This is a genomic window from Rhizobium halophilum, from assembly GCF_021648825.1.
Lineage (GTDB): Bacteria > Pseudomonadota > Alphaproteobacteria > Rhizobiales > Rhizobiaceae > Neorhizobium > Neorhizobium halophilum.
The window spans coordinates 340,768-389,097 of record NZ_JAKJHS010000003.1; the positions used below are offsets into that span (position 1 = coordinate 340,768).

At 61.9% G+C, this 48,330-nt stretch carries 43 protein-coding genes (1 of these 43 only partly in view); 19 read left to right on the forward strand and 24 right to left on the reverse strand.

Annotation, left to right across the window (positions count from 1 at the left end):
• Positions 1–374, forward strand: partial view of a DNA topoisomerase (ATP-hydrolyzing) subunit B gene (gene gyrB, locus LXM96_RS09245; protein ID WP_239998164.1) — the final stretch only. Its footprint begins 2,062 nt before the window's first position; the window shows 374 of its 2,436 coding nt (coding positions 2,063–2,436); its start codon lies beyond the left edge, outside the window; it ends in the stop codon at positions 372–374.
• Between the two features lie 47 nt (positions 375–421).
• On the opposite strand, the gene LXM96_RS09250 is transcribed toward gyrB, so the two are convergent.
• The gene (locus tag LXM96_RS09250) at positions 422–1,021 is read right to left on the reverse strand and encodes a nitroreductase family protein (RefSeq protein ID WP_239998165.1); all 600 of its coding nucleotides are present in this window, start codon (positions 1,019–1,021) and stop codon (positions 422–424) included.
• Positions 1,022–1,162: 141 nt separating this feature from the next.
• Between LXM96_RS09250 and LXM96_RS09255 the strand changes: the two genes are divergently transcribed.
• From LXM96_RS09255 to LXM96_RS09295, 9 genes are all read left to right on the forward strand, one after another.
• The gene (locus tag LXM96_RS09255) at positions 1,163–2,005 is read left to right on the forward strand and encodes a fumarylacetoacetate hydrolase family protein (RefSeq protein ID WP_239998166.1); all 843 of its coding nucleotides are present in this window, start codon (positions 1,163–1,165) and stop codon (positions 2,003–2,005) included.
• Positions 2,006–2,206: 201 nt separating this feature from the next.
• Positions 2,207–3,493, forward strand: coding sequence for a polyhydroxyalkanoate depolymerase (locus tag LXM96_RS09260; RefSeq protein WP_239998167.1), 1,287 nt, complete (start codon positions 2,207–2,209; stop codon positions 3,491–3,493).
• Between the two features lie 137 nt (positions 3,494–3,630).
• Positions 3,631–4,053: a DUF2852 domain-containing protein gene (locus tag LXM96_RS09265; protein ID WP_239998168.1), complete on the forward strand. Its 423-nt coding sequence runs from the start codon at positions 3,631–3,633 to the stop codon at positions 4,051–4,053.
• A gap of 87 nt (positions 4,054–4,140) precedes the next feature.
• On the forward strand, positions 4,141–4,905 hold the full coding sequence (locus LXM96_RS09270; RefSeq protein WP_239998169.1) for a M48 family metallopeptidase: 765 nt from the start codon (positions 4,141–4,143) through the stop codon (positions 4,903–4,905).
• Between the two features lie 58 nt (positions 4,906–4,963).
• Complete coding sequence (locus LXM96_RS09275) at positions 4,964–5,620, forward strand: phosphoribosylanthranilate isomerase (RefSeq protein WP_239998170.1); 657 nt, start codon at positions 4,964–4,966, stop codon at positions 5,618–5,620.
• Positions 5,621–5,630: 10 nt separating this feature from the next.
• Complete coding sequence (trpB, locus tag LXM96_RS09280) at positions 5,631–6,851, forward strand: tryptophan synthase subunit beta (RefSeq protein ID WP_239998171.1); 1,221 nt, start codon at positions 5,631–5,633, stop codon at positions 6,849–6,851.
• A 1-nt stretch (position 6,852) separates the two neighbouring features.
• A complete protein-coding gene (gene trpA, locus LXM96_RS09285) occupies positions 6,853–7,692 on the forward strand; it encodes a tryptophan synthase subunit alpha (protein WP_239998172.1) in 840 nt (279 codons plus the stop codon).
• Positions 7,693–7,731: 39 nt separating this feature from the next.
• Positions 7,732–8,640 carry an acetyl-CoA carboxylase, carboxyltransferase subunit beta gene (gene accD, locus LXM96_RS09290; protein ID WP_239998173.1) on the forward strand — a complete coding sequence of 303 codons (909 nt, stop codon included), beginning with the start codon at positions 7,732–7,734 and terminating at the stop codon, positions 8,638–8,640.
• A gap of 26 nt (positions 8,641–8,666) precedes the next feature.
• Positions 8,667–10,019 (forward strand): bifunctional folylpolyglutamate synthase/dihydrofolate synthase, encoded by a 1,353-nt coding sequence (locus LXM96_RS09295; protein WP_239998174.1) that lies wholly within the window; start codon positions 8,667–8,669, stop codon positions 10,017–10,019.
• Between the two features lie 55 nt (positions 10,020–10,074).
• On the opposite strand, the gene trxA is transcribed toward LXM96_RS09295, so the two are convergent.
• The 12 genes from trxA to LXM96_RS09355 all read right to left on the reverse strand — a co-directional run bounded on the left by trxA (position 10,075) and on the right by LXM96_RS09355 (position 27,589).
• A complete protein-coding gene (gene trxA / locus LXM96_RS09300) occupies positions 10,075–10,395 on the reverse strand; it encodes a thioredoxin (RefSeq protein WP_239998175.1) in 321 nt (106 codons plus the stop codon).
• Positions 10,396–10,467: 72 nt separating this feature from the next.
• Positions 10,468–14,010, reverse strand: a complete 3,543-nt coding sequence (gene addA / locus LXM96_RS09305) for a double-strand break repair helicase AddA (RefSeq protein ID WP_239998176.1) — start codon at positions 14,008–14,010, stop codon at positions 10,468–10,470.
• Positions 14,003–17,188, reverse strand: coding sequence for a double-strand break repair protein AddB (addB, locus tag LXM96_RS09310; protein ID WP_239998234.1), 3,186 nt, complete (start codon positions 17,186–17,188; stop codon positions 14,003–14,005). Before addB ends, addA begins: the two co-directional genes overlap by 8 nt.
• Positions 17,189–17,190: 2 nt before the next feature.
• Positions 17,191–17,919, reverse strand: coding sequence for a nucleotidyltransferase family protein (locus LXM96_RS09315; RefSeq protein ID WP_239998177.1), 729 nt, complete (start codon positions 17,917–17,919; stop codon positions 17,191–17,193).
• 10 nt (positions 17,920–17,929) lie between these two features.
• Positions 17,930–19,453, reverse strand: coding sequence for a tRNA (adenosine(37)-N6)-threonylcarbamoyltransferase complex ATPase subunit type 1 TsaE (gene tsaE / locus LXM96_RS09320; RefSeq protein WP_239998178.1), 1,524 nt, complete (start codon positions 19,451–19,453; stop codon positions 17,930–17,932).
• Positions 19,450–21,894, reverse strand: coding sequence for a sensor histidine kinase (locus LXM96_RS09325; RefSeq protein ID WP_239998179.1), 2,445 nt, complete (start codon positions 21,892–21,894; stop codon positions 19,450–19,452). Before LXM96_RS09325 ends, tsaE begins: the two co-directional genes overlap by 4 nt.
• Positions 21,895–22,205: 311 nt before the next feature.
• Positions 22,206–23,606, reverse strand: coding sequence for an adenosylhomocysteinase (gene ahcY / locus LXM96_RS09330; protein ID WP_239998180.1), 1,401 nt, complete (start codon positions 23,604–23,606; stop codon positions 22,206–22,208).
• 133 nt (positions 23,607–23,739) lie between these two features.
• Positions 23,740–24,015 carry an HPr family phosphocarrier protein gene (locus LXM96_RS09335; RefSeq protein WP_239998181.1) on the reverse strand — a complete coding sequence of 92 codons (276 nt, stop codon included), beginning with the start codon at positions 24,013–24,015 and terminating at the stop codon, positions 23,740–23,742.
• A 15-nt stretch (positions 24,016–24,030) separates the two neighbouring features.
• Positions 24,031–24,432, reverse strand: a complete 402-nt coding sequence (locus LXM96_RS09340) for a PTS sugar transporter subunit IIA (RefSeq protein WP_239998182.1) — start codon at positions 24,430–24,432, stop codon at positions 24,031–24,033.
• 120 nt (positions 24,433–24,552) lie between these two features.
• Complete coding sequence (locus LXM96_RS09345) at positions 24,553–25,011, reverse strand: HPr kinase/phosphorylase (protein WP_239998183.1); 459 nt, start codon at positions 25,009–25,011, stop codon at positions 24,553–24,555.
• Positions 25,011–26,774, reverse strand: coding sequence for a sensor histidine kinase (locus LXM96_RS09350; RefSeq protein WP_317208206.1), 1,764 nt, complete (start codon positions 26,772–26,774; stop codon positions 25,011–25,013). The genes LXM96_RS09345 and LXM96_RS09350 overlap by 1 nt, the downstream gene beginning before the upstream one ends.
• An 89-nt stretch (positions 26,775–26,863) precedes the next feature.
• Positions 26,864–27,589 (reverse strand): response regulator transcription factor, encoded by a 726-nt coding sequence (locus LXM96_RS09355; RefSeq protein ID WP_239998236.1) that lies wholly within the window; start codon positions 27,587–27,589, stop codon positions 26,864–26,866.
• A 332-nt stretch (positions 27,590–27,921) separates the two neighbouring features.
• Between LXM96_RS09355 and LXM96_RS09360 the strand changes: the two genes are divergently transcribed.
• The 3 genes from LXM96_RS09360 to LXM96_RS09370 all read left to right on the forward strand — a co-directional run bounded on the left by LXM96_RS09360 (position 27,922) and on the right by LXM96_RS09370 (position 30,673).
• Positions 27,922–29,532 (forward strand): phosphoenolpyruvate carboxykinase, encoded by a 1,611-nt coding sequence (locus LXM96_RS09360; RefSeq protein WP_239998184.1) that lies wholly within the window; start codon positions 27,922–27,924, stop codon positions 29,530–29,532.
• Between the two features lie 95 nt (positions 29,533–29,627).
• Complete coding sequence (arfB, locus tag LXM96_RS09365; protein WP_239998185.1) at positions 29,628–30,062, forward strand: alternative ribosome rescue aminoacyl-tRNA hydrolase ArfB; 435 nt, start codon at positions 29,628–29,630, stop codon at positions 30,060–30,062.
• On the forward strand, positions 30,059–30,673 hold the full coding sequence (locus tag LXM96_RS09370; RefSeq protein WP_262913574.1) for an alpha-ketoglutarate-dependent dioxygenase AlkB family protein: 615 nt from the start codon (positions 30,059–30,061) through the stop codon (positions 30,671–30,673). The genes arfB and LXM96_RS09370 overlap by 4 nt, the downstream gene beginning before the upstream one ends.
• Before the next feature lie 10 nt (positions 30,674–30,683).
• On the opposite strand, the gene coaA is transcribed toward LXM96_RS09370, so the two are convergent.
• The 7 genes from coaA to hisB are packed head-to-tail and all read right to left on the reverse strand — an operon-like array spanning position 30,684 to position 35,269.
• Positions 30,684–31,667 carry a type I pantothenate kinase gene (gene coaA, locus LXM96_RS09375; protein WP_239998187.1) on the reverse strand — a complete coding sequence of 328 codons (984 nt, stop codon included), beginning with the start codon at positions 31,665–31,667 and terminating at the stop codon, positions 30,684–30,686.
• Complete coding sequence (locus LXM96_RS09380) at positions 31,664–31,984, reverse strand: phosphoribosyl-ATP diphosphatase (protein WP_239998188.1); 321 nt, start codon at positions 31,982–31,984, stop codon at positions 31,664–31,666. Before LXM96_RS09380 ends, coaA begins: the two co-directional genes overlap by 4 nt.
• A 17-nt stretch (positions 31,985–32,001) precedes the next feature.
• The gene (hisF, locus tag LXM96_RS09385) at positions 32,002–32,778 is read right to left on the reverse strand and encodes an imidazole glycerol phosphate synthase subunit HisF (RefSeq protein ID WP_239998189.1); all 777 of its coding nucleotides are present in this window, start codon (positions 32,776–32,778) and stop codon (positions 32,002–32,004) included.
• Positions 32,775–33,518 (reverse strand): 1-(5-phosphoribosyl)-5-[(5-phosphoribosylamino)methylideneamino]imidazole-4-carboxamide isomerase, encoded by a 744-nt coding sequence (gene hisA / locus LXM96_RS09390; protein WP_239998190.1) that lies wholly within the window; start codon positions 33,516–33,518, stop codon positions 32,775–32,777. The genes hisF and hisA overlap by 4 nt, the downstream gene beginning before the upstream one ends.
• Before the next feature lie 3 nt (positions 33,519–33,521).
• Complete coding sequence (gene hisH / locus LXM96_RS09395; protein WP_239998191.1) at positions 33,522–34,172, reverse strand: imidazole glycerol phosphate synthase subunit HisH; 651 nt, start codon at positions 34,170–34,172, stop codon at positions 33,522–33,524.
• The gene (locus tag LXM96_RS09400) at positions 34,172–34,651 is read right to left on the reverse strand and encodes a DUF2628 domain-containing protein (protein ID WP_239998192.1); all 480 of its coding nucleotides are present in this window, start codon (positions 34,649–34,651) and stop codon (positions 34,172–34,174) included. The genes hisH and LXM96_RS09400 overlap by 1 nt, the downstream gene beginning before the upstream one ends.
• Before the next feature lie 9 nt (positions 34,652–34,660).
• Positions 34,661–35,269 (reverse strand): imidazoleglycerol-phosphate dehydratase HisB, encoded by a 609-nt coding sequence (gene hisB, locus LXM96_RS09405; RefSeq protein ID WP_239998193.1) that lies wholly within the window; start codon positions 35,267–35,269, stop codon positions 34,661–34,663.
• Positions 35,270–35,455: 186 nt separating this feature from the next.
• On the opposite strand from hisB, the gene hslV reads away from it, so the two are divergent.
• The 5 genes from hslV to LXM96_RS09430 all read left to right on the forward strand — a co-directional run bounded on the left by hslV (position 35,456) and on the right by LXM96_RS09430 (position 42,166).
• Entirely contained in the window at positions 35,456–35,980 is a 525-nt protein-coding gene (hslV, locus tag LXM96_RS09410) for an ATP-dependent protease subunit HslV (RefSeq protein ID WP_239998194.1), read from the forward strand.
• A gap of 70 nt (positions 35,981–36,050) precedes the next feature.
• Positions 36,051–37,358 (forward strand): ATP-dependent protease ATPase subunit HslU, encoded by a 1,308-nt coding sequence (hslU, locus tag LXM96_RS09415; protein ID WP_239998195.1) that lies wholly within the window; start codon positions 36,051–36,053, stop codon positions 37,356–37,358.
• A gap of 202 nt (positions 37,359–37,560) precedes the next feature.
• Positions 37,561–38,475, forward strand: a complete 915-nt coding sequence (locus LXM96_RS09420) for a DUF1402 family protein (protein ID WP_394801926.1) — start codon at positions 37,561–37,563, stop codon at positions 38,473–38,475.
• Between the two features lie 44 nt (positions 38,476–38,519).
• Positions 38,520–39,923, forward strand: a complete 1,404-nt coding sequence (locus LXM96_RS09425; RefSeq protein ID WP_239998197.1) for a cytochrome P450 — start codon at positions 38,520–38,522, stop codon at positions 39,921–39,923.
• A 71-nt stretch (positions 39,924–39,994) separates the two neighbouring features.
• Positions 39,995–42,166, forward strand: a complete 2,172-nt coding sequence (locus tag LXM96_RS09430; RefSeq protein ID WP_239998198.1) for a malate synthase G — start codon at positions 39,995–39,997, stop codon at positions 42,164–42,166.
• 55 nt (positions 42,167–42,221) lie between these two features.
• On the opposite strand, the gene LXM96_RS09435 is transcribed toward LXM96_RS09430, so the two are convergent.
• Complete coding sequence (locus LXM96_RS09435; RefSeq protein ID WP_239998199.1) at positions 42,222–42,884, reverse strand: L,D-transpeptidase; 663 nt, start codon at positions 42,882–42,884, stop codon at positions 42,222–42,224.
• A gap of 176 nt (positions 42,885–43,060) precedes the next feature.
• Here LXM96_RS09435 and LXM96_RS09440 point away from each other — a divergent pair, with 176 nt between their 5' ends.
• Positions 43,061–43,549, forward strand: coding sequence for an MmcB family DNA repair protein (locus LXM96_RS09440; protein WP_239998200.1), 489 nt, complete (start codon positions 43,061–43,063; stop codon positions 43,547–43,549).
• 6 nt (positions 43,550–43,555) lie between these two features.
• Here the strand turns inward: LXM96_RS09440 and LXM96_RS09445 are convergent, their stop codons facing one another.
• Genes LXM96_RS09445 through hrpB form a run of 3 tightly spaced genes read right to left on the reverse strand, consistent with a single transcriptional unit; the run spans position 43,556 to position 48,037 of the window.
• Positions 43,556–44,122 (reverse strand): ActR/PrrA/RegA family redox response regulator transcription factor, encoded by a 567-nt coding sequence (locus LXM96_RS09445; protein ID WP_239998202.1) that lies wholly within the window; start codon positions 44,120–44,122, stop codon positions 43,556–43,558.
• 42 nt (positions 44,123–44,164) lie between these two features.
• Positions 44,165–45,499 carry an ActS/PrrB/RegB family redox-sensitive histidine kinase gene (locus LXM96_RS09450; protein ID WP_239998237.1) on the reverse strand — a complete coding sequence of 445 codons (1,335 nt, stop codon included), beginning with the start codon at positions 45,497–45,499 and terminating at the stop codon, positions 44,165–44,167.
• A 57-nt stretch (positions 45,500–45,556) separates the two neighbouring features.
• Positions 45,557–48,037, reverse strand: coding sequence for an ATP-dependent helicase HrpB (hrpB, locus tag LXM96_RS09455; RefSeq protein ID WP_239998203.1), 2,481 nt, complete (start codon positions 48,035–48,037; stop codon positions 45,557–45,559).
• Positions 48,038–48,330 lie beyond the last annotated feature (293 nt).

Consider the following 48,330-nt stretch of genomic DNA (forward strand, 5'->3'; position numbering starts at 1 on the left):
TGATCGGGTCGGCCGATGCACGCCACATCGATCAGATGACGGCGCGTCTTAACGAAATTTACGGAACTCCGCCGGTCCTGCGGCGCAAGGAAGAAGATCGAGAGATCGCGGGTCCCCTTGCTCTGCTGGATGCCATCTTCGCCGCCGGTCGCAAGGGCATCTCAATGCAGCGCTATAAAGGTCTTGGCGAGATGAACGCTGAGCAGTTGTGGGAAACCACGCTCGATCCGAACGTCCGCTCTCTGCTGCAGGTCAAGGTCAATGATGCGACCGATGCCGACGGTCTCTTCTCGCGCCTGATGGGCGACGAGGTCGAACCACGTCGCGAATTCATTCAGGACAATGCCTTGAGCGTCGCCAACCTCGACATCTGACCGACGGTTTCACGCGAATCTCCGCTAACGATGATTCACGTGAAACGTTATTCTTCGCCGGAGAACCAGCCCTCGAATGCCACGCCGCCGAGCGGCTTGCGCTGGCTCTGGACCTCGCGCGCCCGAAGATCTTCCGGGAGCGTCTCTTTCGGTGCCATCCTGCCGATTGCGCACGCCGCCTCCACACGAAACCCCTCCGGTATCTGCAGCACCTCCACAGCCTTCTCCCGATCCATCCCCTCCATCCCGTGCGCATGATAGCCAAGCTTCATCGCTTGGGCTGCGATGGAGAACCAGGCGGAGCCGGTATCGAAGGAATGGGTGTAGGCCGGCCTCTTCTCTCCCTCCTTGGAAAGCCTGTAGGTCCGCGAAACGAAGATGATCAAGGCCGCAGCGTTGCTCGCCCACCTCTGGTTTCCCGGAGAGAGGATATCGAGCAGAACCGGCCAGCTTTCGGTGCCGCGCAAGGCATAGATGAATCGCCACGGCTGGTTGTTGCCGGAGGAGGGGGCCCAGTGTCCCGCGTCCAGGATGGTCAGCAGCGTCTCCTTATGCATCGCTTCGCCGGTGAAAGCGCGCGGCGACCATCTGTCGAGAAAAAAGGCATCGATCGGATGCTCGGAATGACGGTTGTTGCTGTCGGTCATTAGGTTCCTGCTCCACGAATTGAAGGTCCGGCGTAAGATAGGATGCACGGGCGAACGTCGCCATGCCCGCTGTACCGAAGGGGATGACAAGGCACCTGCTATCCGGCATAAGGCGGTTGTCAGACAAGTGGAGGCATAGTCGTGAAACTCATGCGTGTTGGCCAGCCGGGCCAGGAAAAGCCGGCAATTCTCGATGCGGACGGTAAGGTGAGGGACCTTTCCCAGCATGTCGCGGACATCGGCGGTGCGGCCATCTCGCCGGAAGGCCTAGCTAAGATCGCGGCTCTTGATCCGAAGAGCCTGCCTGAAATTTCCGTGGACCGTATCGGCGCCTGCGTCGCAGGCACGGGCAAGTTCATCTGCATCGGCCTCAACTTCTCCGACCACGCCGCCGAAACCGGCGCGACCGTGCCGCCAGAGCCCGTGATCTTCATGAAAGCGACGTCCGCCATCTGCGGGCCCAACGACGATGTCATCATCCCGCGCGGTTCCGAGAAGACCGACTGGGAGGTCGAACTCGGCGTGGTGATTGGCAAGACCGCCAAGTACGTCTCCGAAGCCGAAGCGATGGATTACGTCGCTGGCTACTGCGTGTCCCACGACGTCTCCGAGCGCGGCTTCCAGACGGAACGCGCCGGTCAGTGGACCAAGGGCAAATCCTGCGACACCTTTGGTCCGATCGGCCCCTGGCTCGTGACCAAGGATGAAGTCGCGGACCCGCAGAACCTCGGCATGTGGCTGAAGGTCAACGGAGAAACCATGCAGGACGGTTCGTCCAAGACCATGGTCTATGGCGTTGCCTTCGTCGTCTCCTATCTCAGCCAGTTCATGTCGCTGCAGCCGGGCGACGTCATCTCCACCGGCACCCCGCCGGGCGTCGGCATGGGCATGAAGCCGCCGCGTTATCTCAAGGCGGGCGACGTGGTCGAACTCGGCATCGAGGGCCTGGGAGAGCAGCGCCAGACCTTCGTGGCAGACCGTTAACCAGCCGACGAGGACGGAACCTTAATCCGTCTCATGCGATTCTGGATGCCAGGCCTGCGCCTGGCATCTCTCTTTCTGGATCGGTCCCGCTTGATGTTGCACTGCATTCCAAACATGGTAGCCTCTCCCCTTGCTCCTGAACCCTCACAATCCGGCTCCTTGACCGGAGTTGCGTCGGGTCTGAAGAAAGGCGGCACCTCCATGATCTATCAGCTTTACGAGATGAACCACGCAGCGATTGCTCCCTTTCGAGCTGCGTCGGACGCGATGAAGCTCGTTCATACCAACCCACTCAACCCGTGGTCCTATACGCCAATGGCTCGTACCATAGCTGCGAGTCTCGAACTTTTCGAAAGGATGACACGTCGGTACGCAAAGCCTGAGTTCGGGCTTTCCACCACGACCGTCGACGGTCAGGTCGTGAAGGTAACCGAAGATGTCGTCTGGTCGAAGCCCTTCTGCGACCTGATCCACTTCCGCCGGCAACTCCCGGCGGGGCGGGTGCCAGACCAAAAGTTGCTTCTGGTCGCGCCAATGTCCGGCCACTATGCGACGTTGCTGCGTGGAACGGTCGAGACACTCCTGCCGAACGCGGAGATCTACATCACCGACTGGATCGATGCCCGCATGGTCCCCGTGACCGAAGGACGCTTCGACCTTGATGACTATATCGATTACCTGATCGAGATGATCCACCACATCGGCCCGAATACCCATGTGGTGGGTGTGTGTCAGCCTTCAGTGCCGGTGCTCGCTGCCGTCGCACTAATGGAAGCTTCCGAAGATCCGCTGACGCCTGCCTCCATGGTGCTGATGGGCGGACCGATCGACACGCGCGAAAATCCGACGGCGGTCAACAACCTGGCGCAGGAAAAGCCACTGGACTGGTTTCGCGACAACGTTATCATGAATGTGCCATGGCCGCATCCTGGCGTGATGCGTCCCGTTTATCCTGGCTTCCTACAGCTCTCCGGCTTCATGTCGATGAACCTCGACCGCCACATCACGGCGCACAAGGAGTTCTTCGAGCACCTCGTCAAGAATGACGGCGACTCGGCCGAGCGCCACCGCGACTTCTATGATGAATACCTCGCGGTGATGGATCTGACGGAGGAATTCTATCTCCAGACCGTGGACACCGTCTTCATCAAGCACGCGCTGCCGAAGGGTGAGATGATGCATCGTGGCATCCCTGTCGACACCAAGAAGATCCGCAAGACCGCGCTTCTCACTGTCGAAGGCGAAAATGACGATATTTCCGGTCTCGGCCAGACCCGTGCCGCCCACACGATCTCGCCCAGCATCCCCGATGACAAGCGCATGCACTACATGCAGCCCGATGTCGGCCATTACGGCGTCTTCAACGGTTCTCGCTTCCGCAAGGAGATTGCTCCCCGGATACTGGCCTTCGCCACCAAGCATGGCGGTTCGGCAGGCGAGGGCAGGGGGCCGGTCAAGCGGGTGATCAAGGGCGGCAAGGGCACCTGAAGATTAGATTTCCCTAAACCTATTCAGGTGCTTCCCCGAAATCGCCGACGCGCTTCTTGAACCGAAACTTCAGTCATCCCAAATCGATTTATGACGGGCTGGCATCTGGCTGCCCGGAATAACGAAGGGTGTCACCGATGAACCAGTCTGCAATGATTCGTCCGGATTGGACTCCGGCCACCATCGCCCTGATGGTGCTCGGTTTCGTGGTCTTCTGGCCGCTCGGCCTTGCCATGCTTGCCTATATCCTTTTTGGAGAAAGGCTGCAGGGCTTCAAGCGCGATGCAAACCGCAAGGCTGACGGTATGTTTGCCGGATGCCGCAGGGCGAAGTCGCGTTACAGCACGCATTTCTCGACCGGCAACGTCGCTTTTGACGACTGGCGCAAGGCGGAACTTGACCGGATCGAGGAAGAGCGCCGCAAGCTCGATGAAATGCGCGAAGAGTTCGACAGCTACGTGCGCGAACTGCGCCGTGCCAAGGACCAGGAAGAGTTTGATCGCTTCATGCGCGAACGCAAGAATGGGTCCGCAGGTCAGGGCGGCGTCGTCGACCTCTGAGGATTCACGTGAAACATCTTAGACCGGCGCTTGTGGGCGCCGGTTTTCCTGTCTCTGCTTTCCGGCGAATCGGCTAGAGAAGACCCGATGTTCGCGCTTCTGAAGAAACCGGTCCGTTCGCGCCGCAAGCCGCAGGCTCCGGAAAAGCGTACGCTTGAGGTCGGCAACCGCTCATTGCCGTTGACGATCCGCGAGCACCCGCGCTCTACCCGCATCACACTCCGCATCGAGCCGGGCGCCAAGGGGCTCAGCCTCACGGTTCCGCTCGGCCTCAGAAAATCGGAGGTCGATGACTTCCTGGATCGCCACCAGGGCTGGCTGCTGACGAAACTTGCGCGCTTCCCGCAGGGGGCGACTTCCCTTGGCCCCGGATCTTCGATCATGTTTCGCGGTGTCCCACACGTGGTGGAACACACCGGCAGCCTGCGTGGCGTCACCGAAGTGCTGATGAAGGAGGGCAGGGCGGTTTTGTGCGTAAGCGGATTACCTGAACATGCCGGACGCCGCATAGCCGCCTTCCTCAAGAAAGAGGCCCGCCAAAATCTCGAGGTAGCAGTTCGGCTTCATGCCAAGGGTGTGCGCAAACCTGTGAAGTCAATAACCATGAAGGATACCCGCAGTCGCTGGGGTTCCTGTTCCTGGGAGGGAAACCTGAGTTTCTCCTGGCGTATTGTGATGGCGCCGCCCTTCGTCCTCGATTATCTCGCCGCCCATGAGGTGGCGCATCTCGATCAGATGAACCACGGCCCAGAGTTTTGGTCCCTCTGCCGCCGGCTCTGTCCGCGCACCGATGAGGCCAAGGCCTGGCTGAAGCGTCACGGTTCGCAACTGCACGCCGTCGACTTCGACTGAACGCCTAAAGGGCGCTTTTATCTCGACTCCGCCATGATTTCGTGCGAACTCGCAGAGCATGAGACCGGACATCAAGATTTGCGGATTGAAGACCCCGGAAGCAGTGGAGCGAGCGCTCGCCCGCGGTGCCACCCACATCGGCTTCATCTTCTTCCCCAAGAGCCCGCGCAATGTGCCCCCGGAAGTGGCGGCAGACTTGGCACATCCGGTGCGAGGCAAGCTGAAGATCGTCGCGGTTACGGTCGATGCGGACGACGAGGAACTGGACGACATCGTCCATCTGCTGAAACCGGACATCATCCAGATGCACGGCCATGAGACGCCCGAGCACATCCTCCAGGTCAAGGCGCTCTACGGCCTGCCGGTCATGAAGGCCTTCTCGGTTCGTGAGGCTGCAGACCTTGATCGTGTCGACCCCTATATCGGTGTCGCTGATCGCTTCCTGTTCGACGCAAAGGCGCCGGCCGGTTCGGAACTGCCCGGCGGCAACGGGGTTTCCTTCGATTGGCAGATCATGGCCGCGCTTGACGCCGATATTGACTACATGCTTTCCGGAGGCCTGAACAAAGACAATGTCGGTCTCGCGCTCGCCTCCACCCGCGCTCGTGGTGTAGACGTGTCATCGGGAGTGGAAAGCGCGCCGGGGATCAAGGATCCCGCCATGATCGACGCCTTCTTTGACGCCATTGCAGAGGCCGGCACCGTCTGCGCCTGAGGAGTGAAGAGTGAACCAGACGCCGAAACCGAATTCCTTCCGCTCCGGACCCGATGAGGATGGCCGCTTTGGCATCTTCGGGGGCCGGTTCGTCGCCGAAACCCTGATGCCGCTGATCCTCGATCTCCAGGCGGAATGGGAAAAGGCGAAGACGGATCCAGAATTTCAGGCGGAGCTCCAGCATCTCAACACCCATTACACCGGCCGCCCCAGCCCGCTTTATTTCGCCGAGCGCCTGACGGCCGAACTCGGTGGCGCCAAGATCTACTTCAAGCGCGACGAGCTCAACCACACCGGCTCGCACAAGATCAACAACTGCCTTGGCCAGATCCTACTTGCCAAGCGCATGGGCAAGTCGCGCATCATCGCCGAAACCGGTGCTGGCCAGCATGGCGTGGCGTCGGCCACCGTCGCCGCCCGCTTCGGCCTTCCCTGCGTCGTCTATATGGGCGCGACCGACGTCGAGCGTCAGGCACCCAATGTCTTCCGCATGAAGCTTCTCGGCGCCGAGGTCCGCCCGGTCATCTCCGGTCACGGCACCCTGAAGGATGCCATGAACGAGGCGTTGCGTGACTGGGTCACCAATGTCGACGACACCTATTACCTGATCGGCACGGCTGCCGGCCCGCATCCTTATCCGGAGCTGGTCCGCGAGTTCCAATCGGTGATCGGCAAGGAAACCCGCGAGCAGATGATGGCGGCCGAGGGTCGCCTGCCGGACATGCTGGTCGCCGCCGTCGGCGGTGGATCTAACGCCATCGGCCTCTTCCACCCCTTCCTCGATGACGAGTCGGTTCGGATCGTCGGCGTCGAAGCGGGCGGCAAGGGCCTCGATGGCGAAGAACACTGTGCCTCGCTGACCGCCGGCTCGCCGGGCGTTCTGCATGGCAACCGCACCTATCTGCTGCAGGACGGGGACGGTCAGATCAAGGAAGGCCATTCGATCTCAGCGGGTCTCGATTACCCAGGCATCGGCCCGGAGCATTCGTGGCTGAAGGATATCGGTCGCGTCGAATACGTGCCGATCATGGACGATGAGGCGCTCGCCGCCTTCCAGATGCTGACCCGCACGGAAGGCATCATCCCGGCGCTCGAGCCGAGCCACGCCCTCGCCGAAGTCATCAAGCGCGCGCCGAAGATGGACAAGGACCAGATCATCGTGATGAACCTCTGTGGCCGCGGCGACAAGGATATCTTCACCGTCGGCAAGATTCTCGGAATGGGCCTCTGACATGACCGCACGCATGGACAACAAATTCGCGGCGCTGAAGGCGGAAGGCCGCCCGGCCCTGGTGACCTACTTCATGGGCGGTGACCCGGACTACGACACGTCGCTGGCGATCATGAAGGCGCTGCCGGAAGCGGGCGCCGATGTCATCGAACTCGGCGCGCCTTTTTCCGACCCCATGGCTGACGGCCCGGCAATCCAGCTCGCCGGTCAGCGGGCGCTGAAGAACGGCCATTCGTTGAAGAAGACGCTCGACATGGCGCGCGACTTCCGCAAGTCGGACGATACGACGCCCATCGTCATCATGGGCTACTACAACCCGATCTACATCTACGGTGTAGATCGCTTCCTTGATGATGCGCTGGAAGCGGGCATCGACGGGCTGATCGTCGTTGACCTGCCGGCTGAGATGGACGACGAGCTCTGCATCCCGGCGCGCCGGAAGGACATCAATTTCATCCGGCTAACGACGCCGACGACGGACGAGAAGCGTCTGCCCAAGGTGCTGACGAACACCTCGGGCTTCGTCTACTACGTATCGATGACCGGCATCACCGGTTCGGCGCTTCCGGACCCCTCGAAGATTGCCGGTGCGGTCGAGCGCATCAAGAAGTCAACCGACCTGCCTGTCTGCGTCGGCTTCGGCGTCAAGACTGCCGAGCACGCACGTCTGATCGGTGCCTCTGCCGATGGCGTCGTCGTAGGCACGGCCATTGTCAACCAAGTCGCCACATCGCTGGACAAGGAAGGCCGCGCAACCGCCGATACAGTCCAGTCGGTTGCCACCTTCGTGCGGGGCCTTGCAACCGGCGTGCGCTCCGCCCGCCTTGTTGCCGCCGAATAGTTACCCCACATTGGGCGAAGTTTATCAGGAGTACGCCACGTGAACTGGATCACCAACTACGTTCGGCCGCGGATCAATTCCATGCTCGGCCGCCGTGAGGTCCCGGAGAACCTCTGGATCAAGTGCCCCGAAACGGGCGAGATGGTCTTCCACAAGGACCTGGAAGAAAACAAGTGGGTCATTCCCACCTCCGGCTATCACATGAAGATGCCGGCCAAGGCCCGCCTTGCGGACCTCTTCGATGGCGGCGTCTTCGAGTCGCTACCGCAGCCCAAGGTTGCCCAGGATCCGTTGAAGTTCCGCGATTCCAAGAAGTACATCGATCGCCTGAAGGACAGCCGCCTGAAGACCGATCAGGAGGACACCATCCTCGCCGGTCTCGGCAAGGTTCGCGGCGTCAAGCTCGTCGCGGTCGTCCACGAGTTCAACTTCATCGGCGGCTCGCTCGGCATGGCGGCCGGAGAGGCCATTGTTAAGGCCTGCGAGCGGGCCCTTGCGGAAAAGTGCCCGCTGGTGATCTTCCCGGCCTCGGGCGGCGCTCGCATGCAGGAAGGCATCCTGTCGCTGATGCAGCTGCCGCGCACCACGGTCGCGGTTGACATGCTGAAGGAGGCCGGCCTTCCTTACATCGTCGTGCTGACCAACCCGACGACCGGCGGCGTCACGGCCTCTTACGCCATGCTGGGTGACGTGCATATTGCCGAACCCGGCGCCGAAATCGGCTTTGCGGGAAAGCGTGTTATCGAACAGACGCTGCGCGAAAAGCTTCCCCAGGGCTTCCAGACCGCCGAATATCTTCTCGAACACGGCATGGTCGACATGGTGGTCAAGCGCCACGACCTGGCCGACACGCTGGCGACGCTTCTGAACATCCTGATGAAGGCGCCGGCCGCCAACGACGACTCGGCCGAAGTTCTGGCGCTCGCCCCTGCGGCAGCAACGGCCTGAGCCTTCAGAGACGCTGGACCGGCGGGATGAGCGCAACCAACATGCCCGCCGTCAGCGCGGCCGAACAAGAGATCGAAATGCTGATGGCCCTTCATCCGAAGGGCTTTGATCTGTCGCTGGACCGGATTCGGCGGCTATTGGAAGTGCTGGGTAATCCGCACCAGAAGCTGCCGCCGGTCATTCACATCGCCGGAACCAACGGCAAGGGCTCGGCGACCGCCTTCTGCCGCGCCCTGCTGGAAGCAGCGGACCTTGCCGTCCATGTCCACACCTCGCCGCATTTGGTCAACTGGCACGAGCGCTACCGCATCGGGGTCAAAGGCGGGCGGTCGAAGATCGTGGAAGATGAACTCTTCGCCGACGCACTCCGCCGCGTGGCTGCTGCCAATGCAGGACAGACAATCACGGTCTTTGAGATCCTGACAGCCGTCACCTTCGTCCTCTTCTCCGAGCAGCCGGCCGATGCGGTCGTGCTGGAGGTGGGGCTCGGCGGACGCTTCGACGCCACCAATGTCATCGACACGCCTGCCGTCTCCGTCATCATGCCGATCTCGCTCGACCACCAGCCTTATCTCGGCGACCGGGTCGAACTCATAGCAGCGGAGAAGGCGGGCATCATGAAGCGAGGCCTGCCGGTTGTCATCGGGCGGCAGGAGTATGAAGCAGCGCTCGAAGTCCTGGCGGAGACGGCGGAACGTCTCTCCTGTCCCTCGTCCGTCTACGGCCAGGACTATTCCGGCCACGAGGAATTCGGTCGGCTGATCTATCAGGACGAGTTCGGTCTTGCGGACCTGCCTCTGCCGCGGCTTCCGGGGCGGCACCAGATCGCCAATGCTTCGGCTGCAATCCGGGCTGTGAAAGCGGCAGGCTTCACTCTCACGGATGCCATGATCGAGAGGGCCATGGCGACGGTGGAATGGCCTGGCCGTCTGCAGCGGCTCTCTGAAGGGCTTCTGTTTCAAGCTGCACCGGCAGGCGCCGAGATCTGGGTCGACGGTGGCCACAATCCGGGTGCTGGCGAAGTGATCGCCGAAGCCATGGCTGCCTTCGAGGAGCGCCATGCCCGCCCGCTCTATCTGATCACCGGCATGATCAACACGAAGGACCCTGTCGGCTACTTCCGGGCCTTCACCGATATTGCTGAGCACGTCTTCACCGTCCCGATCCGCGGCAGCGATGTCGGCCTCGATCCTGTCGCGCTGGCGCACTCGGCCTTCGACGCCGGGCTCATCGCCGAGCCCGCAGGTTCGGTGGAGGAGGCGCTAGCCGAGATCGGGAGCCGTCAGATGCCCGATGCAGTACCGCCAAGGATCCTGATCGGCGGCTCCCTTTATCTTGTCGGCAATGTTCTGGCGGACAACGGCACCCCGCCGACATGAAAAAAGCCCGGCACTTAAGGCCGGGCTTTTCTCGATCGTTTGTGCGAAGCGGAGATCAGGCGGCGCTGGAGATCCAGGCGGAAAGTGCTGTCTTCGGGGCCGCGCCGACCTTGATGTCGGCCACTTCGCCGCCCTTGAACATGGCGAGCGTCGGGATCGAGCGCACGCCGAATTGAGCCGCGAGTTCCGGGTTCTCGTCGATGTTGAGCTTGACCACCTTCACCTTGCCGTCGAGCTCGTTGGAGATTTCTTCAAGGCTCGGGCCGATCATCTTGCACGGGCCGCACCATTCGGCCCAGAAATCAACGACGACGGGCTGGGAAGATTCCAGGACTTCAGCTTTGAAGTTGCTGTTGTCGACTTTCACGGTAGCCATCGGGGCTCTCCTTGCATGAATTCCGTTGTGCACAATGTGAGGCTGCGCCAACCTCATTTCAATACCGCTATCTCACTTTGACCGGAGCTCCGCAAGCGAGCGGTCGAGGCTCTCACCCGAGAGAGCAATGACATGACCGGTTTCCGTATAGGCAAGCAGGCAACGGAAGGCGTGACGCGGATAGAGCGGGCGCAGGATTTCGCGATAAAGCGCCAGCTGCGCCCGATAGGCAAGCGGGACCTCACCTTCAGTGGCCGGAACGGTACGATTGGTCTTGTAATCGACGATGGTCACCTCTGTCTCATCCACTGCCATGCGGTCGATGCGGCCCGAAATCGCAAAGTCCTGTTCGCCGAGGGCAAGTGTCCCCATGATGGAAACTTCGGCACTGCTATGTCCGGAAAACACCGGCTGGAGTTCCGGTTGGCCGAGTATCGCCATGACACAAGCCACCAGCGAATCTCGCTCCGCCGGCGGCCAGAAACGCGCCGCCCGTTCCGCATAACGCTTTGCCGCCACGGCCCGCTCCTGCGCCGGAAAGTCGGGCAGGACCTGCAGCATGCGGTGGACGAGGCGGCCCTTCTGAAGTGCAAGATTGCTCGTCGCGGCATCGCCAAACAAAGAAGAGCCGGTCACCAGATCGTCTGCATCGTCATCAATGACCGTGCCTGCGCCGGAGGGGCTCAAGGGACGCGGGAGCGAGACCTGCGGCGGCAGTTGCCGGGACAGCGCCGAGGGGAGGGGAGGTGCCTGATCCCGCCGTTCTTCGACTGCTTCTTGCGGTTTTGCCGTCTTGACTGCCGCCGGAAGCCGCCAGCGAAAGCCGCCCCATTCGCCGTCGGGGCCGGTAAATCGGGCGGCGCTGCAGTGGTCGGGGTGGCTGCAGAGCGCGCTGGCGATCATGCTGTTCCAGGTGTCAGGGTTTTCTCTCACACCGCGGTAGCCGCAGACGATCAGCCGGTCGGCAGCGCGGGTCATGCCGACATAGAGGAGCCGGCGATACTCCTCTTCGGTCGCATCCTTCAGCCGCGCATCGTCGAGCGCCGTCAGCGAATTGGAGAGCGTCTTGGATGGCACCCAGGCGGGGATCTCCACCTCGTCTTGCGGCAATAGACGCAGCTTCGGCACGTGCGAGGAAATAAAAGCCTTTGAGCCGCTGTCGACGAGGAAGACAATTGGTGCTTCAAGACCCTTTGAGGCGTGGACCGTCATGATCCGTACCTCGTTGCGGCCGCTGTCCTGCTCGCGCTTGATCTCCGGAGATTCGATTTCGAGCGTCGAAACGAAGGACTGAAGTCCAGGCAGCCCCTTGCCCTCGTGGTCCAATGCAAAGGTCAGGAACTCGTCGAGGATGTCGCTCGCCTCGGTCCCCAACCGCCCGAGAAACTTGCGCCGTCCGCCACGCTGACCGAGGACGCGGGCATAAAGATCGTGGGGGCTCATCTGCCGCGACATGGACAGGAGCTGCCGCAGCCGGTCGGCAACCGGCGCAAACCGCAGGGGCTGCTCCTCCGCCAGCACATTGAGCTGCTGCCAGACGCTCCTGCCCTCCGGTCGCAGCGCCGCCACTTCGAAGACGTCCTCTTCAGAGAGGTTGAAGAGCGGGCTCTTGAGCAGGGCTGAAAGCGAGAGATCGTCCTGCGGCAGCACCAGGAACCGCCCCAGCGCCAGAAGATCCTGCACGGCGATATGGCTCGTGAGCCTCAGCCGGTCGGCACCGGCTACGGGAATGTTGCCGCCCCGTTTCAATGCCCGCGTCAGTGCATTGACGAAGGCGTCCCGCTTACGCACCAGGACCAGCACGTCGCCGGCCTGGATGGCGCGCTCGAAGCCTTTCTCGATGATCGTCTGCCGACCGATCATGTCCTCGATCGCATGCGCGATGCGACCTGCGAGAATGGCCGAGGGCGCCTTGTCCGGCGTCGCATCGAACGGCGCGGTCCAGTCCTCCCCAGTGTCCGCCACCTCCGGCACCACGACATCCCAGAGATCGACGGTACCGGGATGGCCGATCCGGTTAGAGCGGTGGATGATCGGTTCATCGCCGGAGGTAAGGCCACGCGCGTTGTCCTGCAGCGAAAACACCTGGTCGACCGCTGCCAGCACATCGGCCGTGGAGCGGAAGGAGAGCGGCAAGCGCACGGAATTGAAGCGCTGGTCGCTGGCGCGAACATCCCGCTCCGTCCGGATACGCTCCTGAGCGAAGCGTTCGGGCTTCGCGCCCTGGAAGGAGTAGATGGACTGTTTCTCGTCGCCTACGGCAAACAGCGTCCGGCGGATGTCGCGGGCGCTGCGGCCGGAGTAGAAATCTTCCGCCAGCGACTTGATCACCGTCCACTGCACCGGGCTCGTGTCCTGCGCCTCGTCGACGAGGATGTGGTCGATGCCCTGGTCGAGCTTGTAATGCACCCAGGCGCCGACGCCGTCGCGGGTCAGAAGGTCTGCCGTCTTGGCGATCAGGTCCTCGAAGTCGAGCAGGCTGCGCTGCTTCTTGAGGTCCTCGTAGTCGTCGTTGAGCCGCTCGGCGAGCGTCAGCGCCGCCCTCGTCGCATTCAGCATGCGCATCACTCGAAGCTGGTCGCGGCATTCGAGGACATGGGCGCGAGCGCGGTCGACCGCCTCCGCCAGCGCGGGTCCCGCATCGAGCATCTTTTTCGCCACCAGCGAACTGTCAGCCTTCGGCTTGCCGTCCTTGGTCAAAAAGATCCCGTCCAGCGTCTGGGCGAGGACGAAGGGGTCGCTCTCCTTCTGGCAGAGGCGCAGAGCATAGGCGACATCCAAGACCTTGGAGCCGCCCTTCTCGTCCGCCAGCTGCAGGTAAGAGGCGAGAGTCCCACCGGAAAGGCCCGGCAACGGCCAGTAGCTTGCCGCGATGGTGGCTTCCGTCGCATCGTCCGGCAGCCCCCAAGCTTGTCGCAAGACCTGATCCACGCCGCCGCGTGTGCCGGCATAGGCAAGAAATTGACGAATAGCGGTGCGGCGGGCGATGATGTCGCTCAGCAGGTTTTCCAGCCCGAACTCGTCGCCGAGATCCAGCACATGGGCGAAGGCATCCGCCAGCGCCGGATCGTCTTCCGCCGACGTAGCAGTCAGCAGCGAACGCCGCGCTTCGGCAAGCAAAGCGGAGGCGGCGCGATCGTCGAGCACGGAGAAATGCCCGGCGACGTTCGCCTCCAGCGGAAACTGATGCAGCAGCGCTTCGCAAAAGGCGTGGATCGTCTGGATCTTCAGCCCCCCGGGCGTTTCCAGCGCCTTGGCGAAAAGCCGCCGCGCTTCGGCAAGCTTCAGCGAATCCGGCTCAGCACCTTCGATGGCGGTAATCTTCCGCACCAGATCCTCGTCGCCCAGCACCGCCCATTCGGCCAGGCGCTGGAAGACGCGGTTCGACATTTCCGAGGCCGCCGCCTTGGTATAGGTGAGGCAGAGGATGGAGGAGGGACGGCAGCCGGACAGCAGCAGCCGGATCACCCGCTGGGTCAGCACATGGGTTTTGCCCGAGCCGGCATTGGCAGAAACCCAGGCGGAGCTTGCTGGATCCGACGCCAGCGACTGCTGCATCGTCGTCCAGTCGAGCCAGTGGTTCGGGTCGTCGCCCTGCGGCAGCATCTCATTCATCGGCGTCGCCCTCCTCGGCATCCGCCGTCGCCCATTCGGCGACACGGGCAAGGTGGTCGTAGTCGCCGCCATAATCGCCCTGCATGAAGGGCACAAGGCGCGAGGCAAAGCCGGTCTCGCCGCTGCGCAGAACAGCGACAAACTTCGTCAGCTGCCCAATAGCCTCTTCGGCGAGATCAAGCGCCGACTTGCCGTTCTTGGCCGCTTCGTTGTTGACGCACTCTGCCTTGAAACGATCACCCGGCTTCAGCCGGACGTAAAGAAGCTCGTCCACGTCCTGGGCGCCGATGGATTTGAAGGCGCCGGCACGCAGGGCCGCAGCCTCCAGAGCAAGCTGCGGGTCAAGGAGCGAGCGGGCTTGCGAGGGCGTCGGGCTCGATCCGGTCTTGTAATCGATGATCGTGGAAAGCCCGGAGCCCTTGATGTCGATCCTGTCGGCGATCCCCGTCAGCCGGATGCCTGCCTCGGGAACCTCCCAGCCGGCGCCGGCTTCGGTGACGGTTGTCTTGATGTCGGCTGCGCGATTGGCCTCCCAGCGCAGGAAGGCGCGGCCGACCTCAACGAAGCGCGGGCGCCAGACCTGGTCGATGTGCGGCGGCAGGCGCTCGGCGTCGAAGAGTTCGTCGATGATCCGGTGCATTGCCTCCTGCGATGCCGGCGTCCCCGGCAGATGGCCTTCCCGGGTATAGCGGTCGATGATGGCATGGTAGAGCGTGCCGCGCTCGGCCGCACCTGGATCGGTATTGAACGGCGCAATCGGGTCGAGCTTCAGGATACGGCGGGCATAGATCGAATAGGGGTCTCGTCGCAGCCGCCCGACCTCGCTGAAGGAATATTTCGTTGGCTGCAGATCCGCCGGCGGCTTGGGGGCAGGGCGCCTGGCGGGTGCCTGGTTTTCGCCGGCATCGATTGCGCTTGCCCAGTGGCGATACTGCTCGCCGCGGGACTTCAGCTGCTGCGCCAGATCCTCTCCACCAAGCGCCAGCAGGCGCTGCAGCCAGCGAGAGGCTACCGTCGGCGTCGATCCCTGCCGCAGCGAGCGCGACAGGATGAGCCGCCGCGTGCCGCTCGCCATGACAAAGTCATGCGCCAGCTGTCCGATGCGCCGCTCCGGCGGTTCAAGACCCATATCCGTCTTCATCGTGCGTGACAGGAACGGATTGTTGACCGTCTGTCCCGGCCAGGATCCCTCGTTCAGGCCTCCGAGGATCATCGTGTCGACGTTCTGCAGCCGTGCTTCGAGGGTCCCGAAGATGAAGACCCGCGGATGACTGAGCGAGCGCGGCTTGACCGCTTCGCCCGTGGCAAGCGCCTGGACGATGTCGATCCATTGCGGCCCGTCCGCCTCCATCTGCCCATCGGTCTCGATCACCTCGCCGAGGAGCGAGGACAGGCGCTCGCCCGCTTCCCCGGACCAGAGGGAGGAGAGGTCGCCGCGTTCGTCGGCGCAGATCGCTTCAAGCGCGCGCCCCGTGCGGGTGGCCCAGTCGGACAAAGGGAGCCTCGCAGTCAGGCCCCGCCCGTCAGCCCGGCGGGCAAGGAAGGCACCGGCAAGCGGTTCGACGGCACGCGCGAGGCGTTGGATGAGATCCAGCGCGTGATCGTATGCCTCCTCCGGCAGCGAAAGCCGCCATCGCGGCGGGTGCCGGTCCGTGCGCTGCGCCTCCCTTTGCTCTTCCAGCAGAGGCTCCAGCGCGGAGATTTCCATATCCCCGCGACCGCCACGCAAGGCGAGAAGCTCAAGGGCTTCCGCAGCGCCGCGCAGAGCCTCGCGATCCATGCCGAGCCGCATCAGCGGGTGCTTAAGCAGCGACGTGACCGCCACCGGATCGCCGGGTCGCAGCGTCGCTTCCAAGAGAAGCTGGATCAGCGTGCCCTGCGGTGTCGCCGAAAGCGGTGTTCCGGCTGTGTCGTCCGCAGTGATGTCGAAGCGGGCGAGCTCCGCCGTCACACGGCGTGCGAGAGCTCGGTCCGGCGTGATCAGGGCCGCCTGAGAGTCCCTTCCGTCTTGTCCGGGTGTCTCCAGCGCCAGACGGAGGGCGATGGCGATCGCCACCGCCTCCTCGCGCTCGTTCGCGGCCTCAATCAAGGCAACGTCCGCAAACGCGGCTCCGACAGCCTCCTTGTCCGAATTGTCCCGCCAGATGCTCCACTGATCGGTCGCCGCGGAGGGTGCGAGCGCCTGCGACAGCGTCCGGTTCCGCAAGAGGAGGTCAGCGGTGGGCGGATCCAGAACCTCGACTTCCTCGCGAGCGATCTCGAGCTTCCGCAACAAGCGTGACAGGCCGAACTGCGGATGGCTGCGGCTCGACGGCTCAATGCGGCCGTCCGGCGCCTCGTGGCTGATCATCGCCCACTGGTCGTCCGGCATGTCGCGGTCTAGGCCTGGCAGGACCACCGCGCCTTCCGGAAGATCGGAAATGGCCGCGATGAGGTCGGCAGCGGCGGGGACCGAGCCGGTGGAGCCGGCGACGATCACGGGCCCCTTGTGCGGGCGCTCCAGGATCCGCCGTGCTTCGCCGCGCAAGAGCGCCGCCTGATGCCGCGCAGGTGATGACCGGCGAAGCTCTTCAAGGCGTACCGGCCAGAAGGCGCTGGCGATGGACAGAAATTCTGCTGTCAGCTGCCACCAGAGCGCATGCTCGGCTGTCTGCAGCTTCTTCAGATCCGCCCAGTCACGCTCCTCCGTCTCGACTGAATCGATGAGTTCGGCAAGCGAGCGGGCAAGCCAGATCGCATCGGCCGGGCTAGCAGGGGCGATCAGCGGCGAGTCGGAGTGGATGTCGACCACGACCTGCGGCAGGCGGTTGCGCCAGGCAAGGATCAACTGGCCGAGCTCCAGCAGCCGCGCCACGCCGCCGATCGGCATGGTGAGATCCATCTCCTCCGGCGTCGTCAGGTCGAAATAGCCGCTGTCGTCATCGGCTTCACCCAGCGGCCGGATCACCGGCAGGATGGCCGAGCGCCCGCCGAGCAGGTAGACGAACTCGGACCGGAGCACGCGGGCAGAGCGTCGCGTCGGCACATAGATCGTGACGTTGGCGAGCGAGAGCGGGTCGTCCGGATGGTGCCGGAAGCCGTCGTTCAGGCGCCCGTCACAGAGTGCTGCGGCGACCGTTCCGAGAAATGGCGTCCCCGGCGGGATGGTGAAGATCCGCTTCTGCCGGCGGGCGTCCATCGTCATGCCTCGGCTTGGAGGCGTGACAGCACCTCTTCGGCCTCGACCAGCGCTTCCGGCGTGCCCACTGTCAGCCAGTGCCCCTGGAGGACCAGCCCGAAAAGCCGTCCGCGCTCGATCGCCCTGTCGAAATAGAGATTGAGATTGAAGGCATCGTCCGGCGCATCGTCGAGCAGGGAGGAGTGCATGGCGATAGCACCGGCATAGACGAGCGGCTGCTCTCCGTCGCTGTAGCGCGATAGCCGGCCGCTGTCGTCCAGCTGGAAGTCCTTCTTGCCGTTGTGGCCGGTCGTTTGCTCCAGCGGCACGCACAGCAGCGCCATGTCCATGCTCGCCGGGTCAAAGAACTCTGCAAGCCGCTGCAGGTTGGTCAATTCGCCGCGTTTCTCGCCCACCCAGAAGAGGTCGGCATTCATCACGAAGAGAGGACCTCGGTCGAGCAATTTGATGCCCTTGGCGAGACCGCCGCCGGAATTCATCAACCGGTCCCGCTCGTCGGAAATCACCACATCGAGACGACGGTACCTTGAGAGATGCGCCTCCATCTGCTCGGCGAAATGATGGACGTTGACGCCCGCCTTCTCCACGCCGGCATCGGCCAGGGCGTCGAGAGCATAGTCGATCATCGGCTTGCCGGCGACGCGCACCAGGGGCTTCGGGATGCTGTCGGTGACCGGTCGCAGTCGGGTGCCGAGACCCGCTGCCAGGACCATGGCCTGAGTGATCTTCATGCCCTGCTTTCTAAAGCAGAGGCGCTGATTCGGGTAGTTCTATTCCCGCCTCCAGGCACCAGGTTCGAAGCGGCGCCAGCGCCTCGTGCCGAAGTGCCTGCGCCAGATAGGAAAGCGTGCGTGGCATGTGCTTCATGTAGCCGGGCTTGCCGTCGCGCCGCATCAGCCGCACCCAGAGACCGGCAAGCTTGCAGTTGCGCTGCGCCGACATGATGGCAAAGGCCTTGAGGAAGCGAGCTTCATCGAACGGGCCCAGGGCGCGACGGAGGGTGACGTAGTCCGCCATCATCTGCCCGGCGAGGCGGGGGGGAATGTCCACACGCGCATCCTGGACGAGAGAGGCGAGGTCATAGGCAGTCGGGCCGATCATTGCGTCCTGGAAGTCGATGAGACCAATCCGACGTATGCCAGATTCGTGAGGGCGCCAAATGATATTAGGAGAATGAAGGTCGCGCAGGAGGAGGCTTCTTTCAGCATCTGCGAGCTCGGCAATCAGCCCGTCCCATATATGGAGATAGGACTGCCGCTCCTCCTCGCCCGGCTCGCTTCCCCGCTTCCACGGCAGATGCCAGTCGAGCAGCAGCTGCGCCTCCATCTTCATCGCGGTCGGGTCGAAGTCGGGGATGTGGTGGACATGCCCGTCATCCAGCGGGAGATCCTGTCGAATTGGGTGGCTGTGCAGGTATCCGAGGCAGACGACCGCTTCCCGATAGCGCTCGCCGATTGGGTGTCCCTCCTCGTCCAGCACGCCTTCGCTGCCGAGGTTCTCGAGCAGGAGGATGCCTTCCTCGTAATCGACCTGTAGGACATCCGGTGCGGCCAGATTGATCTCCCTCAGGTAGCGAGAGATCGCCACGAAGGGATAGGCGTCTTCCGCAAGATGCGCCACCTTCGGATAAGGCTTTCCGTCCAGCACGGCCGGCCCCTCGGGTTGGCGCGGCCAATCCATCAGGATGAGCTCGTTTTCCTCCTGCGTCTTCACCGTCTCATAAGCGCGGATTGAGGCATCGCCGGTCAGATAGCGGCGTCGCACGCCGACATACCCCCAGTCATCCAGCTTATGGCGGATCGCCAGTGAGCGCCGGATTCGCTTGAGGACGGCGCCGGGGCCGGTGATTCGCGACCGCCGCCCATCCTGCTGGTGCTCCAGCCTGAGCGTCAGCCGATCCGCCGGCAGAAGCTCCTCGGCCATCTCCGGCCATTCCAACAGACAGATGCCTGAGGCCAGTGCCTCATCGAGCCCGAGTTCATCGATCTCGGAAGGATCCCCAAGACGATAAAGGTCGAAGTGGGACACCGGGACGCGCAGATCGTAGCTCTGTACCAGAGTGAACGTTGGGGACGGGACTTCAAGATCGTCATCATCCGCAACTGCACGGAGCAGCGCCCTCGCCAGGGTTGACTTGCCCGCCCCGAGATCGCCTGACAGAGCAAGGCAATCGCCCGTCCTTAGAGCGAGCGCGAGATCCTCGCCAAACTGACGCGTGGACGCTTCATCCGGCAGATCGATGACGATCGGTGCCGCTTCGCTCATTCGGCCGCAGCGATCGTACGCATATTGGCGCCGCTCGGGATTCGGCAGGTGACGGTCGTTCCGCCGGTTCGGCTGTCGATTGTGACTTCGCCCTTGTGCAAATGCACGAAGCTTTCGACGATCGACAGGCCGAGGCCCGCCCCGCTCCGTTTTCCGCCCCGCGGTGTGGAAGAGAAGCGGTTGAATACCGTGCTCAGCATGTCCTCCGGGATTCCGGGCCCGCTATCGGAAACGGCGAAGAACACATTCGCGACATCGCGGCGGCAGGCCAACGTGATCGTGCTGCCGTCGGGTGCGAAGTTGATGGCATTGGTTAGGAGCTTTAGCAGGATCTGTTTCAGCCGCTGTGGGTCCGCAACGATGTCGCCCAGACCCTTGGGTGCGGTGATCTCTAGCGTCATCTGGTTGTCGTGCAGCCGGTCGGAGATCTGCATGGCAACGTCGTCGAGCAGATCGTCGATGCTGATCTCCTCATAGTTCAGCTGCATGATGCCCGCATCCACGGTCGCCAGGTCGAGGATGTCGTTGACGATCGTTAGCAGCAGTGAAGAAGAGGTCGAGATATGCTCGATATACTCTGCCTGCCGCTCGTTCAGCGGTCCGATGCCAGGTGTCTTCAGAAGGTCGGTGAATCCGATGATGTTGGTGAGCGGCGAACGGAGCTCGTAGGAGACGTGCTGGACAAAATCGTTCTTGATTTCGTCAGCTCGCCGCAGGGCCTCGTTCTTTTCCATCAGCGCCCGTTCTGCACGCGCACTCGCTGTCATGTCGACAAACGTCAGCATAGTCTGTGCGTTCGGCAGCGGCGTTACAGCATAGTCGAGAATCAGTCCGGAATAAAGTTCGAGCGTTCCCTGTAGTGAGGGCCGTTCGTCGTCAAAATTGGTGATCATATGGCCGAAGCGGCGCCAACCGTCGGGTTTGTCGTAGGACGGCGAACACGCCTCTTCTATGGTACGAATGTGAGCCCCCGCCTTTGCCTGTTCGGCGGTCACTCCCCAAAGAGCTCGGAAGGCGGGATTGGAGAGACGCATTCGTCCATCGGGTCCGAAGACGGCGACTCCTTCCGACAGGTGGTCAATCGTCTCCCCCTGCACCATGAGGAGCGTGTTGTAGCGGGTCTCGAGATCAACCTGCTCGGTCAGATTCTCGAACACCCAGGTTGCACCGCCTTGGGGATGCGAGGTGGCAATCACGCGCAGGGTCTGCCCGTTCGGCAAATGCCAGAGGTCTGTCTTCGTATCCAGCGATTGATAGATGGAGAGCGCGGTCTCCTTCCAACTGCGCCAATTGAGCTGCTCCGGAAGCTTGTTTTCGCCGCGCAGACGATCGAGTAACTCGTTGTTGTCCGGCCGCGAATCCAAGAAGGAAATTCCGAGTCCCCAGAGGTTCACGAAGGCATGGTTGTAGAACTGCAGTCGCCGGTCGCGGTCGAAGATCGCCACCGGCGTGGCGAGATGATCAAGCGTTTCGGCATGGCTGCGCAGGGTCCGTTTCAATTCCTCTCGGACCGCCTCCGCTTCCGAAACGTCAACGGCCATGCCTGCAGAACCGTTCGCCGCGACTACGTCGACGATGTCATAGATCGTTCGGTTGCCGTGGACGACCGTCGATACCCGCTCATGAAAGGGGGAAGCGGGAGTAACGCTTGCCCGAATTTTCTCTCTCGCGATCGTGCCCAGGAATTCCCGCTCTTCTTCGACAGCCTGAGTGGGTGCGGCCGCATCCACAGCTTCGCTGTAGGCGTGATTGACCCACGTGAGACGCCCGCGGCTATCGCGTCTCCAGACAGGCTGCTCGATCGCATCAAGGAGCGAATGGAACAGCGTGATTGAGCCCTGGAGACGCTCGCGTTCGATCTTCAGCTCTGCCAGTTCTGCCCTCAGATTGTCCAACGCGATGAAGCGGACGAAGGCCTTGCCGCCGGAAACACGGCCCTGCACCTCAAGGATCTCATCCCGGTGCGTCTCGACCACCATGTCGAAACTCGTGGCGCGATCGCGCAAGGCTTCTATGGCCCGCTCCAGCTCACCTGCCGATGCTTGCCGCATCCACCGACCAAATGCGAGAAACTCGCGGTCCTCTTGAGGTGCACCTGTCTCCACCGGCAGTCGACCGAGGAACTCCGCCTTTGACGTGACACCGTCCCAGATGACGATACGACGGTTCTTATCCGCGATTAACGCTTCGTATGTGGAGATCTGTTGTTGCGCATCCGAAAGCGCATTGCGCATTTCTTGGGTCTCAGCCTCCATGTTGCCACGCTGCCGCACGAGCCAAAGCACCGACAACAACGCAGCCCCCAGCGCGCCGACAACCAGAGAGGAGATCACCACTTCGGTAGAGGTAAAAAGCCGGAGCGCGGGCTTGGCCTGTTGCGCAAGGGAACCTGTGGTACAGCCAAAAAGCGCAGTGCCGGCAAGGAGCGCACGGAGGGACATCTTTGAACGCAACCTGTGCGCCCAACGGAGAGGCGTGCTCAAGGGCGCGAACCCAACACTGCCGGCCGCCGGGCAACAGGAGCTCGCCTCCTGAGGGAGGTTATGTTTGTTCACCGACATCTCCGGTCTGTCTCCGTCCTTTGCCGCATCATCGACAAGACATCCCACATCGCCCTTGCCCGAAGCAGGAGCGAATCGACATTCGATACATTACTTTCTTCGGGATTTGTCGGGAAGGCTGCGGCAAAAAAAGAGGCCGCAGCCAAGTCAAGGCTGCAGCCTACAATATCTTGGGGATATAATGACTAGATCTAGTAGCGGTAATGCTCGGCCTTGAACGGACCCTGCGGCGACACGCCGATATAGGATGCCTGCTCCGTCGAAAGTTCAGTGAGCTTCACGCCGAGCTTTCCGAGATGGAGGCGGGCCACCTTCTCGTCGAGGTGCTTGGGCAGGATGTAGACGTCATTCTTGTAGTCGCCCTGTTTTGTGAACAGCTCGATCTGGGCAAGCACTTGGTTGGTGAAGGAAGCCGACATCACGAAGGACGGGTGGCCCGTGGCATTGCCGAGGTTCAGCAAGCGGCCTTCCGAAAGCAGGATTATGCGGTTGCCCTTCGGGAACTCGATCATGTCCACCTGCGGCTTGATGTTGGTCCACTTCAGGTTTCGCAGAGAGGCAACCTGAATCTCGTTATCGAAGTGGCCGATGTTACCGACGATCGCCATGTCCTTCATCTCGCGCATATGCTCGATGCGGATGACGTCCTTGTTGCCGGTGGTGGTGATGAAGATGTCGGCGCTATCCACCACATCTTCCAGCACGACAACCTCAAAACCGTCCATGGCGGCCTGCAGGGCGCAGATGGGGTCGACTTCGGTGACTTTGACGCGCGCGCCGGCACCGCGAAGCGAAGCGGCCGAGCCCTTGCCCACGTCTCCATAGCCGCAGACGACGGCAACCTTGCCGGCCATCATCACGTCGGTACCACGGCGGATCCCGTCAACGAGCGATTCCTTGCAGCCATACTTGTTGTCGAACTTCGATTTGGTGACGGAGTCGTTGACGTTGATGGCCGGGAAGGGCAGCAGACCCTTCTTGCTGAGTTCGTAGAGGCGGTGAACGCCGGTGGTGGTTTCCTCGGTCACGCCCTTGATCGCATCGCGCTGCTTCGTAAACCAGCCGGGCGAGGCCTCCAGGCGCTTCTTGATCTGCGCGAACAGGATCTCTTCTTCTTCGGAACCCGGGTTCGAAAGCACATCCTCACGGGCCTCGGCGCGGGCGCCGAGCAGGATATACATCGTGGCGTCGCCGCCATCATCGAGAATCATGTTGGAGACGCCGCCGTCGGCCCACTGAAAGATCTTGTCCGTGTACTCCCAGTATTCCGTCAGCGACTCGCCCTTCACCGCGAATACCGGAATGCCGGCGTCAGCGATGGCGGCAGCGGCGTGGTCCTGGGTGGAGAAGATATTGCAGGACGCCCAGCGAACGTCAGCACCAAGAGCCTTCAGCGTCTCGATCAGCACGCCCGTCTGGATCGTCATGTGCAGTGAGCCGGAGATACGCGCGCCTTTCAGCGGCTGCGTCTGGCCGAACTCCTCGCGGCAAGCCATCAGGCCGGGCATCTCGGTTTCGGCGATGTCGAGTTCCTTGCGACCATAGGCGGCAAGCCCGATGTCGGCGACAATGTAGTCTTTTTCCGTGCTCATAAAGCGCTCCAGCTTAAGGGTGCGGGTGCCATAGGAAGCACCGCATATCGCAAAATCGAGAGCCGGTTTAGCAGGCTTGGTCAGCAGACGCAACGCGACATAAAGAAGTCTTTATATCTTTATGTGTTTTACGTTAGGCTTCTTCGCCGAACTTCTCTGCAACGAGCCGCTCCAGGGCATCGAGCGCTTCCACCGCTTGGGAACCGGAAGCGCTTACTTCGACGCTGCAGCCTGGACTCGCGGCCAGCATCATCAGTCCCATGATTGACATGCCGCCGACGGTCATGCCGTCTCGGCTGACGGTCACTTGAGCGTCGTATTGACCCACGGTCTGGACAAACTTGGCGGAGGCTCGGGCATGGAGGCCTCGCTTGTTGATGATGAGCAGCTCACGGGTGAGGGAGGACATGAAGGGCTTTCGGCTTCACTTGCCGCTGAGGACGCGACTGGCGACGTTGATGTATTTTCGGCCGGCTTCAGAGGCCTCGGCCAGTGCACGGCTCATATCGTTGTCACCTCGCACTCCCGCCAGCTTGATCAGCATTGGCAGGTTTACACCTGCGATGACCTCCACGCGCCCGCTATCCATCACCGAGATGGCAAGGTTTGAGGGCGTTCCACCGAACATGTCCGTGAGGATGATGACACCACTGCCGTCGTCCGCAAGCTTCACCGCATCCAGGATATCCTGCCGCCGCTGATCCATGTCGTCTTCGGGGCCAATGGAGACCGTTTCGATATATTTCTGCGGTCCAACGACATGCTCAACAGCGTGCCGAAATTCCTCAGCCAGCTTGCCATGAGTGACAAGCACTATTCCGATCATGAATTCCCCCTGCAACGGAAACTCGCGGCCCATATCGCAATGCACAAAGGCCGTCCAGCGGTGGGAAGCCATCTTCGCCATGTAGACCTGAAGTTCAAGTTAAAAATCCGAAACTTCTGGTCACAACGTCGTCGGTATGCCGAGATCGGGACGAAGCGCCGCGATTGCAGCCAAGGGCTCGCGATGGTCGTTCATCAGCCGGATCTGCGGCAGCGTGCCGATACCGTCGAGGTCATAGATCTCATTAGCTGGCGGCTGGCGATCCGCAGTGCGCGGGTCGACGATCAGGACGGCAAGACGGAGCACGGCTTCTGAAACGCTCGGCACGCGGGCAATCCCGCTGCCCCTGATCTCCAGCAATCCAGCAATGGAAGCTGGACGCGCCGCGATAACCTCCTCGCCGCGGCGGGAGATGAAGACCTGGTCATCGGCAACGAGTGACGCGGCCCAGCCGGAGCGTCTCGCCGCTGCAAGACATGAGAACGCCAGAGCGGACTTGCCGATGCCGGAAGGACCAACGAAGAGCAGGCCGGCTTTGTCGACAGCGATGGCCGTCGCGTGTATGTTGTGGGGCGCCATCAGGCCGGCTCACCGGCTGGAAGCGCAAGCGTGAAGCGTGCTCCAAGCAGCCGTCCCGATTTCGCATCCACAATATTCTCCGCCCTCAGCGTGCCACCATGGGCCTCGGCGATCTGCCGGCTTATGGAGAGCCCCAGGCCGGAGTTCTGGCCAAAGCTCTCGCCCTCCGGACGGTCCGTATAGAAGCGCTCGAAAATTCGGTCGATGTCCTCGGCCTGTATTCCGGGGCCGTTGTCGTCCACCTGCACGGCCACGCGGCCGCGCGAGCGGAAGAGCCGGAGGACGATCCGTCCGCCTTCCTCGGGGACAAAGGATCGCGCGTTTTCGATGAGGTTGCTGATGATCTGCCCGAGCCGCAAATCGTGCCCATAGACGGTGAAGGGGACCTTGTTACCGGGTTTGCTGTCGACGACGAGATCAATGTCCACGACCTTGCGGCCCTGGCGGATCTGGCGCGAGATCTCCACCATATTGTGCAGCAGGACCTGCATATCGACGGGTGTGGAATCGCTGCGCGCCAGTTCCGCATCGAGGCGGGAGGCATCCGAGATATCGCTGATCAGACGGTCGAGGCGGCGCACGTCGTGGAAGATGATCTCAGTCAGCCGCTGCTTGGATTCCTCCGATTTTGCCAACGGCAGCGTCTCCACCGCACTGCGCAGCGAGGTCAGCGGGTTCTTCAACTCGTGGCTGACATCGGCGGCAAAGCTCTCGATCGCATCGATCCGATCGTAGAGGGCGGTCGTCATCTCGCGAAGTGCGATCGAAAGATTGCCGATCTCGTCCTGACGATAGGCAAAATCCGGGATTTCCTCACGCTGCTTGGCGCCGCGCCGCACGCGGATGGCGGCCGCCGAGAGCCGCCGGAGCGGGTTGGCGATTGTCGAGGAAAGCAGGAGCGACAGAAGAATGTTGACGAGCGTTGCCACGCCAAAGACGCGCATGATTGCCAGACGTTCCGCATGGACGATCTTGTCGATGTCACCGGCCTGCGTGGAGAGCAGAAGAACGCCTAGCACCGCCCGGAAACGCTGCACGGGAACGGCCACTGAGACGATCAGCTCGCCTCTCTCGTTGATGCGCACGACGGCACCGCGCACGCCGGTGAGCGCATTCATGACCTCCGGGTAAATGGAGCCGTCGCCGCCCGGCGCTTCCTTGTAGACCGGAAGATTGCGCTGCTGCAGCATGCGGTTGAACAGGCCTACAATCCAGTCGCCCCAGCTGGTCGTCTCCTGTTCGACCGGCGGCAGGTCGTAGCGCAGGACCTGACCACGTGAATAAAGATGCCGGGAGTCGAGCAGAAGGTTGGCGTCGGCGTCGAACAGGCGTGCACGGGTACGGGTCGGAGAAATCAGCCGCCGCAGAACCGGGGCGACACGATCGGGATCGATCGGGAAATCGAGATCCTCGTCATTCGGCACCGGCGTGATGCTCTGGCCGGCCTGCAACTCCAGCAGCTTTTCCGGATCAATCGTGATCGAGTTGGTGTCGACCGAGGCGGAGGCCGAGATTGCGCCGGCGATGATTTCGCCCTGTGTCAGCAGGCTCTCGACCCGCGCGTCGATCAGGCCTTCTCGGAACTGGTTGAGATAAAGGATGCCGCCGACGAGGACGACGGTCGCCGCGATGTTGAAGAACAGGATGCGGCGGGTAAGGCTGGAGAACACCGCGTGACCGAAGATCCGACGGATCAGTGTGAACGGGTGCGACCAGAGCCGTGCGGAAGAGGCATTCTCCTCGGCATCGGCCCTGTTCGCCATGTCCTCTTCAAGCAGTCGATCTGCCACCAAACGTCCTTTCGCAGGACCGGCTCTGCGCCCTTTTGGAGGCGCGTCTTCATGCCGGGCGCTTATGCAGCTTCCCGGAAGCGATAGCCGACGCCGTAGAGCGTTTCGATCATATCGAAGTCGCCGTCAACCATCTTGAACTTCTTGCGCAGGCGTTTGATGTGGCTGTCGATCGTACGGTCGTCCACATAGACCTGCTCGTCATAGGCGGCGTCCATTAGCGCGTCGCGGCTCTTTACCACACCTGGACGCTGGGCAAGAGAGTGAAGGATGAGAAACTCGGTGACTGTCAGCGTTACCGGCTCGCCCTTCCAGGTGCAGGTGTGCCGCTCCTGGTCCATGGCGAGCTGCCCACGCTCCAGCGTGCGTGCCTGCTGCGCGTCGGATCCCGCCTTGGCGGCGCCGCCGGCGCCGGCCGTTTCCCGCGCGCTGGCGCGGCGAAGGATAGCCTTCACGCGCTCCACCAGAAGGCGCTGCGAGAACGGCTTCGTGATGAAATCGTCGGCGCCCATCTTCAAGCCGAAGAGCTCGTCGATCTCTTCGTCCTTGGACGTCAGGAAGATGACCGGAATGTCCGACTTCTGCCGCAGCCGGCGCAGCAGCTCCATGCCATCCATGCGCGGCATCTTGATATCGAAGATCGCAAGCTGCGGCGGTCGCCCCAAAAGGCCATCGAGGGCGGACGCTCCATCGGTATAGGTCTCCACCTTGTAGCCTTCGGCCTCCAGCGCGATCGACACCGATGTGAGGATGTTGCGATCGTCATCCACGAGCGCGATTGTCTGCATGCTCTCCGTCTCCGTCACCATCTTGTGCGCATCTCCTGCTGTTCACCCCAGCGAGGTATGGCAAACGCCGATGCGCGTTGTGAGTATAAAGCTGGAACAAATTGTGGCAGATATAGAGGTTACAGGACCAATTTCAAAGCTCCAGACTTCTCTAGAAAGGTGCGGTTCCAGAGAGATTAAAAAAGACCCTAAACCGATTTAATCAGAAATAGATTTTTTTAAATCGATTAATTTATTGAAATCATTATGCATTCGAGGCTTGCTGCTCTTGCTCTTTCCGAGACTCGGGTCTAGTTGGGCGACAGACTAACGCCAAGGGAAGGAAGGCGCGTATGCAGGAGCTTGGACTTTACAATCCGTCCAACGGGATCTCGACCATCGGCTTCGCCGACGTCTCCCGCGCCAACTACAACTTCTCTGAAACGGAACTCTACGAAGAGGCAATCCGCAATTGCGAAGCGGAAGTGACGGCTGACGGTGCTCTACGCGCCGTCACGGGGCAGCACACCGGCCGTTCGCCGAAGGACAAGTTTGTCGTCCGCGACGAGATCACCGAGGGCGTCATCTGGTGGGACAACAACAAGCCGATGTCGCCGGAGCGCTTCGATGTCCTCCATAACGACATGTTGGCGCATGCGGCCGGCAAGACGCTTTACGTGCAGGACCTCATCGGCGGTGCCGATCCGGAGAATGCCCTGCCGACACGGGTGATCACCGAACTGGCCTGGCACGCCCTGTTCATCCGCAACCTGCTTATCCGCCCGAGCAAGGCATCGCTGGAGACCTTCAACCAGAAGCTCACCATCGTCAACCTGCCGAGCTTCCGGGCCGATCCCGCCCGACACGGCTGCCGGACGGAAACGGTCATCGCCTGCGATCTGCAGCGTGGTATTGTTCTGATTGGCGGCACGTCCTATGCCGGCGAAAACAAGAAGTCTGTCTTCACGGTCCTCAACTACCTGCTGCCGGCCAAGCACGTGATGCCGATGCACTGCTCCGCCAATGTCGGCCCGGCAGGTGACGCAGCCGTATTCTTCGGGCTGTCCGGCACCGGCAAGACCACGCTCTCGGCGGACCCAACACGCACCTTGATCGGCGACGACGAGCATGGCTGGGGCGAGAACGGCATCTTCAACTTCGAAGGTGGCTGCTATGCCAAAGCGATCCGTCTCTCGGCCGAAGCCGAACCGGAAATCTATGCCGCAACGCGCCGCTTTGGTACAGTTCTGGAGAACGTCGTTCTCGACGAGAACCGGGTACCCGATTTTGACGACGCCTCGCTGACAGAGAACACGCGCTCCGCCTATCCGCTGCACTTCATCCCCAACGCATCGGCAACCGGCATCGCACCGCATCCGAAGACGATCATCATGCTGACGGCAGACGCTTTCGGTGTGATGCCGCCGATCGCGAAGCTGACGCCCGAACAGGCCATGTACCACTTCCTGTCGGGCTACACTGCCAAGGTTGCCGGCACGGAAAAGGGCGTAACGGAGCCGGAAGCGACGTTCTCCACCTGCTTCGGAGCCCCGTTCATGCCACGCCACCCGGCGGAGTACGGCAATCTGCTGCGCGACTTGATCGACCGCCACAACGTCGATTGCTGGCTCGTCAACACCGGCTGGACCGGCGGCGCCTATGGCGTCGGCAAGCGGATGCCGATCAAGGCAACCCGCGCGCTGCTGACGGCTGCGCTGACGGGCGATCTGAAGAATGCGGAGTTCCGGACGGATCCGAACTTCGGATTCGCCGTGCCGGTCTCTGTCGAGGGCGTCGAGCAGTCGATCCTCGATCCTCGCTCCACCTGGTCCGATGGTGAAGCCTATGACGCGCAGGCGAAGAAGCTGGTCTCGATGTTCATTGCGAACTTCTCAAAGTTTGAGGATCATGTTGACAGCAAGGTTCGTGAGGCGGCGCCGGTCCTGCTGACGGCCGCTGAGTAATGTGATTGCTTAACTGAAACGTCCAGAACCGCCGGCCTCGTGCCGGCGGTTTTCTTCGCTGACCGATTGTGGGATAGAGGCGGCGGAGACGATCAATGGCCAGCAGTCCGCTTTACATCAACAGCCGCATCACGATCCAGGCTTGGGAGCTGACCGAGCAGTTCGTGCTGGCCGGCGGGCCAGGCGGCCAGAACGTCAACAAGGTTTCTACCGCCGTCCAGCTTTTCTTCGATCTCCAGAACTCGCCTTCGCTGCCGGAACGGATCAAGGCGAATGCCATACGCATAGCAGGACGGCGGATGTCAAAGGACGGCGTCCTGATGATCGAGGCCAACCGTTTCCGCAGCCAGGATCGCAATCGCGAGGATGCCCGGGAGCGCCTGAAGGAGCTGATCCTGAAGGCCGCCGAGCCGCCACCGCCGCCGCGCAAGGCAACGAAACCCACCAAGGGTTCAATCGAGCGGCGGCTCAAGGCCAAGTCTGGACGCGCCCTGGTGAAGAAGATGCGCGGCAAGCCGACGGGAGAATGAACGTGGCAGATCTGCCGGAAGGGCTGAAATATCTGCCGGGCTATCTGGACCGGCCGGCGCAGGAAAGCCTGGTCGAGCTCGTGCGCCAGGCGGTGGCGGTGGCGCCGCTCTACCTGCCCGTAATGCCAGTTACGGGAACGCCGATGTCGGTGAGGATGACCAACCTCGGCCCGCTCGGCTGGGTGACCGACAAGGAGCGCGGCTACCGCTATCAGGCGACGCATCCGGTGACGGGAAATCTCTGGCCGGCCATCCCGGAGGCGCTCCTGTCGCTGTGGGATGCAGTTGCGAACTATCCGGCACCGCCGCAGGCCTGCCTGGTGAACTTCTACGCCGACGATGCGAGGATGGGGCTGCATCAGGACAAGGACGAGACGGATCTTGCCGCGCCGGTCGTCTCGATCTCGCTCGGCAATACCTGCCTCTTCCGCGTCGGCGGTCTGGAGCGGAGGGATCCCACGCGCTCGTTCAAGCTTACCAGCGGCGATGTGGTCGTCCTGGGCGGGGCAAGCCGGCTCTGCTTCCACGGCGTCGATCGGATCTATCCGAACACTTCAACGGTCCTGAAGAACGGCGGCCGGATCAACCTCACGCTGCGGCGGGTCGACTGAGCGGCCGGCGTCAAAGCTTTCTAAGCGAAACCGTCTCAACGAGGTGATTGGAGCCTTTCCGCAGAATGAGGTCGGCCCGCGGGCGGGTCGGCAGAATGTTCTGCCGCAGGTTCTTCAGGTTGATGTTTTCCCACAGCCCTTCGGCGATGGCGCGCGCGGCGTCCTCGCCCACAGCGGCATAGCGATGAAAGAAGGAGTTCGGATCACGGAAGGCGGTCTGCCGCAGCTTCATGAAGCGTTCGACGTACCAGTTATGGATGAGCGATTCGTCCGCGTCGATATAGATCGAGAAGTCGAAGAAGTCCGAGACGATCGGCACGATCTTGCCATCCGCCGGCAGATCGCGCGACTGGAGTACATTGATGCCTTCGAAGATCAGGATGTCCGGCCGGTCCACCACCGTGTACTCGTCCGGCAGCACATCGTAGGTGAGGTGGGAATAGCGCGGCGCCCGCACGTTGGGTTCGCCGGCCTTGATGGCGGACAGGAAGCGCAGCAGCGCTCCAATGTCGTAGCTCTCCGGAAAACCCTTGCGCTCCATGAGGTTTTCGCGCCGCAGGACTGCATTCGGGTGGAGAAACCCATCGGTGGTAATGAGGTCCACCTTCGGGCTGGATGGCCAGCGGGCGAGAAGCTCCTTGAGGATGCGGGCCGTGGTCGACTTGCCGACGGCAACGGAGCCGGCGATGCCGATCACGAACGGCGTCTTCGCCACATCTGACATGCTGAGGAAGCGGTTGCGCTGCTGGAACAGCAGCTGCGACGCCTCCACATGGGCCGACAGGAGCCGCGAGAGCGACAGATAGATCCGCCGCACCTCGCTGAGATCGATCGGATCGTCGAGGGAACGAAGCCGTGCGACCTCGTCCGCTGTCAGCGTCATTGGGGTATCGGCGCGAAACCTGGCCCACTGGTCGGAGGTGAAGCGGTGATAGGGAGAGTAGTTAGCGGCAGACTGATCTAGATCGTCGACCGCTTGCGTTGCCAAGGTCATGACTGCCGGCTTGCCTTTTCCTGCAGACCGGATTGCGCGGTCCGCCGCTGGAGTTCGTCCAGCACATCCTTGAGCGGAATGCCGGCAATGTTCAATACGACCATCAGGTGATAAAGAAGGTCGGCGCTCTCCGCCACGAGATCCTTCCGATCCTCGGCGATGGCAGCAATTACCGTCTCCACCGCTTCCTCGCCGAGCTTCTTGGCGGCTTTGGTTTGACCGGCCGCCACGAGTTTTGCCGTCCATGACTCCTCAGGCGCTGCCTGCGCGCGTGTTGCCACGATGTGCTCGAGGTCGCTCAGGGAGAATTCGCTCATCTCGTTGCCTCCGGCGCTTAGTGGAGCCGCATGGGGATGCCGTGGTCGGCCATGTAGCGTTTGGCTTCCTGCACGGAATGGGTGCCGAAGTGGAAGATCGAGGCCGCAAGCACAGCCGTCGCATGCCCGTCGCGAATACCTGCCACCATGTCGTCCAGCGTTCCCACGCCACCGGAGGCAACCACCGGCACGCGCACGGAGTCGGCTATCGACCGAGTGAGCGCAAGATCGTAGCCGCTCTTCGTGCCATCGCGGTCCATGGAGGTTACGAGCAGTTCGCCGGCACCCTTCTCCACGACCTTTGCTGCAAATTCCAGCGCATCGATGCCCGTTGGCTGACGGCCGCCATGGGTGAAGATCTCCCAGCGGGCGGCTTCGCCGGCGCCGGAAACCTTCTTGGCATCGATGGAGACGACGATGCACTGGTTGCCGAACTTGTCGGCGGCCTCGGCAACGAAATCGGGGTTCTTTACGGCAGCGGAGTTGATCGAGACCTTGTCGGCGCCCGCCAAAAGCAGCTTGCGAATGTCTGTAACTGCACGCACACCGCCCCCGACCGTCAGCGGCATGAAGCAATAATCTGCCGTCCGCGCGACAACGTCGAAGATCGTATCGCGGTTGTCGGAGGAGGCGGTGATGTCGAGGAAGCAGAGCTCGTCGGCACCAGCGGCGTCATAGGCCTTGGCGGCCTCCACCGGGTCTCCGGCGTCGATAAGGTCCACAAAGTTGACGCCCTTGACGACACGGCCGTCCTTGACGTCGAGGCAGGGGATGACGCGGGCCTTCAAGCTCATGCGGCCGCTCCTTTTTGCGTACGGATCAGCGCCAGCGCTTCGGCCGGATCGATACGACCGTCATAGAGCGCTCTGCCCGAAATCGCACCTTCCAGTCTGGCCACATCAGGCTCCAGCATCCGCCGGACGTCGTCCATGGAAGCCAGGCCGCCGGAGGCGATGACGGGGATTGAGACGGCGTCCGCAAGTTCCAGCGTCGCATCCCAATTGATGCCAGCGAGAATCCCATCCCGGTCGATGTCGGTATAGATGATCGCCGAGACGCCAGCGCCCTCGAACTTCCTTGCCAGCTCGATCACACCAAGTTCCGAGGCTTCCGCCCAGCCTTCGACGGCAACCTTGCCGCCCTTGGCGTCGATGCCGACGGCGATCTTGCCGGGAAAGCGCTGGCAGGCTTCAATGACGAGTGCCGGATCGCGGACGGCGACTGTGCCCAGAATGACCCGGGCAAGGCCGCGCGACAGCCAGTTCTCGATGTGCTCCAGCGACCGAATGCCGCCGCCGAGCTGCACCGGGTTCTTCGTCGCCTTCAGGATGGCATCGACGGCAGCGCCATTCATGCTTTCACCGGCGAAGGCGCCGTTGAGATCCACCACATGCAGCCATTCGAAGCCCTGGTCCTCAAACGCCTTGGCCTGAGCGGCGGGATCGGGATTGTAGACGGTCGCCTGCGCCATATCGCCGAGCTTGAGGCGAACGCACTGGCCATCCTTGAGGTCGATAGCGGGAAAGAGGATCATCGATCAGGGGTTCCAGCGCAGAAAATTAGCGATCAGGGCGAGCCCCAACGTCTGGCTCTTCTCCGGGTGGAATTGCGAGCCAGCCATGTTGTCTCGCCCGACGAAGGCGGTCATCGGGCCGCCATAGTCGGTCGTCGCGATCACGTCCTGCGGGTTCTTCGCCGCGAGGTGATAGGAGTGCACGAAATAGGCGTGCAGCCCGTCCGGGCCTGTCGGGATTCCGTCAAAGAGCGGGTGAGTGCGCTTCAGTTCCAGCGTGTTCCAGCCGATCTGGGGAATCTTCAGATCCGGATCGGATGGCTCCATTTCCTTTACGTCGCCTTCGATCCAGCCGAGCCCTTCGGTAATGGTCTTCTCCAGCCCGCGTGACGACATAAGCTGCATGCCGACACAAATGCCAAGGAAGGGACGGCCCTTCTTTTCAACGGCTTCGACAAGCGCTTGCGGCATGCCGGGCACCGCATCAAGGCCGGCGCGGCAATCAGCATAGGCACCGACGCCCGGCAGTACGATTCGGTCGGCGCTTGCGACGACGTCGGCCTTGTCCGTCAGCTCGATCGTGGCGTCAACGCCAGCTTCATGCGCCGCACGCTCGAAAGCCTTCGTGGCTGAGCGAAGATTACCGGATCCGTAGTCGATGATCGCGACGCGCATCAGCGTCCTCCTTGGTGATCGAAGAGCCCGATCCCGCCTTGGGGCCAGTCCGCGGTGGCGCGTTTGTTCTTGGCCCAGTTTGCAACCGCAGGCAGCTCAGATTTGTCGCCCATTTCCTGGGCGGAGAAGTAAACCTCTTCCGCCGCGTCCAGATTGGGTGCGGCGATTACCGCGTCAAGTCTCCATCCCTGGCGGATGAGCGCCTCGCTATAGAAGTGCCGCCCCTCCAGCGCAACCAGGAGATTGACCGAGAGCGCGAGAAGAAGCCCGGCGATCTCGAAGTCCTGCGTCTGCGAAAGCTGCCCGGCCACGAGCTGCAGCAGGAAAACCACGATCGCGGCCAGCCAGAGCCGCTTGGTCAGCAGCCAGATCCACGGGAAGAACAGCGCCAGCCAGGAGAAGCGGTCGGGCAGGATAAGTGTCTTCCGATGCTCCCGATCGTCATTTCCCGGCGCAAGCAGGACGAGATAGCTTTTCAAGTTATGTCCTCAGACCAACGTGCCCTTGGTGGAAGGGACGCGGTTTGCTTGTCGCGGATCGATTTCCGTCGCGGCGCGCAGGCACCGGGCAACGGACTTGAAGCAGGTCTCGGCGATATGGTGATTATTGGCGCCGTAGTAGTTGAAGATGTGGAGCGTCACGCCCGCGTTCTGAGCGAACGCCTGGAAGAACTCGCGCACCAGCTCCGTATCGAAGCTGCCGATCTTCGGCGACGAGAACTCGACGTTCCAGACGAGGAAAGGTCGACCGGAAAGGTCAACAGCCGCCTTCGTCATGGTTTCATCCATGGCGAGATCCAGCGAGGCGTAGCGGGCAATGCCGCGACGGTCGCCCAGCGCCCTCGAAATGGCCTGGCCTATGGCGATGCCTGTATCTTCGACGGTATGGTGATCATCGATGTGCAGATCGCCCTGAACCTCGATCTCCATGTCGATCAGCGAGTGGCGGCAGAGCTGGTCCAGCATATGGTCGAAGAAGCCGATGCCGGTGGAGATCTTGCCGGTACCGGTCCCGTCGAGATTGACTGCAACGGAGACCGAAGTCTCGTTCGTCTTGCGGGATACCGAGCCCGTGCGCGCGGCGGCTGTATCGGCCATTGTCTGCTCCATGCGATCGATCTTGCGCTCCATAACAGGCGGTCCGGCAAATATCCAGCAAAAGGCACCTGCCGGCGGCGGAGCCGAAACCGCCTGTTTGCAATCGGCCTGCCCCCACTTACATAGGGATCAACCGAGGCGGAAACGCCTTCTGACAACGCCCCCCAAGGGGCCAACAGGTGCAAGATGACGACGATTATTACGGTCCGGAAGGGTGGCAAGGTGATCATGGCCGGTGACGGCCAGGTGAGCCTCGGCCAAACGGTGATGAAGGGCAATGCGCGCAAGGTGCGCCGCATCGGCAAGGGCGAGGTCATTGCGGGATTTGCCGGTGCTACCGCTGATGCCTTCACGCTCCTCGACCGGCTGGAAAAGAAGCTTGAGCAATATCCCGGCCAGCTCATGCGGGCGGCCGTCGAGCTCGCCAAGGACTGGCGGACCGACAAGTACCTCCGCAACCTCGAGGCGATGATGCTGGTGGCCGACAAGAGCATCACGCTTGCCGTCACCGGCAATGGTGATGTTCTGGAGCCGGAGCATGGCACGATCGCCATCGGCTCGGGCGGCAACTACGCCTATGCCGCCGCTCGCGCGATGATGGACAGCGAGAAATCTGCGGAAGACATCGCCCGCAGCGCACTCAACATCGCGGCCGAGATCTGCGTCTACACCAACCATAACCTGGTCGTCGAAACGCTCGACGCCGAATAGCAGTATCTTGAAACGAGGATCCGCCGGCCCGGGCTTGTGAGCCGGCCGGGCAGGACGCCCAGAGGAAGCCATGACTACATTTTCACCCAGAGAGATCGTCTCCGAACTTGACCGCCACATCATCGGTCAGCACGATGCAAAGCGCGCGGTGGCGATTGCGCTCCGCAACCGCTGGCGTCGCCAGCAGCTGGACGACAGCCTTCGCGACGAGGTGATGCCGAAGAACATCTTGATGATTGGCCCGACGGGCGTCGGCAAGACGGAGATCTCCCGCCGCCTCGCAAAACTCGCCGGTGCGCCGTTCATCAAGGTGGAAGCGACCAAGTTCACCGAGGTCGGCTATGTCGGCCGCGACGTGGAGCAGATCATTCGTGACCTCGTTGAAGTCGGCATCGGCCTGGTGCGCGAGAAGAAGCGTGCCGAGGTCGAGGCCAAGGCGCACATGAGCGCCGAAGAGCGGGTGCTTGACGCCCTGGTTGGCGCAACGGCATCGCCTGCAACCCGCGACAGCTTCCGCAAGAAGCTCCGCAACGGGGAACTGGACGACAAGGAAATCGATATCGAGGTGGCGGATACGGGATCGGGCATGCCCGGATTCGAGATCCCCGGCATGCCGGGCGCCAACATCGGCGTGCTGAACCTTTCCGAAATGTTCGGGAAGGCTCTGGGCGGACGGACGAAAAAGGTGCGAACCACCGTCTCCAAGTCCTACGGAGAATTGATCCGGGACGAGTCCGACAAGTTGATTGACAATGAGGTGATCCAGCGCGAAGCGGTTCGCTCCGTGGAGAATGATGGCATCGTTTTCCTGGACGAGATCGACAAGATCGCGGCACGTGACGGAGGTCTCGGCGCCGGTGTTTCCCGTGAGGGAGTCCAGCGCGACCTGCTGCCGCTGGTGGAGGGAACGACGGTTGCCACGAAGTACGGACCGGTCAAGACGGACCATATTCTTTTCATTGCGTCCGGCGCCTTCCACGTCTCCAAGCCCTCCGACCTCCTGCCGGAGCTGCAAGGGCGGCTGCCGATCCGCGTTGAGTTGCGGCCGCTGACGAAGGAAGACTTCCGCCGCATCCTGACAGAGACGGAAGCCAGCCTCATCCGCCAGTACAAGGCGCTGATGGAGACGGAGCAGATGAATCTTGACTTCACTGAGGATGCGATTGATGCGCTTGCCGATGTCGCCGTCCAGCTTAACTCCTCTGTCGAGAACATCGGTGCCCGCCGCCTTCAGACCGTCATGGAGCGCGTGCTGGACGAGATCTCCTTCAACGCGCCGGACCGGGCCGGCAGCACGGCGATGATCGACGCCGGCTATGTGCGTGAACATGTCGGTGATCTGGCAGCTGACACGGATCTTTCTCGCTACATTCTGTAAGCGTTGCGCCGAAGCAACGCCATCTTCTGTCGTGGCGTTGCTAACGGTAAATTGAGGCGAACAGCCTCGACAGCGTGCCTCCCTTTCCCATAAGGGGGCACGTTCGCACGGAGCGTATAGCGTCGCAGTGCGTTGTTGCAGTGACGTATCCGGCACCTCCGGTTGCCGACTTCGCGGATTCTTTATCTTGAAGGAACTCTTCCTGGCCATTCTTTTGGTGTTGAGTAGCACATCGCTAGGCGATGCCGCTGGGCTTCGCCCCGTTCCGGAAGGCAATCGCCACGTGGAGCAGCCCAAGGTGCCGGGCGCATCCGTGCGGCGCACCCGCGCTGGCCGCACGACCTTTGACGACAAGTATGACAAGATCCGGGACCTGCTCGGCAAAGACAAGGAACTCATCCGCAAGATCAAGGCGACCGCGTCCGATTATCGGATCGATCCTATCCACATGGTGGGGGCAATCGTCGGCGAGCATACCTATAATGTTGATGCCTATGACCGCCTCCAATCCTACTATATAAAGGCCGCCGCATATGCAGGCGATCGCTTCCGCTTCAGCTACGACGACGAGACGATCAGCGAGTTTGTTGCACGACCGCAGTTTAGCAAATGCGAGGGCGAAGATGGCAGCTACGGCCTGTGGACCTGCCGCGAAGCGATTTGGGAAGATCACTTCCGCGGACGCACGGTCGGGGGGGTATCTTTCCCTGATAACAGGTTCAGTGCCGTTTTCTTTCAACCCTTCTATGCCGGCCAGACCTTTGGCTTGGGGCAGGTGAATCCACTGACGGCTCTGATGCTGTCGGACATAGTTTCCAAGACTTCCGGTTATCCTAAACTGGACGAGAAGGATGCCGCCGCCGTCTACGAGGCGATCATGGATCCGGACAAGTCTTTGGCCTACATGGCAGCCGGAATTCGCAAGTCTATCGACGACTATGCCTCCATTGCCGGCGTGGACATTTCCACCAACCCCGGTATCACAGCCACACTCTACAATACCGGCGGCTCGCATCAGCGGGCCGCCGCCCTGCGCGCGCGTGGCGGTATGCCGACGGAGAACTACTATGGCTGGCTGGTCAACAATAAGCTGGAAGAGTTGAAAAACCTGCTCTGACGCCTGATATTCCTTCTTCGGAAACCAGCATCAGGAGGGCAGGCATGGACACGCGCCCCGAGCCGTTCGTTCCACCAGCTCCCATCCCGCGCACCGTTCCGCCCTCAAGGCTGGAAATTATCCGCACGGTCTTCAACAACCCACTCGAGCTTTGGGGCGAACCTTCCTACACACTGCCGTGGATCGAAACGAAGTTCCTCAAGGAGCGGACCCTGATCGTCAACGACCCGGGCCTCATCCGTCATGTGCTGGTCGACAATGCCGCCAACTACGAGATGTCGGAAATTCGGCAGTTGATCCTTCGGCCGATCCTGCGGGATGGTCTCCTGACGGCGGAAGGCCCTGTCTGGAAGCGCTCCCGCAAGGCGATGGCGCCGGTTTTCACGCCGCGGCACGCAAAGGGCTTTGCGGGCCAGATGCTTCGAAAGTCCCAGGAATATGTTGAAAAATATGCCGGTATCGGGGAGGCAGGGGAGGTTTTCGACATTTCGGTCGACATGACAGAAATCACCTTCAACATCCTCTCGGAAACCCTGTTTTCTGGGGAGATCGTCACCGAAAGCAACGATTTCTCCGATGACGTTGACAGCCTGCTGCACCGCATGGGCAGAGTTGACCCGATGGACCTTTTGCGGGCACCGCCCTGGGTGCCGCGCGTGACCCGCATTGGCGGCAAGCGGGTGCTGGGGAAATTTCGGCAGATCGTTGCCGACACAATGGCGCACAGGCAACAAAAGATGCGAGAGGATCCGCACAACGTCCCGCAGGATTTCCTGACGCTGCTTCTGCAACTTGAGGGGCCGGATGGCCTGACGTTGGAGGAGATCGAGGATAATATTTTGACCTTCATAGGCGCCGGTCACGAAACCACCGCAAGGGCGCTAGCATGGACCCTCTACTGTGTCGCCAACAGTCCGCACATCCGCGAGCGCATGGAAAGCGAAATCGATGAAGTCTTGGCGTCCGGCGCGGAGCCGGTGGAGTGGCTCGATCGCCTGCCGATGGTAAAGGCGGCATTCGAGGAGGCGCTGCGCCTGTACCCTCCTGCGCCCTCGCTCAATCGCGCGGCGATCGCCGATGATGAGTGGGTTAGCGATGACGGAAAAACGGTAAAGATTGGTGCCGGCGTGACGGTGCTGATCATGCCTTGGACACTGCATCGCCACCAGCTCTATTGGGATAACCCACGGGCGTTCGTACCGGAACGCTTCCTGCCGGAGAACCGAGGCAATATCGGCCGCTTCCAGTATCTCCCTTTCGGGGCAGGTCCACGCGTATGCATCGGCGCAACGTTCGCAATGCAGGAGGCTGTCATTGCTCTGGCTGTCCTGATGAGCCGTTACCGCTTCGACGTAACGCCGGAGACGGCCCCTTGGCCGGTACAGAAATTGACGACACAGCCAAGGAACGGCCTGCCGATGAAGGTCAGCCCGCGCCTTCGCCCATAGGCGCATTGACAGCTGTGGCTACCCGCGCAAATTGGCGACAATAATAATGAACGGCAATGGAGGAGGCTTGCATGGAGCGCATCGACAAGAACGGGATCGCAATAGATGAAAAACTCTATGACTTCCTGGTGAAGGAGGCGATACCGGGAACCGGCGTCGATGCAGAGCGCTTCTTCTCACAGTTTGCCCAACTGATCCACGACCTTGCGCCGAAGAACCGGGCGCTGCTGGCCAAGCGCGACGAGATGCAGGAAAAACTGGACGAGTGGTACCGTCGCAACGGTGCCCCTGTCGATCTCGCCGTCTACGAGAGCTTTCTGCGCGAGATCGGCTACCTTGTGCCGGAGGGACCCGATCTCCAGATCTCCACCGACAAGGTCGATCCGGAAATTGCCGCGATCGCCGGGCCGCAGTTGGTCGTTCCAGTGATGAATGCGCGCTATGCCTTGAATGCGGCGAATGCCCGCTGGGGCTCGCTCTATGATGCCCTTTATGGGACCGATGCCATTGCGGAGGATGCTGGCGCCGAGAAATCAGGCACCTATAACCCCGCGCGTGGTGCCAAGGTCATCGCTTGGGTGCGCGAGTTTCTGGATTGCTCTGCCCCGCTTTCCGGCGCAAGCTGGAGCGACGTAACCTCGTTTGTCGTTGCAGCCGGCCGCCTGACGGCCGCAGGACCCGAGGGTCGTACGGTTGAACTTGCTGATCCCTCCCAGTTTGCAGGTTATGTCGGAGAGGCGTCTGAGCCCACAAGCCTCATTCTCCGTAGGAATGGCCTACACATCGATATCAGGATCGATCCTACAACGGCGATTGGCAAGGACGATTCGGCAAAGATCTCCGACGTTCGGCTGGAGTCGGCAATCACCACCATCATGGACTGCGAAGACTCCGTTGCTGCGGTCGATGCCGACGATAAGGTCCTCGTTTATCGCAACTGGCTCGGTCTGATGAAGGGAGACCTGCAGGAAGAGGTGAGCAAGGGGGGACGAACCTTCATTCGCAAACTGGAGCCGGACCTTTCCTACAAAGCGCCCAATGGCGACAGTGCCACCCTCAAGGGCCGCTCCCTGATGCTGGTACGCAATGTCGGCCACCTGATGAGCAATCCTGCGGTTCTGGACCAGGACGAACGGGAAGTTCCCGAGGGTATTCTCGATGCCATCGTGACGGGGCTCATCGCGCTGCACGACATTGGGCCTAATGGCCGCCGCCAGAACTCGCGCACAGGTTCCATGTATGTGGTGAAACCGAAGATGCATGGACCGGAAGAAGTCGCCTTCGCCTGCGAAATCTTCGCACGCGTGGAAGAAGCCCTTGGCATGCCGTCCAACACCATCAAGATGGGCATCATGGACGAAGAGCGCCGCACGACGGTCAACCTGAAGGAATGTATCCGGGCCGCCCGCGAAAGGATTGTCTTCATCAACACCGGTTTCCTCGACCGCACCGGTGACGAGATTCATACTTCCATGGAAGCCGGCCCGATGATCCGGAAGGGAGACATGAAGCAGGCCGCCTGGATTAGCGCGTACGAGAACTGGAATGTGGACATCGGCCTCGAATGCGGTCTTTCCGGTCACGCACAGATCGGCAAGGGCATGTGGGCTATGCCGGACCTGATGGCGGCCATGCTGGAGCAGAAGATCACCCATCCGAAGGCTGGCGCCAACACAGCCTGGGTTCCGTCGCCGACTGCCGCAACGCTGCATGCCACGCATTATCACAAGGTCAACGTCGTGGAGGTTCAGGCGGGGCTGAAGAGCCGAGCGCGTGCGAAGCTATCCGACATCCTGTCCGTGCCGGTTGTCACGCGTCCGAACTGGACCCCGGAGGAGATTCAGCGCGAGATCGACAACAACGCCCAGGGCATCCTCGGCTATGTCGTCCGCTGGATCGACCAGGGGGTAGGGTGCTCCAAGGTGCCCGACATCAATGACATCGGGTTGATGGAAGACCGTGCAACCCTGCGCATCTCCGCCCAGCACATGGCAAACTGGCTTCATCATAATGTGGTGACCAAGGAGCAGATTGTGGAGACGATGAAGCGGATGGCCGCCGTGGTTGACGGACAGAACGCTGACGATCCGCTTTATCGTCCGATGGCGCCCGATTTTGATGGTTCCATCGCGTTTCAGGCAGCACTGGATCTTGTCTTGAAGGGCCGCGAACAGCCCAACGGTTACACCGAACCGGTCCTGCACCAGCGTCGCCTCGAGCGGAAGGCGAGGCGACAGGCTTAACGGAAAAAGCCGCCGGAGCGATCCGGCGGCTTCTTCGCTTCTGGCCTTCGATGGGTCACTGGACGACAACAACCTTGGCGTTTCGGCCTGGACGGACGCGCTTGTAAAGATCGATCACGTCCTGGTTCATCAGGCGAATGCAGCCCGAGGACGCCGCCGTACCGATGGATGACCACTCGGGCGTTCCGTGAAGACGGAAGAGCGTGTCCTGGCCCTTCTCGTTGAACAGATACATGGCGCGGGCACCGAGCGGGTTGTGGAGGCCCGGCCCCATGCCCTCCTCGACGTAGCGTGCAACATCCGGCTTGCGCTCGGCCATTTCCTTGGGGGGGTGCCAAGTCGGCCAAGCCTGCTTCCAGGCAATATAGGCCTCGCCGGACCAGGAAAAACCTTGCTTGCCAACGCCGATACCGTAGCGGACGGCTTTTTTGCCCGGCAGGACATAATACAGGAAGCGCTCACGGGTGTTGACCACAATGGTTCCTGGTTTTTCGTTGGTCGCGTAATCGACGATCTGGCGATGGAATCGTTTGTCCAGCCGGCTGATCGGGATAGCCGGAAGCGCATAGCCCGCATCAGTGACGGCCCCGTAGGAATCAGTGAAGATCCCCTTGGTCTCGACACGGGCCGCTCCCGGCGCTGTGGATGTGGTGGAGCACCCGGCCAGGATAACGGACGCCAGAAGGCCGAGGGCGAGCATGCTTGTGCGGATGCGCATGGAATTGTCTCGTAAAAGGGATAAAGCGATGAAGGCGGTGCGCCCGCCTTTATGGGAGCGTTATTTTCGAATAGAACAGGCTTGGCAAGTCGCTGCGCCGTAGGTCACTGCGGTGAGCGCAGAAATCACGGCGGCACTGCCCTTTTTGCAACATCCGCGCAGATCGATCTGGACCCATGGCCATTGTCAACGTAACCGACAGCAATCCGCTCATCGATGGCCGCCAGTCTAACCGCGCGATGATGGTGCGCCGGGGCCTACAGGTCCTTCTCCACGAGATGCGCCACGCGAGCTTGCCGGAATTGGTGCTCCCTAACGGGCGACGCGCGGACCTTATGACGATTTCAGAGAAGGGCGAGGTCTGGATCATTGAGATCAAGACCTCCATCGAGGATTTTCGCGTCGACCGCAAATGGCCCGACTACCGCACCTATTGCGACAGGCTTTTCTTCGCCACACACCGGGACGTGCCGCTGGAGATATTTCCGCAAGACTGCGGGCTGTTTCTGTCGGACGGCTATGGCGCGCATCTGATGCGCGAAGCGCCAGAGCATCGGCTCGCGTCCGCGACCCGCAAATCCGTCATGCTGAATTTTTCGCGCGTTGGCGCCCGGAGGCTGACCTTGGCAGAATGGGCGACCGGAAGAAGCTTCGAAGACACCTGATCGCTGTCACTTCGGCGCCCGCTTCGCTAATATCCGCTGCAGCGTCCGCCGGTGCATGTTGAGACGACGCGCCGTTTCCGAAACATTGCGCTCACACATTTCGTAGACGCGCTGGATATGTTCCCAGCGGACCCGGTCTGCAGACATCGGGTTTTCCGGCACCTCTGCCTTTTCACCCGGGCGCTGTGTCAGTGCATGAAAGATGTCGTCCGCATCGGCGGGCTTGGCAAGGTAGTCGAGCGCGCCGAGCTTTACCGCCGTCACCGCCGTTGCGATGTTTCCGTACCCAGTCAGGACAATCACTTTCGTGTCCTGGCGGCGTTGACGAATAACCTCGATGACGTCCAGCCCGTTGCCATCGCCCAACCGCAGATCGACGACGGCATACTTCGGCGCATTGCCTCGAGACTTGGCGATTCCTTCTGCCACGGACTCCGCAACCTCGACCGCAAAACCGCGGGCTTCCATGGCGCGGGCCAGCCGCCGCAGGAACGGCCCGTCGTCATCAACGATCAGCAGGGTAGGATCCGGCCCAATCGAGTTCTCCGCGGCGGCTTGTACTATTGTTTCCATCTCTCTTCTCCAGAAGCAAATGCGGCTCAAGCCGTGTAGGGCCTAGCCTTCCTCCAGCATGGATCGCGGCCACTCTATCCGGATCCTGGCGCCCGCTCCGCCACCATCTCGATTCTCGAAGCGCAGCCGCGCCCCTGACCTCTCGAGCAGGGTTTTTGCGATGAACAGGCCGAGCCCAAGCCCGCCGGCGCGCTCGTGCTCCTTGTTTCGTCTCGTCATATAGGGTTCCCCGATGCGATATAAAATATCTGCCGAGTACCCTGCTCCGTCATCTTCGATGATCACAACCACGCGCTCTGAATTATGCTCAGTCGTCACCGTGACCTGGCTTTTCGCATAGTCGACGGCATTTTCGACCAGGTTCCCCAGTCCGTAGAGGACACCGGCGTTGCGGTAGCACACAGGTTCCTTCGCCGGGTCTCCCTTTTGGGCAAGTGTGATCTCGATGCCGAATTCGCGATGCGGTGCGGCTACCTCCTCGATCATAGAGGACAGGGGAAGGCGCCGCATGTGTTCTTCGCTGGCAGCCGAAAGAGATGTCAAACGCTTCAGGATGTCGCGACACCGCTCGCTCTGACTGCGCAAGAGCTGGACATCCTCCCGCAGCCGCTCGTCGTTGCCGAATTCCCGCTCCATCTCCTTGGCGATCACGCTGATCGTGGCCAGCGGTGTCCCCAGTTCGTGCGCGGCAGCTGCCGCGAGGCCATCGAGTTGCGACAGGTGCTTCTCTCGCTCCAGCACAAGCTCCGTTGCCGCAAGCGCATCCGAAAGGAGCCTCGCCTCGTTGGAGACCTGATAGGCATAGAAGGCGGCAAAGCACATCATCGAGGCGATCGCGCACCAGATGCCCAACTGCATGACCGGCTGCAGCCTCAACGCCTGGCCTGGATACCAAGGAAGGTCAAAAGGCGAAAACGCAAGTGCAGTCGTGCAGGCAAGCGCGAGGATGATCAGAGCCAGCGAGTGGCGCAGCGGCTGTGAGGCGAAGGAGATGATGACGGGAACGCAGATGAGCGGTGCAAAGGGATTGGCAAGGCCTCCGGTGATGAAGAGAAGCCCTGCCATTTGCAGAAGGTCGAAGCTCAAAAGTGCAAGCGCCGCCTTCGGTCCGAGGCGTTGCGCCGGCGGGAACCAGAGCGACAGCATGATGTTGCCGACGGCCAAGGCTGCGATGAGGACGCCCGCCTGCGTCAGTGGCAGAGGGAAATCGAGCACGAAGCTGACGGCAAGGACCGTCACCGTCTGGCCCGCAACGGCCAGCCAACGCAGCCGCACCAGCGTCTGCAGACGGAATCTGCGGCTGGACGATCCAAATTGCGCGTGGCGCAAGGAGGAGTGGCCGTCTTCTTCGCCTTGGCGGCTGACGTTGCTTTGCATCTGGTTCATTCTCGGGTCCATACCGCCTCTCGTTGCCGTCCAAGAGAGGGCATTCTGTCACGTCCGGCGCGGCTTCGCACGCGTCGTGGGCGCCGCTTCGGCCGGATCGTCCGGCCATGGATGCTTCGGGTAACGGCCCCGCATCTCGCCGCGCACTTCCCTCCATGAACCCGCCCAGAAGCCCGGAAGATCACGCGTCGTCTGGATCGGCCGATGGGCCGGCGATGTGAGTTCCAGCACCAGAGGCAGGGACCCACCCGCGACGGAAGGATGCGTCTTCGTCCCGAACAGCTCCTGTACACGGATTGCAAGAACCGGCTCGTCGCCATCATAGCGAATTGGATGGCGCTGACCGGTCGGCGCCTCGAAGTGAGTCGGTGCCAGTCGGTCTAATTCACGTGATAGCTCGAACGGGATGAGCGACCGAAGCCCTTGTACGAGTCCACCCGCATCGATTTCGTCAAGCCGTGTCTTGCCTCCCTGGAATGGCACGAACCACTCGTCGAGGCGCTCAACCAGCGCATCGTCGCTCATGTCCGGCCAAGGCTCGCCGATCGTGCAGTGAAGAAGGTTGATGCGTTGACGGAGGTGGAGCACATCCTTCGGAAAGGCCAGAGCCCCAATCCCCATGTCTCGGACCCCCTGCGCCAGCGCACGCGCCGCCAGCTCGCCGCGCGGCTTCGGCAGGGGCGATTCCGCCAGCACCAGAGCACCCAGTCGCGTTTGCTTGCGCGCGCGGACCTCCCGCGTTGCGGGCTCAAAGGCGCAGTCTTCGGCCTGGTGGATGAGATCCCCCAGGCAATCCTCGACGTCTGCGCGCGTGACCTCTGCTGCGGCGAGGATGCGAGCCCGGGCAGCGGCCCCGGTCAAGTCGGCGACCACAAGCAGGGACGAGGTCGCCAACCTTTCCGTCTCCGGAAGTTCCGCCCCGCGTCCATTGGCGAGAAGAAAGCGGCCCCGGCCACCGCGCTGCGCCGCCACCCGGTCCGGAAACCCATGCAGCAGCAGGCGGCCTGCCGCGGCCTGACCTTGTGCCTGCGGGGCTTTGGGAAGGGTCTGGGCGATCCGCGTCGAGAGCGAGCGGGCGGCCTCTGCTCGGCTGCCGTTCTCCGTGCGAAAACGGCGAAGTCTGTCATCGAGATCGACGTCACTGCCACCGAGGCCCTGTTCGGTCAAAAGCACGGCCAGCTGCGATGCCGCATGTCCGAACCCTTCGGCTGCTGCCGAAATGACCATCGCCGCCAGACGCGGCGGCAGTGCAAGGCGCCGCATGAGTTTTCCCTTTTCCGTCAGCGTCAGGTGGTCGTCCAGCGCGCCCAGATGGGTCAACAGGTTGCGAGCTTCGGAGAGTGCCGCTGCCGGCGGCTGGTCCAGGAACTTCATGTCCTGCGGATTGCGCACCCCCCAGTACGCGAGATCCAATGCCAGCTGGGACAGGTCGGAAGACAGGATCTGGGGCGGCGTGAAGGCGCGAAGAGCTGCCGTTTGTCCGGCGTGCCAGAGACGGATGGCCGTGCCGGCTTCGGTTCGTCCGGCGCGTCCAGCCCTCTGTTCAGCCGAGGCCCGCGACACCCGCACCGTCTCGAGCCGTGTTGTTCCGGTTGCTGGTTCGAAAACCGGCAGCCGCTGCAGGCCGCTGTCGATGACGATTCGCACGCCGTCGATGGTGATGGATGTTTCGGCGATCGAGGTGGCGAGCACGATTTTGCGGCGGCCTGGCGCCGCCGGTTGAACAGCGAGATCCTGCGTCTTTTGGTCCAGATTGCCGTAAAGCGGGACAACTGTGGTAGCGGGGTCGAGCTTCCCTTCAAGCCGTTCCGCCGTACGCAGGACCTCACCCTGACCTGGGAGAAAGGCGAGAATGGAACCGCGCTGGCTGCCATGCGCGGTGATGATCGCGCGCGCCATCGAGTCCTCGATGCGCTCGCCTGCAGTGCGCTCGCGATGCTGGACTTCGACCGGAAAGCTGCGCCCTTCGCTGATGATGACCGGAGGGCGGTCGAGCAGCTCCGCGACCCGCTCCGTGTCAAGTGTTGCCGACATGACGAGCACGCGAAGATCCTCGCGAAGTCCGGCCTGGACGTCGAGTGCCAGAGCAAGGCCAAAGTCCGCCTCGAGCGAGCGCTCGTGAAACTCGTCGAAGATCACCATGGAGATGCCGTTCAAGTCAGGCCGCTCCAGAACCATCCGTGCAAAGACGCCTTCTGTCACCACTTCGACGCGCGTGTGGGCGCAGACGCGGCTGTCGAGCCGCATGCGGTAGCCCACGGTTTCGCCTGGCGTCTCTCCAAGCAGATCAGCCATCCGCCGGGCTGCCGCCCGTGCAGCCAGCCGCCGCGGTTCGAGCATGATGATTTTGCCAGCGCACCACGCCTCGTGCAGGAGCGCGAGCGGTACGAGCGTCGTCTTGCCAGCACCCGGCGGCGCTGAGAGAACCGCACGGGTCCCTGTTCGCAATGCGTCACATAAGTCCGGCAGGACGGTAAGAACGGGCAGCTGCGGCAACTGGGGTTTGTGGGAGGGCGGTGTCTTCGTCATGATCCGTCTTTGCTTGCTTTCATCCGTGCGCGCGTTGACCCGGTTCCTCACGCACGTGCCATAGGCGGTGATCTTCCATAGCCCTATGTTCCTCCCGTATTCAACGGCGGGAGGCGAGCCGTCCGCCCATGTCGGCCGACTGGACGAGGACCGCCGTCGTTCATGCCACGACAGCAAGGCGTCGAGTGAGGAGATGAGAAAAATGACAGATTTTTGAAAAACCCCGTTGACTTGTTTTGGTGTGTGGGCTTATAAACCGCTCACCAACGAGGGCGGCGGCGCTGCTGGCGACG

What these genes read in the sequence shown, in the direction of transcription:
- hrpB (WP_239998203.1), bottom strand. Translation starts at nt 48,037, where the DNA reads ATGACGAAGACACCGCCCTCCCACAAACCCCAGTTGCCGCAGCTGCCC.
- trpA (WP_239998172.1), top strand. Translation starts at nt 6,853, where the DNA reads ATGACCGCACGCATGGACAACAAATTCGCGGCGCTGAAGGCGGAAGGC.
- tsaE (WP_239998178.1), bottom strand. Translation starts at nt 19,453, where the DNA reads ATGAGCGAAGCGGCACCGATCGTCATCGATCTGCCGGATGAAGCGTCC.
- LXM96_RS09260 (WP_239998167.1), top strand. Translation starts at nt 2,207, where the DNA reads ATGATCTATCAGCTTTACGAGATGAACCACGCAGCGATTGCTCCCTTT.
- LXM96_RS09440 (WP_239998200.1), top strand. Translation starts at nt 43,061, where the DNA reads ATGGCCATTGTCAACGTAACCGACAGCAATCCGCTCATCGATGGCCGC.
- LXM96_RS09445 (WP_239998202.1), bottom strand. Translation starts at nt 44,122, where the DNA reads ATGGAAACAATAGTACAAGCCGCCGCGGAGAACTCGATTGGGCCGGAT.
- LXM96_RS09250 (WP_239998165.1), bottom strand. Translation starts at nt 1,021, where the DNA reads ATGACCGACAGCAACAACCGTCATTCCGAGCATCCGATCGATGCCTTT.
- addA (WP_239998176.1), bottom strand. Translation starts at nt 14,010, where the DNA reads ATGAATGAGATGCTGCCGCAGGGCGACGACCCGAACCACTGGCTCGAC.
- hslV (WP_239998194.1), top strand. Translation starts at nt 35,456, where the DNA reads ATGACGACGATTATTACGGTCCGGAAGGGTGGCAAGGTGATCATGGCC.
- LXM96_RS09425 (WP_239998197.1), top strand. Translation starts at nt 38,520, where the DNA reads ATGGACACGCGCCCCGAGCCGTTCGTTCCACCAGCTCCCATCCCGCGC.
- LXM96_RS09340 (WP_239998182.1), bottom strand. Translation starts at nt 24,432, where the DNA reads ATGATCGGAATAGTGCTTGTCACTCATGGCAAGCTGGCTGAGGAATTT.
- LXM96_RS09360 (WP_239998184.1), top strand. Translation starts at nt 27,922, where the DNA reads ATGCAGGAGCTTGGACTTTACAATCCGTCCAACGGGATCTCGACCATC.
- LXM96_RS09315 (WP_239998177.1), bottom strand. Translation starts at nt 17,919, where the DNA reads ATGAAGATCACTCAGGCCATGGTCCTGGCAGCGGGTCTCGGCACCCGA.
- arfB (WP_239998185.1), top strand. Translation starts at nt 29,628, where the DNA reads ATGGCCAGCAGTCCGCTTTACATCAACAGCCGCATCACGATCCAGGCT.
- hisA (WP_239998190.1), bottom strand. Translation starts at nt 33,518, where the DNA reads ATGATCCTCTTTCCCGCTATCGACCTCAAGGATGGCCAGTGCGTTCGC.
- trxA (WP_239998175.1), bottom strand. Translation starts at nt 10,395, where the DNA reads ATGGCTACCGTGAAAGTCGACAACAGCAACTTCAAAGCTGAAGTCCTG.
- hslU (WP_239998195.1), top strand. Translation starts at nt 36,051, where the DNA reads ATGACTACATTTTCACCCAGAGAGATCGTCTCCGAACTTGACCGCCAC.
- coaA (WP_239998187.1), bottom strand. Translation starts at nt 31,667, where the DNA reads ATGACCTTGGCAACGCAAGCGGTCGACGATCTAGATCAGTCTGCCGCT.
- LXM96_RS09265 (WP_239998168.1), top strand. Translation starts at nt 3,631, where the DNA reads ATGAACCAGTCTGCAATGATTCGTCCGGATTGGACTCCGGCCACCATC.
- LXM96_RS09450 (WP_239998237.1), bottom strand. Translation starts at nt 45,499, where the DNA reads ATGCAAAGCAACGTCAGCCGCCAAGGCGAAGAAGACGGCCACTCCTCC.
- LXM96_RS09355 (WP_239998236.1), bottom strand. Translation starts at nt 27,589, where the DNA reads ATGCAGACAATCGCGCTCGTGGATGACGATCGCAACATCCTCACATCG.
- LXM96_RS09270 (WP_239998169.1), top strand. Translation starts at nt 4,141, where the DNA reads ATGTTCGCGCTTCTGAAGAAACCGGTCCGTTCGCGCCGCAAGCCGCAG.
- LXM96_RS09435 (WP_239998199.1), bottom strand. Translation starts at nt 42,884, where the DNA reads ATGCGCATCCGCACAAGCATGCTCGCCCTCGGCCTTCTGGCGTCCGTT.
- LXM96_RS09325 (WP_239998179.1), bottom strand. Translation starts at nt 21,894, where the DNA reads ATGTCCCTCCGTGCGCTCCTTGCCGGCACTGCGCTTTTTGGCTGTACC.
- LXM96_RS09350 (WP_317208206.1), bottom strand. Translation starts at nt 26,774, where the DNA reads ATGGCGAACAGGGCCGATGCCGAGGAGAATGCCTCTTCCGCACGGCTC.
- hisF (WP_239998189.1), bottom strand. Translation starts at nt 32,778, where the DNA reads ATGAGCTTGAAGGCCCGCGTCATCCCCTGCCTCGACGTCAAGGACGGC.
- LXM96_RS09380 (WP_239998188.1), bottom strand. Translation starts at nt 31,984, where the DNA reads ATGAGCGAATTCTCCCTGAGCGACCTCGAGCACATCGTGGCAACACGC.
- hisB (WP_239998193.1), bottom strand. Translation starts at nt 35,269, where the DNA reads ATGGCCGATACAGCCGCCGCGCGCACGGGCTCGGTATCCCGCAAGACG.
- LXM96_RS09335 (WP_239998181.1), bottom strand. Translation starts at nt 24,015, where the DNA reads ATGTCCTCCCTCACCCGTGAGCTGCTCATCATCAACAAGCGAGGCCTC.
- addB (WP_239998234.1), bottom strand. Translation starts at nt 17,188, where the DNA reads ATGGACGCCCGCCGGCAGAAGCGGATCTTCACCATCCCGCCGGGGACG.
- LXM96_RS09295 (WP_239998174.1), top strand. Translation starts at nt 8,667, where the DNA reads ATGAGCGCAACCAACATGCCCGCCGTCAGCGCGGCCGAACAAGAGATC.
- LXM96_RS09275 (WP_239998170.1), top strand. Translation starts at nt 4,964, where the DNA reads ATGAGACCGGACATCAAGATTTGCGGATTGAAGACCCCGGAAGCAGTG.
- hisH (WP_239998191.1), bottom strand. Translation starts at nt 34,172, where the DNA reads ATGCGCGTCGCGATCATCGACTACGGATCCGGTAATCTTCGCTCAGCC.
- LXM96_RS09370 (WP_262913574.1), top strand. Translation starts at nt 30,059, where the DNA reads ATGAACGTGGCAGATCTGCCGGAAGGGCTGAAATATCTGCCGGGCTAT.
- LXM96_RS09345 (WP_239998183.1), bottom strand. Translation starts at nt 25,011, where the DNA reads ATGGCGCCCCACAACATACACGCGACGGCCATCGCTGTCGACAAAGCC.
- LXM96_RS09430 (WP_239998198.1), top strand. Translation starts at nt 39,995, where the DNA reads ATGGAGCGCATCGACAAGAACGGGATCGCAATAGATGAAAAACTCTAT.
- ahcY (WP_239998180.1), bottom strand. Translation starts at nt 23,606, where the DNA reads ATGAGCACGGAAAAAGACTACATTGTCGCCGACATCGGGCTTGCCGCC.